The 55,151-nt window shown below is 68.0% G+C and carries 59 protein-coding genes and 3 pseudogenes (2 of these 62 only partly in view); 30 read left to right on the plus strand and 32 right to left on the minus strand.

Annotated elements, in window-relative coordinates:
* Window positions 1–558, plus strand: the 3' end of a protein-coding gene (locus ABIC28_RS14730; RefSeq protein WP_209928194.1) for an amidase. Its footprint begins 855 nt before the window's first position; only the last 558 of its 1,413 coding nucleotides appear in the window; the start codon falls outside the window, past its left edge; it ends in the stop codon at window positions 556–558.
* Between the two features lie 21 nt (window positions 559–579).
* Here ABIC28_RS14730 and ABIC28_RS14735 read toward each other — a convergent pair whose 3' ends face one another.
* On the minus strand, window positions 580–1,590 hold the full coding sequence (locus ABIC28_RS14735; RefSeq protein WP_209928192.1) for a dimethylarginine dimethylaminohydrolase family protein: 1,011 nt from the start codon (window positions 1,588–1,590) through the stop codon (window positions 580–582).
* Between the two features lie 74 nt (window positions 1,591–1,664).
* Here ABIC28_RS14735 and ABIC28_RS14740 point away from each other — a divergent pair, with 74 nt between their 5' ends.
* Window positions 1,665–2,321, plus strand: a complete 657-nt coding sequence (locus tag ABIC28_RS14740; protein ID WP_097213874.1) for a M50 family metallopeptidase — start codon at window positions 1,665–1,667, stop codon at window positions 2,319–2,321.
* A gap of 97 nt (window positions 2,322–2,418) precedes the next feature.
* On the opposite strand, the gene ABIC28_RS14745 is transcribed toward ABIC28_RS14740, so the two are convergent.
* Entirely contained in the window at window positions 2,419–3,924 is a 1,506-nt protein-coding gene (locus tag ABIC28_RS14745; RefSeq protein WP_209928190.1) for a flavin-containing monooxygenase, read from the minus strand.
* A gap of 117 nt (window positions 3,925–4,041) precedes the next feature.
* Between ABIC28_RS14745 and ABIC28_RS14750 the strand changes: the two genes are divergently transcribed.
* The 7 genes from ABIC28_RS14750 (at window position 4,042) to ABIC28_RS14780 (ending at window position 8,219) form a co-directional block, all read left to right on the plus strand.
* A complete protein-coding gene (locus ABIC28_RS14750) occupies window positions 4,042–4,611 on the plus strand; it encodes a TIGR03086 family metal-binding protein (protein ID WP_209928188.1) in 570 nt (189 codons plus the stop codon).
* Between the two features lie 112 nt (window positions 4,612–4,723).
* Window positions 4,724–5,401 carry an energy-coupling factor ABC transporter permease gene (locus ABIC28_RS14755; protein WP_209929206.1) on the plus strand — a complete coding sequence of 226 codons (678 nt, stop codon included), beginning with the start codon at window positions 4,724–4,726 and terminating at the stop codon, window positions 5,399–5,401.
* Window positions 5,398–5,745 (plus strand): PDGLE domain-containing protein, encoded by a 348-nt coding sequence (locus ABIC28_RS14760; protein WP_209928186.1) that lies wholly within the window; start codon window positions 5,398–5,400, stop codon window positions 5,743–5,745. Before ABIC28_RS14755 ends, ABIC28_RS14760 begins: the two co-directional genes overlap by 4 nt.
* A 2-nt stretch (window positions 5,746–5,747) precedes the next feature.
* Window positions 5,748–6,515 (plus strand): cobalt ECF transporter T component CbiQ, encoded by a 768-nt coding sequence (gene cbiQ / locus ABIC28_RS14765; protein WP_209928184.1) that lies wholly within the window; start codon window positions 5,748–5,750, stop codon window positions 6,513–6,515.
* Complete coding sequence (locus ABIC28_RS14770; protein ID WP_354579519.1) at window positions 6,512–7,255, plus strand: energy-coupling factor ABC transporter ATP-binding protein; 744 nt, start codon at window positions 6,512–6,514, stop codon at window positions 7,253–7,255. The genes cbiQ and ABIC28_RS14770 overlap by 4 nt, the downstream gene beginning before the upstream one ends.
* Before the next feature lie 116 nt (window positions 7,256–7,371).
* Window positions 7,372–7,848: a MarR family winged helix-turn-helix transcriptional regulator gene (locus tag ABIC28_RS14775; protein WP_097213811.1), complete on the plus strand. Its 477-nt coding sequence runs from the start codon at window positions 7,372–7,374 to the stop codon at window positions 7,846–7,848.
* On the plus strand, window positions 7,845–8,219 hold the full coding sequence (locus ABIC28_RS14780) for a DUF5313 family protein (protein WP_077040168.1): 375 nt from the start codon (window positions 7,845–7,847) through the stop codon (window positions 8,217–8,219). The genes ABIC28_RS14775 and ABIC28_RS14780 overlap by 4 nt, the downstream gene beginning before the upstream one ends.
* A 12-nt stretch (window positions 8,220–8,231) precedes the next feature.
* Here ABIC28_RS14780 and ABIC28_RS14785 read toward each other — a convergent pair whose 3' ends face one another.
* The gene (locus ABIC28_RS14785) at window positions 8,232–8,540 is read right to left on the minus strand and encodes a rhodanese-like domain-containing protein (protein ID WP_097213872.1); all 309 of its coding nucleotides are present in this window, start codon (window positions 8,538–8,540) and stop codon (window positions 8,232–8,234) included.
* A gap of 57 nt (window positions 8,541–8,597) precedes the next feature.
* The gene (locus ABIC28_RS14790) at window positions 8,598–9,335 is read right to left on the minus strand and encodes a lysophospholipid acyltransferase family protein (protein WP_269588720.1); all 738 of its coding nucleotides are present in this window, start codon (window positions 9,333–9,335) and stop codon (window positions 8,598–8,600) included.
* A 146-nt stretch (window positions 9,336–9,481) separates the two neighbouring features.
* Between ABIC28_RS14790 and ABIC28_RS14795 the strand changes: the two genes are divergently transcribed.
* Window positions 9,482–9,919, plus strand: a complete 438-nt coding sequence (locus tag ABIC28_RS14795; RefSeq protein ID WP_077040166.1) for a 6,7-dimethyl-8-ribityllumazine synthase — start codon at window positions 9,482–9,484, stop codon at window positions 9,917–9,919.
* On the opposite strand, the gene ABIC28_RS14800 is transcribed toward ABIC28_RS14795, so the two are convergent.
* Window positions 9,912–10,886, minus strand: coding sequence for an alpha/beta fold hydrolase (locus tag ABIC28_RS14800; protein ID WP_269588721.1), 975 nt, complete (start codon window positions 10,884–10,886; stop codon window positions 9,912–9,914). The genes ABIC28_RS14795 and ABIC28_RS14800 overlap by 8 nt on opposite strands.
* Window positions 10,887–10,972: 86 nt before the next feature.
* Complete coding sequence (locus ABIC28_RS14805; protein WP_354579523.1) at window positions 10,973–11,914, minus strand: SMP-30/gluconolactonase/LRE family protein; 942 nt, start codon at window positions 11,912–11,914, stop codon at window positions 10,973–10,975.
* A 444-nt stretch (window positions 11,915–12,358) separates the two neighbouring features.
* Here ABIC28_RS14805 and ABIC28_RS14810 point away from each other — a divergent pair, with 444 nt between their 5' ends.
* Genes ABIC28_RS14810 through ABIC28_RS14825 form a run of 4 tightly spaced genes read left to right on the plus strand, consistent with a single transcriptional unit; the run spans window position 12,359 to window position 18,856 of the window.
* Window positions 12,359–13,861, plus strand: coding sequence for an aldehyde dehydrogenase family protein (locus ABIC28_RS14810; protein ID WP_354579615.1), 1,503 nt, complete (start codon window positions 12,359–12,361; stop codon window positions 13,859–13,861).
* Window positions 13,862–13,885: 24 nt separating this feature from the next.
* A complete protein-coding gene (locus ABIC28_RS14815) occupies window positions 13,886–15,433 on the plus strand; it encodes an APC family permease (protein WP_097213806.1) in 1,548 nt (515 codons plus the stop codon).
* Window positions 15,430–16,992, plus strand: a complete 1,563-nt coding sequence (locus ABIC28_RS14820) for a GMC family oxidoreductase (protein ID WP_354579525.1) — start codon at window positions 15,430–15,432, stop codon at window positions 16,990–16,992. Before ABIC28_RS14815 ends, ABIC28_RS14820 begins: the two co-directional genes overlap by 4 nt.
* Before the next feature lie 4 nt (window positions 16,993–16,996).
* The gene (locus ABIC28_RS14825) at window positions 16,997–18,856 is read left to right on the plus strand and encodes a putative nucleotidyltransferase substrate binding domain-containing protein (RefSeq protein ID WP_354579527.1); all 1,860 of its coding nucleotides are present in this window, start codon (window positions 16,997–16,999) and stop codon (window positions 18,854–18,856) included.
* 9 nt (window positions 18,857–18,865) lie between these two features.
* Here ABIC28_RS14825 and ABIC28_RS14830 read toward each other — a convergent pair whose 3' ends face one another.
* Window positions 18,866–19,705, minus strand: coding sequence for an alpha/beta hydrolase (locus ABIC28_RS14830; protein ID WP_307861313.1), 840 nt, complete (start codon window positions 19,703–19,705; stop codon window positions 18,866–18,868).
* A 235-nt stretch (window positions 19,706–19,940) separates the two neighbouring features.
* Here ABIC28_RS14830 and ABIC28_RS14835 point away from each other — a divergent pair, with 235 nt between their 5' ends.
* The gene (locus tag ABIC28_RS14835; protein WP_097213803.1) at window positions 19,941–20,879 is read left to right on the plus strand and encodes a DUF5996 family protein; all 939 of its coding nucleotides are present in this window, start codon (window positions 19,941–19,943) and stop codon (window positions 20,877–20,879) included.
* Between the two features lie 10 nt (window positions 20,880–20,889).
* Here the strand turns inward: ABIC28_RS14835 and ABIC28_RS14840 are convergent, their stop codons facing one another.
* Together ABIC28_RS14840 and ABIC28_RS14845 are read right to left on the minus strand one after the other, a co-directional pair.
* Window positions 20,890–22,221 (minus strand): YhgE/Pip domain-containing protein, encoded by a 1,332-nt coding sequence (locus ABIC28_RS14840; protein ID WP_354579530.1) that lies wholly within the window; start codon window positions 22,219–22,221, stop codon window positions 20,890–20,892.
* 72 nt (window positions 22,222–22,293) lie between these two features.
* Window positions 22,294–23,013 (minus strand): SIMPL domain-containing protein, encoded by a 720-nt coding sequence (locus ABIC28_RS14845; protein ID WP_269588726.1) that lies wholly within the window; start codon window positions 23,011–23,013, stop codon window positions 22,294–22,296.
* A 127-nt stretch (window positions 23,014–23,140) separates the two neighbouring features.
* On the opposite strand from ABIC28_RS14845, the gene ABIC28_RS14850 reads away from it, so the two are divergent.
* The 9 genes and pseudogenes from ABIC28_RS14850 to ABIC28_RS14890 all read left to right on the plus strand — a co-directional run bounded on the left by ABIC28_RS14850 (window position 23,141) and on the right by ABIC28_RS14890 (window position 31,472).
* A complete protein-coding gene (locus ABIC28_RS14850; RefSeq protein WP_354579532.1) occupies window positions 23,141–23,929 on the plus strand; it encodes an alpha/beta fold hydrolase in 789 nt (262 codons plus the stop codon).
* Window positions 23,905–24,297 (plus strand): Zn-ribbon domain-containing OB-fold protein, encoded by a 393-nt coding sequence (locus tag ABIC28_RS14855; RefSeq protein ID WP_257017764.1) that lies wholly within the window; start codon window positions 23,905–23,907, stop codon window positions 24,295–24,297. Before ABIC28_RS14850 ends, ABIC28_RS14855 begins: the two co-directional genes overlap by 25 nt.
* A gap of 105 nt (window positions 24,298–24,402) precedes the next feature.
* Window positions 24,403–25,368, plus strand: a complete 966-nt coding sequence (locus ABIC28_RS14860) for a pirin family protein (RefSeq protein ID WP_097213799.1) — start codon at window positions 24,403–24,405, stop codon at window positions 25,366–25,368.
* Between the two features lie 2 nt (window positions 25,369–25,370).
* Window positions 25,371–26,148 (plus strand): annotated as a pseudogene (locus ABIC28_RS14865) (pirin family protein).
* 194 nt (window positions 26,149–26,342) lie between these two features.
* On the plus strand, window positions 26,343–27,116 hold the full coding sequence (locus ABIC28_RS14870; RefSeq protein ID WP_097213798.1) for a pirin family protein: 774 nt from the start codon (window positions 26,343–26,345) through the stop codon (window positions 27,114–27,116).
* A 77-nt stretch (window positions 27,117–27,193) separates the two neighbouring features.
* A complete protein-coding gene (locus ABIC28_RS14875) occupies window positions 27,194–28,099 on the plus strand; it encodes a PaaI family thioesterase (RefSeq protein WP_097213797.1) in 906 nt (301 codons plus the stop codon).
* Between the two features lie 98 nt (window positions 28,100–28,197).
* Window positions 28,198–28,863 carry a DUF4190 domain-containing protein gene (locus ABIC28_RS14880; protein WP_354579536.1) on the plus strand — a complete coding sequence of 222 codons (666 nt, stop codon included), beginning with the start codon at window positions 28,198–28,200 and terminating at the stop codon, window positions 28,861–28,863.
* 134 nt (window positions 28,864–28,997) lie between these two features.
* A pseudogene (locus ABIC28_RS14885) lies at window positions 28,998–29,426 on the plus strand (peptidase associated/transthyretin-like domain-containing protein); the annotation flags it as partial.
* An 81-nt stretch (window positions 29,427–29,507) separates the two neighbouring features.
* Window positions 29,508–31,472, plus strand: coding sequence for a M13 family metallopeptidase (locus ABIC28_RS14890; RefSeq protein WP_097213795.1), 1,965 nt, complete (start codon window positions 29,508–29,510; stop codon window positions 31,470–31,472).
* Window positions 31,473–31,506: 34 nt separating this feature from the next.
* Here ABIC28_RS14890 and ABIC28_RS14895 read toward each other — a convergent pair whose 3' ends face one another.
* Together ABIC28_RS14895 and ABIC28_RS14900 are read right to left on the minus strand one after the other, a co-directional pair.
* Window positions 31,507–32,886, minus strand: a complete 1,380-nt coding sequence (locus ABIC28_RS14895; RefSeq protein WP_354579538.1) for a DUF2252 domain-containing protein — start codon at window positions 32,884–32,886, stop codon at window positions 31,507–31,509.
* A 20-nt stretch (window positions 32,887–32,906) separates the two neighbouring features.
* Complete coding sequence (locus tag ABIC28_RS14900) at window positions 32,907–34,670, minus strand: ABC transporter ATP-binding protein (RefSeq protein ID WP_097213793.1); 1,764 nt, start codon at window positions 34,668–34,670, stop codon at window positions 32,907–32,909.
* 79 nt (window positions 34,671–34,749) lie between these two features.
* Here ABIC28_RS14900 and ABIC28_RS14905 point away from each other — a divergent pair, with 79 nt between their 5' ends.
* Window positions 34,750–35,328, plus strand: a complete 579-nt coding sequence (locus ABIC28_RS14905; RefSeq protein ID WP_354579541.1) for a TetR/AcrR family transcriptional regulator — start codon at window positions 34,750–34,752, stop codon at window positions 35,326–35,328.
* Window positions 35,329–35,400: 72 nt separating this feature from the next.
* Here the strand turns inward: ABIC28_RS14905 and ABIC28_RS14910 are convergent, their stop codons facing one another.
* The 4 genes from ABIC28_RS14910 to ABIC28_RS14925 form a co-directional block, all read right to left on the minus strand.
* Window positions 35,401–36,339 (minus strand): L,D-transpeptidase, encoded by a 939-nt coding sequence (locus ABIC28_RS14910; protein ID WP_354579543.1) that lies wholly within the window; start codon window positions 36,337–36,339, stop codon window positions 35,401–35,403.
* Window positions 36,340–36,556: 217 nt separating this feature from the next.
* A complete protein-coding gene (locus tag ABIC28_RS14915; protein WP_209928144.1) occupies window positions 36,557–37,768 on the minus strand; it encodes a serine hydrolase domain-containing protein in 1,212 nt (403 codons plus the stop codon).
* 5 nt (window positions 37,769–37,773) lie between these two features.
* Window positions 37,774–38,361 (minus strand): HdeD family acid-resistance protein, encoded by a 588-nt coding sequence (locus ABIC28_RS14920; RefSeq protein WP_077040151.1) that lies wholly within the window; start codon window positions 38,359–38,361, stop codon window positions 37,774–37,776.
* A gap of 494 nt (window positions 38,362–38,855) precedes the next feature.
* Complete coding sequence (locus ABIC28_RS14925; RefSeq protein WP_354579545.1) at window positions 38,856–39,116, minus strand: hypothetical protein; 261 nt, start codon at window positions 39,114–39,116, stop codon at window positions 38,856–38,858.
* Between the two features lie 228 nt (window positions 39,117–39,344).
* Between ABIC28_RS14925 and ABIC28_RS14930 the strand changes: the two genes are divergently transcribed.
* The gene (locus ABIC28_RS14930) at window positions 39,345–39,494 is read left to right on the plus strand and encodes a hypothetical protein (protein WP_354579547.1); all 150 of its coding nucleotides are present in this window, start codon (window positions 39,345–39,347) and stop codon (window positions 39,492–39,494) included.
* 75 nt (window positions 39,495–39,569) lie between these two features.
* On the opposite strand, the gene ABIC28_RS14935 is transcribed toward ABIC28_RS14930, so the two are convergent.
* Window positions 39,570–39,701 carry a hypothetical protein gene (locus ABIC28_RS14935; RefSeq protein WP_354579549.1) on the minus strand — a complete coding sequence of 44 codons (132 nt, stop codon included), beginning with the start codon at window positions 39,699–39,701 and terminating at the stop codon, window positions 39,570–39,572.
* Window positions 39,702–40,108: 407 nt separating this feature from the next.
* Between ABIC28_RS14935 and ABIC28_RS14940 the strand changes: the two genes are divergently transcribed.
* A complete protein-coding gene (locus ABIC28_RS14940; RefSeq protein WP_354579551.1) occupies window positions 40,109–40,492 on the plus strand; it encodes a hypothetical protein in 384 nt (127 codons plus the stop codon).
* A 52-nt stretch (window positions 40,493–40,544) separates the two neighbouring features.
* A complete protein-coding gene (locus ABIC28_RS14945) occupies window positions 40,545–41,024 on the plus strand; it encodes a hypothetical protein (RefSeq protein WP_354579552.1) in 480 nt (159 codons plus the stop codon).
* 723 nt (window positions 41,025–41,747) lie between these two features.
* On the opposite strand, the pseudogene ABIC28_RS14950 reads toward ABIC28_RS14945, so the two are convergent.
* From ABIC28_RS14950 to ABIC28_RS15020, 15 genes and pseudogenes are all read right to left on the minus strand, one after another.
* Window positions 41,748–41,891: pseudogene (locus tag ABIC28_RS14950) on the minus strand (hypothetical protein); the annotation flags it as partial.
* Between the two features lie 172 nt (window positions 41,892–42,063).
* Window positions 42,064–42,225 carry a hypothetical protein gene (locus ABIC28_RS14955; RefSeq protein ID WP_354579554.1) on the minus strand — a complete coding sequence of 54 codons (162 nt, stop codon included), beginning with the start codon at window positions 42,223–42,225 and terminating at the stop codon, window positions 42,064–42,066.
* A 239-nt stretch (window positions 42,226–42,464) separates the two neighbouring features.
* The gene (locus ABIC28_RS14960) at window positions 42,465–42,611 is read right to left on the minus strand and encodes a hypothetical protein (RefSeq protein WP_354579556.1); all 147 of its coding nucleotides are present in this window, start codon (window positions 42,609–42,611) and stop codon (window positions 42,465–42,467) included.
* Window positions 42,611–43,873: a phage major capsid protein gene (locus ABIC28_RS14965; RefSeq protein ID WP_354579558.1), complete on the minus strand. Its 1,263-nt coding sequence runs from the start codon at window positions 43,871–43,873 to the stop codon at window positions 42,611–42,613. The genes ABIC28_RS14960 and ABIC28_RS14965 overlap by 1 nt, the downstream gene beginning before the upstream one ends.
* Window positions 43,874–43,886: 13 nt before the next feature.
* Entirely contained in the window at window positions 43,887–44,423 is a 537-nt protein-coding gene (locus ABIC28_RS14970) for an HK97 family phage prohead protease (protein ID WP_354579560.1), read from the minus strand.
* Window positions 44,424–44,673: 250 nt separating this feature from the next.
* Window positions 44,674–45,324, minus strand: a complete 651-nt coding sequence (locus ABIC28_RS14975) for a hypothetical protein (RefSeq protein ID WP_354579562.1) — start codon at window positions 45,322–45,324, stop codon at window positions 44,674–44,676.
* Window positions 45,321–45,683 (minus strand): hypothetical protein, encoded by a 363-nt coding sequence (locus ABIC28_RS14980; RefSeq protein WP_354579564.1) that lies wholly within the window; start codon window positions 45,681–45,683, stop codon window positions 45,321–45,323. The genes ABIC28_RS14975 and ABIC28_RS14980 overlap by 4 nt, the downstream gene beginning before the upstream one ends.
* 125 nt (window positions 45,684–45,808) lie before the next feature.
* Window positions 45,809–47,026: an AAA family ATPase gene (locus ABIC28_RS14985; protein ID WP_354579566.1), complete on the minus strand. Its 1,218-nt coding sequence runs from the start codon at window positions 47,024–47,026 to the stop codon at window positions 45,809–45,811.
* Complete coding sequence (locus tag ABIC28_RS14990; protein WP_354579568.1) at window positions 47,020–47,229, minus strand: hypothetical protein; 210 nt, start codon at window positions 47,227–47,229, stop codon at window positions 47,020–47,022. The genes ABIC28_RS14985 and ABIC28_RS14990 overlap by 7 nt, the downstream gene beginning before the upstream one ends.
* Window positions 47,226–47,534 (minus strand): hypothetical protein, encoded by a 309-nt coding sequence (locus ABIC28_RS14995; RefSeq protein ID WP_354579570.1) that lies wholly within the window; start codon window positions 47,532–47,534, stop codon window positions 47,226–47,228. The genes ABIC28_RS14990 and ABIC28_RS14995 overlap by 4 nt, the downstream gene beginning before the upstream one ends.
* A 422-nt stretch (window positions 47,535–47,956) precedes the next feature.
* Entirely contained in the window at window positions 47,957–48,856 is a 900-nt protein-coding gene (locus tag ABIC28_RS15000; protein WP_354579572.1) for a tyrosine-type recombinase/integrase, read from the minus strand.
* Between the two features lie 49 nt (window positions 48,857–48,905).
* Window positions 48,906–49,970 carry a DNA polymerase domain-containing protein gene (locus ABIC28_RS15005; protein ID WP_354579574.1) on the minus strand — a complete coding sequence of 355 codons (1,065 nt, stop codon included), beginning with the start codon at window positions 49,968–49,970 and terminating at the stop codon, window positions 48,906–48,908.
* Window positions 49,970–51,016, minus strand: a complete 1,047-nt coding sequence (locus ABIC28_RS15010) for an ATP-dependent DNA ligase (protein ID WP_354579617.1) — start codon at window positions 51,014–51,016, stop codon at window positions 49,970–49,972. Before ABIC28_RS15010 ends, ABIC28_RS15005 begins: the two co-directional genes overlap by 1 nt.
* A gap of 77 nt (window positions 51,017–51,093) precedes the next feature.
* Window positions 51,094–51,861 (minus strand): alpha/beta fold hydrolase, encoded by a 768-nt coding sequence (locus tag ABIC28_RS15015; protein ID WP_354579576.1) that lies wholly within the window; start codon window positions 51,859–51,861, stop codon window positions 51,094–51,096.
* Window positions 51,862–51,967: 106 nt separating this feature from the next.
* A complete protein-coding gene (locus ABIC28_RS15020; RefSeq protein ID WP_097213785.1) occupies window positions 51,968–52,180 on the minus strand; it encodes a dodecin in 213 nt (70 codons plus the stop codon).
* Between the two features lie 132 nt (window positions 52,181–52,312).
* Here ABIC28_RS15020 and lppU point away from each other — a divergent pair, with 132 nt between their 5' ends.
* Window positions 52,313–52,885, plus strand: coding sequence for an LppU family putative lipoprotein (gene lppU, locus ABIC28_RS15025; protein ID WP_097213784.1), 573 nt, complete (start codon window positions 52,313–52,315; stop codon window positions 52,883–52,885).
* A 7-nt stretch (window positions 52,886–52,892) separates the two neighbouring features.
* Here the strand turns inward: lppU and ABIC28_RS15030 are convergent, their stop codons facing one another.
* Window positions 52,893–54,041, minus strand: coding sequence for a magnesium and cobalt transport protein CorA (locus tag ABIC28_RS15030; RefSeq protein ID WP_097213783.1), 1,149 nt, complete (start codon window positions 54,039–54,041; stop codon window positions 52,893–52,895).
* 344 nt (window positions 54,042–54,385) lie between these two features.
* Between ABIC28_RS15030 and ABIC28_RS15035 the strand changes: the two genes are divergently transcribed.
* Window positions 54,386–55,151, plus strand: the 5' portion of a protein-coding gene (locus ABIC28_RS15035) for an Ig-like domain-containing protein (protein ID WP_354579579.1). The gene runs 128 nt beyond the window's last position; only the first 766 of its 894 coding nucleotides appear in the window; it begins with the start codon at window positions 54,386–54,388; its stop codon lies beyond the right edge, outside the window.

A 55,151-nucleotide genomic window follows, 5' to 3' on the forward strand; every position in this document is an offset into this window, starting at 1 on the left:
CTGCTCGACGAGCTCGGCCACCATGTCGAGGAGGCGCCACTGCCGGTCGATCGGTCGTTCGTCGAGGACTTCTCGAACTACTGGGGGTTCCTGTCGTTCGCGATCTGTGCGGGCGGAAAGCGGATGCTCGGCCCGGACTTCGACAAGTCCAAGACCGACAACCTCACCCGCGGGCTGGATGCGATGTACCGCAAGAACATCGCGAAGACGCCGCAGGTGCTGTACCGGCTGCGGCGCACCCATCGGCAGTACGCGGAGATGTTCCAGAAGTACGACGTGCTGCTCTCGCCCGTCCTCGCGCACACCACCCCGAGGCTCGGATACCTGTCTCCGGCACAGAGTTTCGAGGAACTGTTCACCAAACTGGTGAACTACACCGCGTTCACCCCGCTGAACAACGCGTCCGGCGGACCCGCCATCTCGCTGCCGCTGCACGAGACCGCTGCGGGGCTGCCGTTGGCCTCGCACTTCTCGGCCGACCACGGCGACGAGCGGACCCTGCTCGAGCTCGCGTTCGAACTGGAGCAGGCCCGTCCGTGGCGGCGGATCCAGGACTGACACCGACCGACGGGGCGCGGCTCACTCCCGCCGCAGCGGCTGGGTGGTGCACCGGAACGACCCGCCGAAGCCGCGGGTGATCGCGAAATCCACGTATTCGACGGTGACGCCGTGCGCGGCGATCCGGTCACCGATGCGTCGGAAGGCCGGATCGGTGACGTAGACCTCCGGGCTGATGGGCAGACCGTTGGTACCGAGGTCGATACCGTCTCTCTCGCTGATCTCGATCCGCTCCCAGCCGCGCAGCGCGGCGGGCAGGCCGTCGAGGAGTGCGTCCGGGCACGCGACCAGCAAGCCCTCCCTGATCAGGCCGAGCGCACAGTCGAGGTGCAGGAAGTTCGGCGCGAGACGAACGGTTTCCACGGTGTAGCCCAGCGGGGTGAGCAGCTTCTCCAGCCAGCGGATCCCGAGGGCGTTGGACGCCAGCCCGGAGTTGCCGACGAAGACGCGCTTGTCGTACACCAGCACGTCACCACCCTCCAGGAAGGGCCCGGCGCCCAGGTCGCCCGGCGCCCCGTCGGGAACCACAGGCTGCGGCAGCGCCAGGTAGGAACAGCGCCCCTCGAGCGCCCTGGCGGTGAGGAGGTCGCGGCTGGGCAGCACCTCGCGTCGGCGGTGGGGCAGCCTCAGGTTCCCCTCGATGACGATGTCTCCGATGGTGAACCAGGGGTCGCGGACGAAGAAGTTCGCGTAGCCCTTGGAGCCCCCGGCCGCCTTCTCGGTGTCGGTCAGCATCCGCGGCCGCAGGACCTCCACACCGTGGCGTTCGAACACCGAGCACAGGTTCTCGCGTTCGGCTTCCCAGAGCCGCTGGCGGTCGGGATAGACCTCACCGTGATCGCGTCCGAGCATGCGCTCGAGGATCGGCAGCGCCTCGGGAGCGAGGAACGACGCCTCGCTGTCCGACATCTCGTCCGGAGCGCGGAACTGCGACCGGGCGACGGCGACCGTCCGGAGCGGCGCGAACTCACTGCGCACCATGACTCGGCCATGGTCGGCCACTGCTGCGGTCGACTCCGTGACGGCTTCCATCGAGTCCCTCCACCCTCAGACATCGTGACCGGTACCGATGCTAGTTGGCCGCGGCGGCCTGGCACCCTGGTCGGGTGAACTCGTACTGGGCGCAGTGGTCGGCCTACCTCCCCATCGCCATCGCCGCCGCCATGGTCCTCTTCGGTCCGTTGTGGTCGTTGACCCGGCACGCGGTGACGCTCGTACACGAGGCCGGGCACGCGATCGCCGCTGTCGTGACGGGCCGACGGCTCACCGGGATCCGGCTGCACTCGGACACCTCGGGCCTCACGCTCTCGCGCGGCAAGCCACGCGGCCCCGGCATGGTGCTCACCGCTGCGGCCGGCTTCCTGGCGCCCTCGCTGCTCGGACTGGCAGGCGCGCTCCTGATCGCGGCAGGCCAGCTCCCGGTACTGCTGTGGGGCGCGGTCGCGCTGATCGTCGCGATGGTGCCGTTCATCCGCAACGTCTTCGGGCTGCTGGTGCTGGTGGTCTGCGGATCGGCGATCGGCGTCGTCGCGTACTACGGATCCCCCACGCTGCAGCTGCATTTCGCGTACACCGCGATCTGGCTGCTGCTGTTCGGCAACCTGCACACCATCGTCGAGGCCGCCCGCACCCGTTCCGGCCGTTCGGATCTCGACCAGCTGCGGTCACTGAGCCACCTGCCGCGGTTCGTGTGGGTGCTGCTGCTGGTGGCCGTCGCTGTCGGGACCGGGGTGCTGGCGTGGCGGGCGCAGTATCTCGGCTAGCAGCCGTCCCCGCACACCTTCTGGCGAGAACGCACACCCTTTGTACGTCCACAAGGGGTGCGACCTTGCCAAAGAGTGTGCGACGCCGACCCCGCGCTCACTCCGCCGCCTCGTACGGCCGCATCGTGTAGTCGTCGAGCGGGAAGCTCCTCGCCTCCCGGAACGCGTTGACCGTCGAGGTCGGGCGCAGGATCGCCGCCTCCCCGTGCTGGTTGAAGTAGTAGCTGCGCGCGGTCTGGCAGCTGCCGCCGTAGAACACCGAGTCGTCCAGCTTCTCGGTCATCCGGTCCAGGAAGCCGGCATTCGCCTGCTCGGTCACCTCGAAGACGTCGGCGCCGCGCCGCCGCAGCTCACCGAACAGCCGGTTCATGTGCGCCATCTGCGACTCGATGGTGGTGAAGTACGAAAGCCCGCTGTAGGAGTACGGGCTGGCCAGGCTCAGGAAGTTTGGGAAGTGCGGCACCGCCACCCCCTCGTACGCCTGGAACCGATTGTCCCGCCACCACTTACCGAGGTTGCGCTCCTCCCGACCGATCACCTCGATGGCCGGGAAGTTCACGTCCCACAGGTTGAAGCCGGTCGCAAGGACCAGCGTGTCGATCTCGGTCTTGCGTCCGTCCGCGGTGACGATGCCGTCGGGCTCGATGCGCTCGATCGAGTCCGTCTCGAGGTGCACGTGCGGCTTGGTGAAGGTGCTGTAGTAGCTGTTGGAGAAGGTCGGCCGCTTGCAGCCGAAGTCGTAGTCCGGGGTCAGCTGACGGCGCAGCTTCGGGTCACGGACCTTCGCGCGCAGGAAGATTCGCGAGACAGCTGCGGCGCCCTTGTTCAGCAGCTTGGTCTGCCGGTAGTGCAGCACAGCGCTCACCATCACCGCCTCGAGGATCCCCGAGCTCACCCCGCGGGCCGCGCGCTGGACCGCGGGCACCCGGGCGAACAGCCGCTGCACCGGACCCGGGATGGGGGTGTCCACCTTCGGCAGCACCCAGATCGGGGTCCGCTGGTACACAGTCAGGGCGGCGGCCTTGCGGGCCACCTCGGGGATGAGCTGGACCGCGGTCGCCCCTGTGCCGATGATCGCGGTGCGCGTACCGCTCAGGTCGTAGGTGTCGTCCCACGCCGTCGTGTGGATGACCTTGCCCTCGAACGAATCGATGCCGGGGATGTCGGGCTTGTGCGGCTGCGACAGGAACCCGGTCGCGGTGAGCAGGTATTTCGCGGTGACCAGTTCGCCGCCCTCGATCGCGACCTCCCACCGCTGCGCGTCCTCGTCCCAGCGGGCACCCTCGACGACCGCACCGAAGCGCATGTGGCGGCGCAGGTCGTACTTGTCCGCGACGTGCTCGGCGTACCGCTTGAGCTCGGCGCCCGGCGCGAACAGCCGCGACCAGTGCGGGTTCGGCTCGAAGGAGTAGGAGTACGTCACGGAGGCGATGTCGACGGCGAGACCCGGGTAGCGGTTCACGTGCCAGGTGCCGCCGAGGTCGTCCTCGCGTTCGAGGATCGCGAGGTCGGTCAGGCCGAGCCGCTTGAGCTGGATCGCGGCACCCATCCCGCCGAAGCCGGCACCGATGATCACCGCGTCGTACTGCACGTTCTGGTCCACAGGTCCACCCCTTCACCGATGTGCGTTACAGCCAGTATCACGCACTTTCCGCGGCGGCAACACCCCCTTCGACCCAACACGGGTTCCGAAACCGTCCTCGCGGTGGTAGGCAGAACCATGACCGCGACGATCGACGACCTCAGCCGGGCACTCGACGCGACGGGCACGCTGGTAGCCGGCGTCGCCGACGACCAGTGGTCCGCACCCACCCCCTGCGCCGAGTGGTCCGTCCGCGACGTCGTAAACCACGTGACGGCAGGCAACCACCTGTTCGCCTCGTCCTTGCGCGGGCGCCCGCTGCCCGTCACCGTCGTTGGCGCGCCGCCCGACCTGCTCGGCCCCGACCCTGCGGGCTCCTTTCACGCCTCGGCCGACGCACTGGTGCAGGCTTTCGCCCTGCCGGGGGTGCTGGACCGGGAGATCACCCTGCCGATGGGTCAGGTTCCGGCCGTGCAGGCCCTGAACATGCGCATCACCGAGATGCTCGCGCACGGCTGGGATCTCGCTCGCGCGTCGGGGCAGACGCCGCGCTACCCCGACTCGGTGATCGAGGACCAGATCGCCTTCAGCCGGGTACTGCTGCCGAATCTCCCGGCAGGACGTACCCCGTTCGCACCGTCACGGCCGGTGCCCGAGGACGCTCCGCCCCTCGACCGACTGGCCGCGCTCCTCGGCCGGACTCCATGACCCGTCGGTCGTTCAGCAGCCCCCTTGTTACGTTCATTTGAACAACTGAGCAATTGTTGAGATGGCTGGTTATGCTCCGCTCGTGAACAGCCCGAACGACGCCATCCTCGCGATGCACATGAGCGACGGCCTGGTGGACGCGCCGACCTCGCTGCTGTTCGGGTTCGTCGCGGTCGCGGGCATCACCGTGGCCGCATGGAAGGCCCGAACCGAACTCGACGAGCGGACCGCGCCGATGGCCGGCCTGGTGGCCGCGTTCATCTTCGCGGTGCAGATGGTGAACTTCCCGATCCTGCCCGGTGCCAGCGGCCACCTGCTCGGCGGCGCCCTCGCGGCCATCCTGGTCGGCCCCTACACCGGCGCGTTGTGCGTGGCCATCGTCCTCGTGGTGCAAGCGCTGCTCTTCGCGGACGGCGGCATCACCGCGCTCGGCACCAACATCACGAACATGGCACTGATCGGCGTCGGGGTCGGCTACGCGGCGGCCGTCGCCCTGCGGCCCCTGCGCCGCCGGTTCGGCGATGCCGGCCTCGCCGCACTGGCTTTCGTTGCCGCGCTGGCGAACACGCTGGCGGCCGCGTCCGGGTTCCTGCTCGAGTACGCGCTCGGCGGCGCCGGAGACACGACGCTCGACACCGTCGCCTGGTACATGCTCGGCACCCACACCCTGATCGGGGTCGGCGAAGGCCTGATCACTGCGCTCACCGTGGTCGCCGTCGCCAGGGCCCGGCCCGACCTGGTGTACCTGCTGCGCACCGCGCCCCGACCGACCACGGAGGTACCGGCATGACATCCCGAAGGTCTTGGTTCCTGGCCGGTTTCGCCGTCGTCGCCCTGTTGATCGCCGGCGTCGTCAGCTACCTCGCCAGCTCGAGTCCCGACGGCCTGGACTCCACCACCCTGCGCGGCTGCACCGTCATCGAGACGGCGGCGGGCGAGGAGTTGACCGGCACCTGCATCGCGCAGCACGCCGGGGAGCACCACCTCGCCGACGGACCACTCGCGGACTACACCGTCGCGGGCAACGACAACCTGTCCGGAATCGCCGGGATCCTGGGCGTCACCGCGACGTTCGCGGTCGCGGGCGGCCTGTTCTGGCTGATCGCCCGCTCTGGCCGCACGCGCAGGACCTGACGATGGGCGCCGGTCACGCCCACCCGCTGTACCGCGCGGACGACTCCCCCGTGCACCGGTTGCCGGTCGAGGTGAAGATCGTCGCGGCGACGGTGGGGGTCTTCGCGGTGGTCGCGACGCCGCGCGAACAGATGTGGGCCTTCGGCCTGTATGCCCTTGTCCTGCTGGCAGTGTGGCAGATCGCCCGGATCCCGCTGCGCTGGATCGCGCCACGGATGCTGATCGAGGCACCGTTCGTCGTGCTCGCGGCGCTGCTCCCGTTCGGAGAGGGCGCCGAGCGCGTGCGATGGGCGGGACTGTCGCTGTCGGTCGCCGGCCTGTACGCGGCGTGGGGCATCCTGATCAAGGGCACCCTCGGGGTCCTCACCTCGCTGACCCTCGCGGCCACCACCCGGACCGCGGACCTGCCGCTGGGGCTGACCCGACTGCGGGTGCCCGCCCTCGTCACCACCATCGCCGTCCTGATGCTGCGCTACGTGGATCTGCTTGCCGCGGAGGCGAACCGGATGAGGATCGCGCGGATCTCCCGCGGTGACGATCCCCGCACCCTGCGACAGATCGGCGCCACCGCACGCGGGGTGGGTGGGCTGTTCCTCCGGACCTACGAGCGCGGCGAGCGGGTCCACCTGGCCATGGCATCGCGCGGGTTCACCGGCGCCATGCCCGATCTCGGTGCACCCGCGGCCACCGCGCGCGGCTGGCTGCTCGGCCTCACCCCCGCCGTCGGCGCGGTCGCCGTCTGCCTGACGGCGCTGGCGGTGGCCGGATGAGCCCGACGGCGGCGGTGCGGGTGCGCGACCTGGGCTTCGCCTACCCCGACGGCCGGATCGCGCTACGCGGCATCGACCTGGAAGTCGCTGTCGGCGAGCGGATTGCGCTGCTCGGCCCCAACGGCGCAGGCAAGACCACCCTCATGCTGCAGCTGAACGGGGTGCTCTCCCCCACCGCGGGCCACGTCGAGATCGGCGGCACCCGGGTCGAGCGGAGCACCCTGCGCGAGGCCAGGCGTCGGGTCGGGATCGTCTTCCAGGACCCGGACGATCAGCTGTTCATGCCGACGGTCGCGCAGGACGTCGCGTTCGGTCCGGCGAACTTCGGCGTCACCGGCGACGAGCTGCGCGCGCGGGTGTCCGATGCGCTGGCGGCGGTCGGCATGAGCGAGCACGCCGATCGGTCACCGTCGCACCTGTCCGGCGGGCAGCGTCGGCGGGCCGCCCTGGCCACGGTGCTGGCGTGCAGGCCGGACGTGCTGGTACTCGACGAGCCGTCCGCGAATCTCGACCCGGTGGCCCGCCGCGAGCTGGCCGAGGTGCTGCTCGGGCTGGACACCACCCTGATGCTGGTCACCCACGACCTGCCCTACGCCGCGCAGCTGTGCGACCGCGCGGTGATCATCGACGACGGCGGGCTGGTGGCGGACGGCCCGGTGCTCGAGCTGCTCGCGGACGCGGAGCTGCTGGGCCGACACCGGCTGGAGTTGCCGTGGGGGTTCGAGGTCCCGCACGGCTGACGGCGCCCGGATTGCCGAGTGTGCACCTACCGGCTCGCCCTCTCGGGCGATGCCCCGGCAGGTGCACACTCGGCGGAGTTAGTTAGTGCGCGATCTATTCGTGTACGCTCTACTGCATGTCCACCGTCGAACAGTCACCGGCGACCGGGGTCGACCCGCTCGCCCTCGACCGCCAGGTCTGCTTCGCGCTGGCCGTCGCCAATCGCGCGGTGCTCTCGGTGTACCGCCCGCTGCTCGAGCCGATGGGCCTGACGCACCCGCAGTACCTGGTCATGCTCGCCCTCTGGGGCGAGGCGCCGATGTCGGTGAAGGCGATCGGCAGCGCCCTGCAGCTCGATTCCCCGACGCTCTCGCCGCTACTCAAGCGGCTCGAGGGGTCAGGCCTGATCACCAGGTCCCGCAGCAGCGAGGACGAGCGGCAACTGGTCGTCGACCTGACCGAGGCCGGGCGGGCCATGCGCGCCCAGGCGGAGCTGATTCCGCCCGCGGTGGTCGAGCGCCTCGGCGTCGGCCTACCCGAGCTCGAGGAGCTGCACGACGTTCTCACCCGGATCAACCGGGCCGCACTCAAGGCAGGAGCACTGAATCAATGAGCGCCACCCGACCGAACCCGATTCAGTGGATCGCGTACGCCTGCGGCGCCAAGCTGCCCGCCTCCATGAACGACTGGGTGCTCAACGACATCACCGGCGACCACTACGTCGCCCGGCACCTCGTCCGCGCGATGGTGCCGTTCATCCCGCTGTTCGTGATCTTCATGCTCTTCCCGGGGCCGCTGTGGCTGCGGGGGTCGATGGTCCTGCTCGGGATCCTGCTGGCGCTGTTCTACTCGGTCGTCTACATCCACCAGAACCGCGCGCGGCGCCTGCAGAAGAACGGCCTGCCCATGGACCTGGACAACCCGCGCCGCAAGGCTGCCCGCGAGGCCGAGGAGGACGCCTACCGCCGCCTGTGGGCTCGGTAGGCGCCCGGCGGGTTATGCGCCGGACTCCACCGATCGGCCGGAGTTGATCCACGCGTCCGTGCCACCCGCGACGTTCACCGCGTTGATGCCCGCGGCCCCCAGCAGGGAGGCGCCGTGCGCACTCCGGCCGCCCATCGCGCAGATCACGTAGACGGTCGGCGCGGCGGGCACCTCGTCGATGCGGGACACCAGCTCGCCGAGCGGGATCAGCCGGACCCCCGGCACGTGCCCGCGGGCGTACTCATCCGCTTCGCGCACGTCGATGACCGGCGCGCCGGCGGCCAGGGCGGCGTCGAGCGCCACCAGATCCACTTCCTGCATGAGGTTCCTCTCCTCGTCGAATGCCCAGATCATACCCAAGGGGGTATTGAGGAGAGGTCAGTAGCGCGCGACCGCCCCGTCCACCGCGCGCTGCAGGCCTGCCGCCACCAGCCGCGCGATATCGGCGGGCTTCTCCGGGATCTCGGTGACCGGACTGTCGAGGTACACGCTCGCCCGGGTCTCCTTGCCGGGCACCGGACCGTAGCTGATCCCCATGTAGACCAGCACCGGGCGGACCCCGAGCTTCACAGCCCGGCTCGTGATGTGGCCGATCCCGCTGCCGATCTTCTGCAGCCGGGTCGGATCCTCCAGGTTGCAGGTCCCCTCCGGGAAGATGGCCAGGTCATCGCCCCGCCGCATCCGCTCGGCGCAGACGTCCATCATCCGCTGCCCGGCCGCGTTGACCGCGCGCATCCCGTGGTTCTTGCCCCGGAAGACGGGGATCCCGCCCATCAGGTCCACCCGCTCGCGCCGCTTCGCCTCGAGGAACAGCTCGTCCTTCGCCAGCACCCGGGTCCGGCCGATCGCCGGGCGCAGCGCGCTGGCCGACGCCGCGGCGGCCACCGTGTACGGATCGCTCTCACTCAGGTGGTTGACGGCGAGAACCAGCCGGGAATCCGACCGCACAAGGGCCCGGACCTGCTCCTTCGCCCCGTCCGCGTAGGTCACCCTCGGCCGGAACTTCAGCGCGAGGAGCCCGTAGGCGGCCTTCGCGGCCAGGCGGTTCTGCTGGTGACGCAGGTAGAAGTCGTAGACCTCGTCGCAGTTGTCAAGGGCAACCTCGGGCTTGTCCATGTCCACACTGTACGGAGAGAACGCGTACCGCGCCCGATAGAGCGATACCCTTGTATGACAACAGAATTCAGCCCTGAATTGAGGAGAACTGAACTGAACGCACGTCCGGATGGCCACGCCGGGGTGCGCCGAACTAGCATCATGGAATGAGCATCGCCTTCGTTCAGTCCACGTGGCACCGACCCATCGTCGACCGAGCACGAGACGCCTTCGTCGCGCAGTGGCGGACACTGGGCCACACCTCCGGCGAGATCGAGTTCTTCGAGACCCCCGGCGCCTTCGAGATCCCTTTGCACGCGCTGCGGCTCGCCCGTACCGGCCGGTTCCAGGCCATCGTCGCCGCCGGACTTGTGGTCGACGGCGGCATCTACCGGCACGAGTTCGTGGCCTCCGCGGTCATCGACGGACTGATGCGGGTCCAGCTCGACACCGACGTCCCGGTCTTCTCCGCCGTGCTCACCCCGCACCACTTCCACGAGCACGAGGATCACGCCGTCTTCTTCGCCAACCACTTCGACAAGAAGGGCGCGGAGGTCGCTCAGGCCTGCTCCCTCACCCTCGCCTCGCTGGACACGATCAAGTAGTCAGTCCGCCGAGGAACTCGAGCATCGCCGAGTTCACCTCGGCGGGCTTTTCCATCTGCACGAAGTGCCCGGCGTCCGGGATCACGTGGGTGGAGACCAGCCCAGGAACCAGCCGACCCATGGTCGCGAACGGGTCGCTGCCCATCATCTCGAGCACCGGGTCCTTGGCGCCGGCGATGAAGGTGACCGGGACCTCCACCGGCTTCGCGTGCAACGACTCGTTCTGCGCCCAGACGGCATCCTCGGCGCGGTACCAGTTGAGGCCGCCGGTGAACCCGGTCCGCTCGAATTCCGAGACGTAATAGTCGAATTCGCCCTCGTCGAGCCAGCTCCACGGCAGGGCGGGCGGCTCCGGGAGCACATCGAGGTAGCCGTTGCCCTCGGAGGGGAACTCCCAGCAGTCGAGGTAGCGGTTCGCACCGCTGAGCGCGTGGAAGATCTTGGCGAGGAACGCCCTGGTGTTGTCGCCGAGCTCCCGGTCCGCGACGCCCGGCTCCTGGAAGTAGTGCACGTGCGCAAAGTGCTTGGACGCCAGGTACTCGAACCCGACACTCGGCTGCACCGGCAGTCGAGGCGCGCGGGGGACGCTCAGCTGCATCAGCGCGGACACCCGATCGGGCGCCCAGGCCGGCAGATCCCAGGTCAGGTGGGCGCCGAAATCGTGGCCCGCGAACACCGCCCGCTCGATGCCGAGCGCGTCGAGGAGGCCGACCAGGTCACCGACCGTGTGCGGCCGGTCGTACTCGGAAACCTGCGCGGGCGCGCTCGTCCGTCCGTACCCGCGCATGTCCGGGGCGATGACGCGATAGCCCGCGACGGACAGCGCCGCGATCTGGTGACGCCAGCTGAACCAGAGGCCAGGGAACCCGTGGCAGAGCACCACCGGCTCGCCCTCGCCCTGCTCCACGAAATGCAGGTCGATCCCGTTGACCGCGACGGTCCGGTGCGTCGGCTGCCCCATGCTCATTCCTCCTCGCCGTCATCGGCAATTCGCCACCCTAGCGGGCGACTGCCCTCGACAGTGGCGATCGAAGGGGAACGCCGGTCACCCGGTTACGGCGCGGGCGGCGTCAGCTTGACGACGGTGCCGAGAAAACTGGTGGCGTACAGCGCGTTCGGGTCCCAGCCGGGCCCCGAACCGAACCGGACCGACGAGACCAGCGGCAGGCCGGCGGCGATGGTGCACTGCGCGCCGGTGGCCGGGTCGAGTCGCACGACCGTCCCCGCCACGTTCAAGGCGACGTAGACCGATCCGTCTGGCCCGACCGTGAGATCGTCGGCAGAGTTGATCGGGCCGACCCCCGGCAGGTCGAACCGCCGCGGCGACGCGTCCGGGTGGTCGATGTCGACGGCGGCGACGGTGGTGACCGGATTGAAGGTCGTTGCGACATACAGTCGCCGGGTGGTCTCGTCGTAGGCCACTCCGTTGGTCGAACTCAGGCTGGGCGCGAACCCGGACGGGAGCTCGGCACTCCCGGGCACACGGGTGAGTCCCGTCGACTGCCCGATGTCCCGGCTGACCACGAAGTCCCCGTCGGGGAGCTGCGCGAGCCCGTTGGGCATGGTCAACGCGGTCTCGACCGTGGTGACGGCGCCCGTGTCCAGGTCGAGCGCGTCGATCGTGCCGTCACTACGACCGAGAAGTCCCGAGACGAACCCGTTCCCGGTGGTGAAGTAGGCGGTGTCGCCCACGACCACGATCGCGCCCGGCGCCTTCACCTCGGGCACCGCGGTGGTGCGGGATCCGTTCGCCTCGAGTCGCCGGATCGCGCCGTCCGACCCGGTCAGCGACGACTCGGACAACAGCATTCCGCCGCGCCCGTCGAACGCGAGGTTCTCGAGCGTCCCGTATCCCTCGGCCACCCGCTCGGTCGTCCACGGGACGCAGCCGGGTGCCGCTGCGGCGACGGCAGGACCGGAGACCGCGACCAGACCCGCGGCGACTCCGGTCCCCGCTGCCGCGGCCAACCGCGCGGCGATTCCTGCAACCTTCATCCGATCTCCCCCGTCTCGAAGCCAGCTGCGGTGGACCGACGGCCCGTGACGAACCCTAGGCGCCGAGTGGCTTTCCGAACAGGAGGGACGCACGAGCCAGTCGGGGTTGGATTGCTCGGTGTACAGGACGTGCGCGGCTCCGCCGCGTGCCCGGTGGGCATCGATCCACCGGAGTAGCCGATCATCCCGACCCTCGTCGACCCGCCGTCCAGCCCCATCGGCGCGAAGTCCTCGGCCATCTGGAAAGACAGCAGGGGTCTCGGCGTTCCACCCTCTACGTCGCCGCGGGGTTCGAAAGAAATCCCGGTGAACTCGGCCGACACCGCGTCCACCGGCCTACGGTAGAAGGGCGTGCTTGTCCCGGCAGAGCGTCACGTCGATGAGTTCCAAGACCGGTTGCTCCGCAACCGGGAGAGGAAGCGAGGCCCGGAGTTGAGCGTGAAGCTGCAGGACGAATCGATCGGCGACCTGTTCGATACGGGCTTGTTCATCGACGGAACCTGGGTCCGCTCCAGTTCCGGCGACACCCGCGACTGCCTCAATCCGGCCGACGGTTCGGTGGTCGCCACGGTCGACGAGGCCGCGCCAGACGACGCCACCCGCGCCATCGCGGCGGCGCGGGCGGCCTTCGACGAGGGCACCTGGCCCCGGACACCCGTCGCGGAGCGCACCGCATTGCTCGCCACCATCGCCGACCTGCTCGAGCGCGACAAGGAGAAGTTGGCCCGAATCGAAACCCTCGACACCGGGAAGACCCTGGCGGAGAGCAGGATCGACATCGACGACGTGGTGTCGGTCTGCCGGTACTACGCGCGACTCGCCGCGATCGAGTCGGATCGGTTGGTGGATGTCGGCCGGCCCGACGTGATCAGCCGGGTGGTACACGAGCCGATCGGCGTGTGCGTCCTGATCGCACCCTGGAACTACCCGCTGCTACAGATCTCGTGGAAGATCGCGCCCGCACTGGCCGCCGGCTGCACGATGGTCGTCAAACCGAGCGAGGTCACCCCGCTCAGCACCATCGCCTTCGTCAGACTCATCGAGGAGGCCGGGGTGCCCCGGGGCGTGGTGAACCTCGTGCAGGGCAGCGGCGCCGTCCTCGGCGGCGCGCTGACCGACACCCCGGACGTCGATTTCATCTCGTTCACGGGCGGACTGGTCACGGGACGGGTCATTCTCGAGACAGCCGCCAAGCATGTCACCAAGGTCGCGGTGGAGCTCGGCGGGAAGAACCCGCACATCGTCTTCGCCGACGCCGACGGTGACGACTCGGTCGACCAGGTGCTCACCGGGGTCTTCCTCCACTCCGGGCAGGTCTGCTCCGCGGGCACCCGCCTCATCGTCGAGGACTCGATTGCCGACCGCTTCGTAGCGGCTCTCGCCGCGCGAGCCGAGAAGATCCGGATGGGCGACGGCCTCGATCCCGCCAGCCGAACCGGGCCGCTGGTGTCCATGGCGCATCGGGAGAAGATCGAACGCTATGTGGCTCTTGGCATCTCCGAGGGCGCCGAACTGGTGACCGGCGGATCCCGCCCTTCGGACCCGGACCTGGAGCGGGGCAGCTTCTACCTGCCCACGATCTTCGACCGCTGCGACCGGAACATGCGCATCGTGCAGGAGGAGACCTTCGGCCCCATCCTCACCGTCGAGCGGTTCACCACGGAGGAGGAAGCCCTCCGGCTCGGCAACGACACCGAGTACGGACTGGCCGCGGGGGTCCGGACCGCCGACAGCGCCAGGGGCGAACGCATGGTTCGCGGCCTGCGCCACGGCACGGTGTGGCTCAACGACTTCGGCTACTACACCGCAGCAGCCGAATGGGGCGGCTTCAAGAGATCGGGAAACGGGCGCGAACTGGGCCCCGCCGGACTGTCCGAGTATCAGGAGATCAAGCACATCTGGCACAACACCGCGCCGACTGCGGCGGGTTGGTTCGACAACGACTGACCGAACCCGGGGAGGCGCACGGACATGACCACTCAGCGCGACATCGCGGTTGGAGACAGCGGACTCGGCGATTTCGGTTACAAGGAGTCCCTCGACCGGAGCCTCGGCAAATTCGCCAGCTTCGCCGCCGGGGTCAGCTACATCTCCATCCTCACCGGCACCTTCCAACTGTTCTATTTCGGGTTCGGAAACGCGGGACCCGCGTATCTGTGGTCGTGGCCGATGGTCTTCATCGGCCAGCTGGCCGTCGCGCTGTGCTTCATGGAACTGGCGGCCAAGTACCCGGTGGCGGGTTCCGTGTACAACTGGGCGAAGATCCTGGGCAGCCGGATCGTGGGATGGACGTCCGGCTGGCTGATGCTCACCGCCTCGATCGTGACGCTCTCGGCCGTGGTCCTCGCGTTGCAGCTCAACCTGCCGAGGATATGGAGCGGCTTCCAGATCGTCGGCGACGGCACCGGCGAGTACGACTTCGCCACGAACGCGGTCATTCTCGGCACCGTCATGATCGCGTTCACCACCTTCGTCAACGCCTACGGCGTCAGGTTGATGGCGAGGATCAACAGCGCGGGCGTCTTCATCGAGCTGATCGCCGCCGTCCTCATCGCGGTGATCCTTGCGGCGAACATCACCAGGGGCCCGGAGGTGTTCTTCTCCACCCATGGGTACGGCGCGGGCGAGAGCGGCGGATATCTCGGGGCCTTCCTCGTCGCCTCCCTGGCGTCGGGCTACGTGATGTACGGCTTCGACACCGCGAGTTCCCTTGGCGAGGAGACCGTCGAACCGCGCCGGACCGCACCCAAGGCGATCTTCCGCGCGATCCTGGCTTCCTTCGTGATCGGTGGAGCGATCCTGGTGTTCGCCGTCATGGCGGCGCCCGATCTCGACGATCCGCTGCTCGGCAGCCCTGAGGGCAGCCTCCAGTACATCGTCGAGCAGGTGATGTGGGGCCCGCTGGGCACGATATTCCTCATCTGCATCGTGATCGCGATAACCGTGTGCTCCCTCGCCGTGCACGCCGCTGCGATCCGGCTGACGTTCGCCATGGCTCGCGACAACGCGCTGCCGTTCGGGGAGAAGCTGGCCCGGGTGCATCCCAAGCACCAGACGCCCGTGGTCCCCGCGATCGCGATCGGCGTGCTCGCGGCCCTGATCCTCGTGGTGAACATCGGCCAACCGCAGATCTTCACCGTGCTGACCTCGATCGCCATCATCATGATCTACCTCGCCTACCTGATGGTCACCGGACCGCTGCTGAAGAAGCGACTGAAAGGCGAATGGCCGCCGCCGGATCTGCGGGAGGGCGGCTACTTCACCATGGGCAGGTGGGGCCTGCCCGTGAACATCCTCGCCGTGGTCTGGGGCGTGGGAATGGCGCTGAACCTGGCCTGGCCGCGCCCCGAGGTGTACGGGACGCCCTGGTACAACACCTGGGGCGCCTTCGTCTACATCGGCGCGATCCTGTGCCTCGGCCTGCTCTGGTACGCGCTGAAGGGTCGGCACCACCTCGGCACCCTGGCCTCACACGCGGCCGCCTCGCGCACCACGGCACCGGAGGGCGAACCATCGTGACAGACACCGTCTTCGACTATGTGATCGCGGGTGGAGGCACCGCGGGATGCGTGCTCGCCGCCAGGCTCAGCGAGGATCCGGCCGTGACGGTCTGCCTTCTCGAGGCAGGCCCGTCGGACGTGAACGACCGCAACATCCTCGAACTCTCGCAGTGGATGCACCTCCTCGACTCCGGGTACGACTGGGACTACCCGGTCGAACCGCAGGAGAAGGGCAACAGCTTCATGCGACATGCCAGGGCCCGTGTCCTCGGCGGGTGCTCGTCACACAATTCGTGCATCGCGTTCTGGCCGCCGGCGGAGGGTCTGGACGAGTGGGAGGCGATGGGCGCCACCGGATGGGGCGCCAAGGGCACGTTGCCCTTCGTGGCCCGGGTGGAGAACAGCGATGTCCCCGGCCTGCAGCACGGCCACGGCGGCCCGGTACGGCTGCGCGATGTCCCGCCGAACGATCAGTGCGGCGCCGCCGTACTGGAGTCGGCGGCCAAGGTCGGACTGCCAACCGTCCAATTCAACAGGGGCGCAACGGTACTCAACGGAGCAGGCTGGTTCCAGATCAACGCCGGCGAGAACGGCAATCGCATGTCGAGCTCGCATGCCTATCTCCATCCCATCCTGGGGACGCGGAACAATCTCGAGGTCAGAACCAACTGCTGGGTCAGCGAACTGCTGATCGACGACAGTCTGACGGCCACCGGGGTGCGGTACCAACGTCCGGATCTCACGGGCTATGACACCGCGACCGCCCGCCGCGAGGTGATCGTCACTGCCGGTGCGATCGATACACCGAAGCTGTTGATGCTCTCGGGAATCGGGCCCTCGGTGCATCTACGCGAGATCGGGATCGACGTGCGGGTCGACTCGCCCGGCGTGGGCGGCAACCTCGATGACCATGTCGAAGGCCTGGTGTTCTGGGAGGCGTCGAGGCCCATGGTGACGACGTCATCGCAGTGGTGGGAGATCGGCCTCTTCGCCACCACGACCCCCGGGCTGACGCAGCCGGATCTGATGATGCACTACGGCAGCGTGCCCTTCGACATGAACACGCTGCGGTGGGGATATCCCACCACCGACAACGGATTCTGCCTCACGCCGAACGTGACGCAAGGACGATCCCGAGGCACGGTCCGGCTCCGTTCCCGCGACTTCCGGGACCGGCCGAAGGTGGATCCGCGATACTTCACCGATCCCGAGGGCCACGACGAGACCGTGATGCTGGCGGGTATTCGGTTGGCGCGCAAGATCGCCGAGCAAGACCCCCTACGGGGCTGGGTGGCACGGGAACTGGCGCCGGGGCCCGCGGCGGTGAGTGACGAGGAACTGCTCGACTACGTCCACAAGACGCACAACACCGTCTACCACCCCGCGGGAACCGCGCGGATGGGGTCGATAGAGGACCCGCTCGCCGTGCTCGATCCGCAGCTGCGGGTGAAGGGCATTCAGCGCCTGCGGGTGGTCGATGCGTCGGCGATGCCGAAGCTGCCTGCCGTCAACCCGAACATCACGGTCATGACCATGGCGGAGAAGTGCGCGGATCTCATTCGCAACCCCCCGGGGTGACAGCGTGGACCTCGAGCTCGACATCGCGACCTTCCTCTCCAAGCACCCACCGTTCCAGTACCTGACGCCGGGTGAGCTCACCGAGTTGGCCGGCGCAGCAAGCCGGGATGAATACCATACGGGCGCAGTTATTCTCGGATCCACCCAGCGGCCAGCCGATGTGATCTGGGTGGTGCGGAGCGGACAGGTCACGCTTCTGCACCCGCACGACGACGGGATCACCGGTGTCCCCATGGACACCGTCTATCCGGGTGGCGTGTTCGGCTACTCGGCGCTGCTCACCGGCTCCGACGTCGGCTTCACCGCCCGAGCGAGCCAACCCACCACGGTGTACCGCCTGCCAGGGGAACTAGTGCGCCCGCTGTTCGCCAGGCCCGCCGGTCTTGCCTTCCTCGCGGAGGCTGCGGCGAAGGCCACCGGCGCGACTCCCGTACCGGTCGAACAGATCCCGTCCCGACGCGCCGTGGGCGATCTGGTGCGGGGCGAACCGGTCCTCACCACGCCGGGGACCTCCGTGCGCGACGCCGTCCGGCAGATGAGCGAACGCCGCAGCTCATACATCCTGATCCCGTTGCCGGGTGGCGACCTCGGGATCTTCACGGACCGGGACCTGAGGACCAAGGTGGTGGCCGCCGGGGTGGACCTGAGCACCCCGGTGGCGGAGGTGATGTGTACGCCTGCCCAGACCGTCACGGAGGACAGGTTGGCCGCCACCGTGTTGATGGACATGCTCGAGAGCGGCCTACGGCACATGCCGGTGCTCACGATCCGTGGCGCGGTGTTGGGTGTCCTCGAGGAGGCGGACCTGCTCGCCGCGGCCACCCGCAAGAGTTTTGTGCTGCGCCGATCGATCGCGCTGTCACCGAGCCCCGCTGCGCTGCAAGAAGTCTGCTCTGGGATCCCCGATCTGGTGGTGGACCTGTTCCGCGGCGGCACCGAGGCATCGGCGACCAGCGGGATACTCTCGGTGGTCATCGACAGCGTCGTTCGACGCGCGGTGGAGTTCGCATTGGCGGACGACGAGGACCTGCCGCGGACGGGGTTCGCCTGGCTCTCGCTCGGCAGCATCGCGCGTCGCGAGGCGATGCCGTCATCCGATATCGAGAGCGCACTGTCCTGGGTGCCCGAGTTGTCTCCCCAGTCGGGACGTCTCATGGGGATGGCGGCGACCGTGCATGCCACCCTCGACGACTGTGGGCTTCCCGCCGACGCGAACGGTGCGGTCGCGAGCACACCGAGGTTCGCGCGGTCGGTCGCCGACTGGCGCCGCACCGCGGCACGGTGGTTGGACGACCCACTGCAGGACCGCGGGCTCGTCATGTCGTCGCTGCTGCTCGACGGGCGCGTGGTGTGGGGTGAGCGCTCGCTGCACACCGTCCCGACGGCCTACCGGAACATGCGGACCGACCATCCCGACGCCCTGCGACTGCAGCTGCGTGATGCGTTGGCCGGGCGCGCACGCACCCGCTCGCTACGGGACGTGCTCTCGCGACGCGGGGGCACCTTCGACCTCAAGACACACGCGCTGACACCGATCGTCAACCTCGCCCGGTGGGGTGGCATGACAGTGGGGGTCACCGCCGCCTCGACGCCAGGCCGGTTGCGGGCCGCGGCGGGGAACGGCTTACTCACAGAACGGGATACGACGATCCTCACCGAGGTGTTCACGCTGCTCCAGCGACTGCGGTTGACCCACCAGGTGGATCAGATCACCGCGGGTCTCGCCCCTGGCGACATCGTCACCATGCCGGAGCTGTCGCCCCTGAACCGGAGTCTGCTCGGCGACGGCGTGCGCGAGATCGCGGCCGTGCAGCGCAGGGTGGGGTACCTGGCATCCGACTCCGGAGTGCCCCTGCGCCGGTGACCACGGCTCTCATCCCTTGAGGCGCGACCCCAGCCATTCGACCACGTCGTCGAGCACCTGCTCGCGCTCGGGCTCGTTGAACACCTCGTGGAACAGGCCGTCGTACTCGGTGTACGTCAGATCCTGGGAGCCCACGATGTCCGCGATCATCCGGCTGCCGTTCACGTTCGCCAGCCCGTCCTCGCTGCCGTGTAGCAGCAGCAACGGAACCTGCAGTGTCGGCAGCCGGTTGGGCAGCGACTCGGCGTTGACGATCATCCCGCGGGCGATACCGGCGGGAACCCTGCCGTGGTGCACCAGCGGGTCGGAGTTGTAGGCGGCCACCACCGCCGGATCACGGGAGACCAGATTGGCGTCCAGCGACTCGACGGGTACCCGCGGCGCGTACCGACCGAGGAATTTGCCGACCTCGACCACCACCTTGGGCACCCCGGTCGTCACGTCCACCGCCGGGGCGGACAGGATCAGCCCGGCCAGGTCGCCGGGGTGATCGAGCGCGTAGGTCAGCGCGATCGCGCCACCCATGCTGTGGCCGAGCAGGTACCGGTCGAGCCCGGGATGCTCGGCGGTTGCGATCCCGAACAGCCGCCCCAGGTCATCGGTGAAATCCGACCAGTCCTTGAGCTCGACGCGCTTGCCGCCCGAGCGACCGTGACCGCGATGGTCGGGCGCGTACACCACGAGGCCCAGTCCCAGCAGGCGTTCGACGACATGGTCGTAGCGGCGGGCGTGCTCACCGAAGCCGTGCGCGAGAACCAGGACCGCGCGCGGCTCGCCGTCCGGCGTCCAGACGTCGTAGTCGATCCGGGTGCCGTATTTGCCGGTGAACGAGGACTCGGTGTGGGCCACGGATCCGAGTCTAGTGTCTCGTGCCCGAAGTCCATCGATGGTTGCCGGGGATCCACGTGGATGCATCGCCAGGCGGAGGAGTCCCAGGTAGCGGGGTTCTACCTGGGACTCCGACAACGCAGCGAGGCGCCGCGTGGGCCACGGCAACCGCGAGAAGACTTCGGGCGCGGGGCACTCGGTGGCAGACTCGGATGGGCATCGACGATTCCGGGGAGCATTCACCGAGGGAGCCACGATGACCGAGACGACGGCGACCGACGCGTGGCCCGCGCTGCGCCTCGACGACTGGACCGACACCCGCGACACCCTGCACATGTGGACGCAGATCGTCGGGAAGATCCGGCTCCAGCACGCGCCGCTGCTCAACCACTGGTGGCAGGTGACGCTGTACGTCACCGCCAGGGGGCTGACCACCTCGGCCATCCCGTGCGGCTCCCGGCTCCTCGAGATCGAGTTCGACTTCTGCGACCACGAGCTGCGCATGCGCACCAGTGACGGCGGTGCGCGCCGGATCGCGCTCGAGCCGAAGTCGGTGGCCGAGTTCTACGCCCAGACCGTGGCGGCACTCGGGGAACTGGGGGTCGAGGTGCGGATCCAGGCCGCCCCCAACGAGGTCGTGACGGCGATCCCCTTCGCGGAGGACGAGGTCCACGCCTCGTACGACGCCGCGGCCGCGAACCTGTTCTGGCGACAGCTGGTCCAGGCCGACCGGGTGCTGACCCGGTTCCGCTCACACTTCGTCGGCAAGTGCTCGCCGGTGCACTTCTTCTGGGGCGCGATGGATCTGGCCTGCACCCGGTTCTCCGGGCGCGGCGCGCCCGTCCACCCCGGCGGGGCCCCGAACTGTGCGGACTGGGTGATGGTCGAGGGCTATTCCCGCGAGCTGAGCAGCTGCGGGTTCTGGCCCGGCGGCGGCGAGGAGGGCGGCTTCTACTCCTACGCGTACCCGGCGCCGGACGGTTTCGCCGACCATCCGGTCGGCCCCGCTCAGGCGCGCTACAGCGCCGAGCTGGGCGAGTTCGTGCTGCCGTACGAGGCCGTGCGCACCGCCGCCGACCCGGACGCCGCGCTGATGGAGTTCCTGCAGAGCACCTACGAGGCCGCCGCGTCGCTGGGCAACTGGGACCGGTCCGCGCTCGAATCCGACCCGGCCCGCTTGGCTCGGCAGAACTGAGCCGCGCCTGTCAGGCCGCCGGACCCGACGGGCGCCGCCGCAGCGACCACACCAGTGCACCCGCGAGCGCCGCGGTGGTCGCCGCGAACAAGATCGCGAGGTTCCTGGCGGTGAACAGTTCGACCGCGCCGTCGGATCCGCTTGTCTGGACCACCGCGACCGGCGCGCTCAGCACGGTCGAGATCCGATCCTGCTGCGCGGCATTGCGGGCGGGAATCGCGTTGACCCCCTTCGTCAGCTGCTCCCCGATCTGCGTCGAAACGGACTTGAGCTGGCTGACGCCGGTGAGGATCTGGTCCTTGGTGGTACCCAGCAGCGCGGGCGCCTGCTCCGCGATGGGGCCGATCCCGGCCTGGAGCTGGTTGCCGGCATCGGTGAGCTGCGCGGACACGTCCTGCAGCTGGCCGAGCCCGCTGCGCAGCGCGCCGCCCAGGTCGGTGTCGGGCCCGGCGTCGGCGCTCAGCAGCCCGGTGATCGCCGTCAGCTGACCGGACACCAGCGCGAGATCGGTCTTGGTCTGCTCCAGCGTCCGCACCATCTCGGGCTGGAGCCCGGTGGCACGCAGGGCCGCGGCCGCGGCGTCGAGACCGCCTTGTAGCTGCTGGGTGGAGCGGGTGACGTCACCGAGGGTGACGCCGAGTTCGGTCAATCGACCGGACACCTCGGTCGCGGGGCCCACAGCGCCGTCCACCATCGTCGAGACCTGCCCGGCGACGTCGACGAGCTGGTTGGCGCCGTCGTTCGCCGTGGCCAGGAGCGGCAACACCTGGTCGGCCTGACCGAGCAGCTGCTGGACCTGCTTGTCCGCGGCGGTGGTCGCGGCCGTCAGCAGCTGGGACGGCAAGAGCGTCTGCTGCAACTGCGCCCGCGCCGAGGCGATCCCGGCCAGGACGTCCTTGATGCCCTGCGCCCCGGTCTGATCCGAGACGGTCGCCATCAACGCCGACATCGACTCCGTGTCCGCCGGCGAGCCGTCGCCGTTGTAGTGCACCGCGAGTTCCGCCTGCCGGGGCGCATTGGTGGAGAGCGAGTTCACCGAGTCGGAGAAATCCGCCGGGATCGTGACGGAAGCCAGGTACGTGTCGGCCGATCCCTCATCGGCCGATACCGTCGCCCATTCGAAGTCACCCGATTCCTGCAGTGCCGCGACGACCTGGTCGCCCGCATTCATCGGCTTGCCGTCGACCACCGCGCCCGCGTCCTCGTTGACGATCGCGACGGTTCGCGTCGACTCCCCCTCCGGTGCAACCAGGAAATAGACCCCGACGGCGGCGGCGAGGAGCGCCGTCACCGCGGCGATCACCCACGGCCCACGTCTCGAACTCGCATGTGCGGCAACCATAGGCCCGGACCGTACAGGCAGTCTCTGGCACCAGGGTGGCGCGAGTGTGAGAAGACTGTGAGGAAAGGGCGCTCAGCCGACGTCGTAGACGACCGCGACCGACACCGTGAGCTCCTGGCTGCCCGGCTCGATCGGCGTCGAGGGGGCTCGGTCGAAGGCGGCTCCGGGGTACGGGGCCGGCCCGGTGGCGGGCACCTCGGTGATCGAGCGGACCTCGCCGAGGCCGACCCCGGCGGCCTCCGCGATCTGCCTCGCCTGGGCCTGCGCCTGCCGCACCGCGTCGGCCCTGGCCTGCGCGCGCAGGTCGCTGTCGTCGGCGATGGAGAAGGAGGTCTGCTGGACCCGGACGGCATCGCCCGCCGCGGCCGCGGCGGCGTCGATCAGCCCGCCCGCCGCGCTGACATCGTGCACGGTCGCGGTCACCTGGTTCGTCACCTGATAGCCGGTGATCGCCGAGGAGTTCGGGTCATATGTCGGCTGCACGGACAGCCCGCTGGTCTGGATGTCCTCCGCCCGCACCCCCTTCTCCTTCAGGGTGTCGATGAGGGCGTTCGCCCTGTTCGCGTTGTCCTGGAGGGCGCCGGCCGCGTCCGGTGCCTGCGTCTGCACGCCGAGCACCACGCTCATGGTGTCCGGCGTCCCGCTGACCTTCCCGGTGGCCTGGGTGCTGATCCCCGGGGGAGCACCGGTCCCCGCCTGCGCGTCAGACCCATCTGTGCAGCCGGCGGCGAGCAGTCCGACGGCGGACACCGCCAGTGCCGCGGCGACGGTGCGTGTTCGTTTGGCGGCCACGCACCCACTATGGCCGATCCCCACGGGGGAACCGGCGGGTTTCGCGTCGCCGCGCCGTGCGCCACGAGAAACAGGTACGTGCCCCCGTGTTTCCACCGTGGTCCCGCGGGCCGCCCGAGGGAACAGTGTGATCCACACCACTGCCGAGCACGTCGAGGTTCCGATGACGCACCACCAGCCCCCGCCCCCGCGCATCCTCCATCCCGATCCGCGCCCCACACTGACCTCGCTGGACTCCGAGCTCGACGGGCGTTCCCTCGCCTACGGCGTCGCGGGCGAGGGCCCGCCGCTGGTCTTCCTGCACGGATGGGGCTCGAGCCATCGCACGTACCGGCAGTCACTGGAACGGCTCGCCCGCAACGGCTCGCGCGTGTTCGCGCCCTCGCTCCCGGGGTTCGGCGGGACGGCCGAACTCCCATGCGGTGAGCGGCACCCCGCCGGTCACGCCCGGTGGCTGGGCCGATTCATCGACTCCGTCGGCGTCAACGAACCGGTCACCCTCGTCGGGCACTCCTTCGGTGGCGGCGTCGCCATCCAGACCGCCCACGACCTCCCCGACCACGTGGCCCGCCTCGTTCTTGTCAACTCGATCGGCGGCGGCGTCGGCCCCCGCGCCGCGGAGAACGGGCAAGCGATCCGGGCGGGACTGCCGCACGAATGGCGCGCCACGACCGGCGGCGGCGACCAGACACTCCAACTCGACCGCCTGGCGGAACGCGGTCTTCCGGTGACGCTGCTCTGGGCTCGCGGCGATCAGGTGATCCCGAGGGCAGGCCTCGAGTCGCTGCGCACGGCGCTTCGTCGTCCGCCGGTGTTCACGGTCGCCGGCTCCCATGAATGGCCGGTCGGCGATCCGCACGGCTTCGGACACGCCATGAGGACCGTGCTGGCGTGGCCGCCGAGGGTCGCGGCATGACCGCGCAGGGCACGGCGCAGGCCCACCCGTCCTCGCTGATGATCAATCGCTGCGTGCGCTGCGCAGCACTGCTCGCGCCGCTGATGGCATCCTGCCCGTCCTGCCAGGGCTCCGAACTCCGCTCGGTACCGTCCTCCGGCGCCGGGTCGATCGTGTCGTGGAAGGTGGCCGACCATCGGCCGGACGAGGCGCGCGGGGACTCCGCGCCCTCGGCCGTCGGGATCGTCGAGCTCGACGACGGCCCGCGGATCTACACGTGGATCGACGGCGAGGTCCCGGCGGGAACCGACCGGGACGTCCGCGTCGAGTTCCGGCCCACAGCGGAGGACGGCCGGTTCCCGGTGTTTGCCGTCCGGCAGGCCTCCTGAACGGCTCGCGCGGCGGACGGCCGCGCCGGGAATACCTCCACCCCGCGGGTGTTGAGTCAGATGCACTAGTTGAACAGTCAACTAACTGAGTCGGAGGAGCACCCCATGCCTGCCGTGACCGTCGACAACATCCTCGCCCTGCCCCGCATCACCGAGACCGCGCCCGAATCCGCCGCAAGGCCGGTGCTGGCGGTGACCACCGCCCCCGTCGGCTACGAGGGCGAGGGCTTCCCGGTGCGCCGCGCGTTCGCCGGCGTCGACCTCAAGCACCTCGACCCGTTCATCCACATGGACCAGATGGGCGAGGTGAACTACGCGCCCGGTGAGCCCAAGGGCACCCCGTGGCACCCGCACCGCGGCTTCGAGACCGTCACCTACATGATCGACGGGATCATGGAGCACCAGGACTCCAACGGTGGCGGCGGCACGATCGGCGGCGGCGACACCCAGTGGATGACCGCGGGTGGCGGCATCCTGCACATCGAGACCCCACCCGAACACCTCGTGATCAGCGGGGGCCTGTTCCACGGCGTGCAGCTGTGGGTGAACCTGCCCCGCGACAACAAGATGGCCGCGCCCCGCTACCAGGACATCACCGGCAACAAGGTCGCGCTGCTGTCCTCGCCGGACGGCGGCGCCCTGGTCCGCGTCATCGCGGGCGAGGTCGACGGCCACCAGGGCCCCGGCTCCACCTACACCCCGATCAGCCTGGTGCACGCGACCATCGCCCCGGGCGCGCGACTGAACCTGCCCTGGAACCCCGAGTTCAACGCGCTCGCGTACGTCCTCGCGGGCGAGGGCACGGTCGGCGCCGAGCGCAGGCCGGTGCGGATGGGCCAGACCACGGTGTTCGGGCGCGGCGACACGCTGACCGTCGCGGCCGCGGACACCCAGGACTCCCGGACCGAGTCCCTCGAGGTCTTCATCCTCGGCGGCAAGCCGATCCGCGAACCCGTCGCGATGGCCGGGCCGTTCGTGATGAACACCAAGGCGGAGGTCATCCAGGCGTTCGAGGACTTTCAGGCCGGACGGCTGGGCTCGATCCCCGCCGCCCACGAGACGCTGGCATAGCGATGTCGTCGATGGCGGTCCAACGCGCGGGCGACCGCGCGCACCAGCGCTACGGCTGGCTCGAGTCATGGCAGAGCTTCCCCTTCGCGGGCAACTTCGACCTGGCCGCGAACGCGCACGGGCTGCTGGCTGTCAACAACGAGGACATCGTCGACGCCGGGTCCGGATTCGACATGCACCAGCACCGGGACGCGGAGATCGTCACCTGGGTGCTCAGCGGATCCCTGGTCCACCAGGACTCCGAGGGGCACTCGGGGGTGGTCCTCCCCCAAGCACTCCGTGCAGGGGGTACCCCCACCCCGACTCGCGCAGCGGATGAGCGCGGGCCGCGGCATCCTGCACTCCGAGCGCAACGACCGCTGGCGGGCGGACGGCACCCGGGGCACCGAGCCGGTGCACGTGGTGCAGATGTGGATCCCGCCGGACGAGTTCGGCATCGAGCCGAGCTACCAGGAACTACCCATCGACGCGGAGCTCGACAGCGGCCGGCTGGTCGCGGTGGCGTCGGGGCTGCCCCGGCACCGCGATCACGCCGCGATCGGGCTGAACAACCGGCACGCGGGACTACACGCCGCCAGATTGCGAACTGGACAGTCGGTAACAGTGCCGGACGCGCCGTACGTCCACGTGTTCGTCGCGCGCGGATCCGGCGATACCGAAGGGTTCGGCCGCCTCGACCAAGGGGATTCATTGCGGCTCACCGGGATCGGCGGCCAGCAGTACACCGCGGCCGAATCCACCGAGCTGCTGATCTGGGAGATGCATGCCGCGCTCAGGTGAGTCCGCGACAAGGACCGCGGAACAGGGTTGACAGCAACACTTTTCAAGGAGATCGAGCATGATCGACGTCCCGGTTCGCGCCCACCGAAACGGGTCCGTCGTGCAACGGTCCCGCATCGGAGCCGACAACTGTGCACCGTGTCCTTGACGCCCTCGTACTCTGGAAACCCGAAGCACCACAAAGGAGGACGCCCATGACGGCACCCACCACACCGCACGTCGACATCCACCGCGCGGGCGATCGGATGAAGACCCGGATCTCCTGGCTCGACTCGAAGCACTCCTTCTCGTTCGGGCAGCACTACGACCCGGACAACACCCATCACGGCGTACTGATGGTCAATAACGACGACATCGTGATGCCGGGCCAGGGCTTCGACACCCATCCGCACCGGGACATGGAGATCGTCACCTGGGTGCTGCGGGGATCGCTGGTGCATCAGGACTCGATCGGGCATTCCGGCGTCATCTACCCGGGCCTGGCTCAGCGGATGAGCGCCGGCACCGGCATCCTGCACTCGGAGAAGAACGACTCCTGGCGCCTGGCCGGATCCCAGCACGACGAGCACGCCGAGCCGGTTCGATTCATCCAGATGTGGGTGCTGCCCGACGAGCCGGGCATCAGCCCCGGCTACGAGCAACTCGAGATCGACGACGAGCTGATGCGCGGCGGGCTGGTACCGGTGGCCTCCGGCATGCCCGCACACCGCAACCAGTCGGCCATCACGATCGCGAACCGGGGCGCCGCGCTGCATGTGGCGCGCCTGCAGCCGGGCGGCTCCGTACAGCTCCCCGAGGCCCCCTACCTGCATCTTTTCGTCGCCCAGGGCGAGGTGTCACTGGAGGGCGCGGGGATCCTGTCCGAGGGTGACGCGGTCCGGCTCACCGCGTCGGGCGGTCAGCGATTGTCCGCCGACGCCCCGGCCGAGGTGCTGGTCTGGGAGATGCACGGCCGCCTCGGCGGCTGATCGGCGCGCCGGTCGGTGCAGGCCGCTCACCGGGACCGCGCGGCCGATCGTCGCGGCCCCGGTGATAGAGAAGACGCATGACCACCACGGAGAACCAGCGGCTCGACCGGCTCAACGAGCTGATGGGCGTGCAGGCCGTCGAACTCGCCCCCGGCCTGATCCGGTTCCGGCAGGAAGTCGGCCCGCGGTTCCACGATCATCGCGGTCGGACGATCCTCGGGTCGATCGGGGTGCTGGCCGACAACGTGCCAGGCCGTGCGATCGGGAACGCGGTCCCCGAGGGAACCCAGGTCGTGTTGTCACAGGTGGTGGCCGCGCTCGCCGGCCCACTGCCCCCGACCGGCACCATCGAGGCGAGGGGCAAGGCGGTCCGGATCGACAGCGCGGCGGGCACCGGACTGGCCACCGGCGACATGCGCGGACCCGACGGCGAGGTGCTCGTGGCGTTGCAGACCCGCGGGATGGTGGTCACCCGAGAGGCCGCCAACGCCGAGGCCGTGCTCCGGGGTGACGCCCTGCCCGTCGAGGCCGCCGAACCGGTCGCGGACGCCGCCGAGCTCGCCGACCGCCCCGGGCTGGAGATCGTGGAGAGCATCGGACGCGGCGCGCTGGCACGGGGCCCGCTCGCCGGACTGCTGGGCATGGGGCTGACCGAGGTCGCCCGGGGGCGCGTGATCGGCGAGTTCGCGCCGCGGAGCTGGATGAGCAACCCGCTCGGATCCATTCAGGGCGGGGTGCTCATCACCGCGGCCGACCTGATCACGGGTCTGGCCGCACAGACCCTCACCGCCCCCGGTCAGAGCTACGAGGCGCTCGACCTGAGGATCGACTTCGTCCGTTCCCCCGCGTCCGACGGCCCTCCGATCCGCGCCGAGGCCGAGGTACTCCGGGCCGGGCGGCGGCTGGCGCTGATCGAGTCGCGACTCGTCGATCCCTCCGGACGCTTGCTCGCGCGGGCGGCGGCCAGCGTCCAGCTGCGCTGACCGGGGTCGCGGCAATACGGTCTATCGAACCTCCAACACGACTAGTCTGCGGGTGACTTGGCTTTTCCGGTGCCCATGGGTGAATCCGAGGAGAGACGATGACGAATCAGCCGCCGAACGGAACCCCGCCGCCGGAAGACCAGCGGCCGCCGAACCCCCCGGAGGGAACCCCGCCGCCGGAAGGCCAGCCGCCGTACCCCGGTCCGCCGCAGGGCCAGCCGCCGTACCCCGGTCAGCCGCAGGGCGGCGGACCCCAGTACCCGGGCCAGCCGTCGTACCCCGGTCAGCCCTATCCGGGTCAGCCGTACCCGGGTCAGCCCTACCCAGGTCAGCCGTATGCGGCGCAGCCGTACCCACAGCCGCCCGCGCAGCCCCGCAACGGCGCGGGCATCACCGCGCTCGTCCTCGGCATCTTCTCGGTGCTGACCGTGTGGACCATCATCGGCGGCATCCTGCTCGGGGCCGTCGCGATCATCGTCGGCCTCGTGGGCCGATCGCTGTACAAGAAGCGGCAGGCCACCAACGGCGGGGTGTCCCTCGCGGGCATCCTGCTCGGCCTCGCCGGGCTGATCATCTCGATCGTCCTGGTCGTGGTCGGGGTCGGTCTGTTCAACCATGTCGGCGGCAGGGACTTCGTCGACTGTATGCGGGACGCGGGTAACAACCGGGCCGCCCAGCAGCGGTGCGAGGACGAGTTCCGCAGCAACCTCGAGGATCGTTTCTCGGTCACGTTCGAGGCGCCGACCATGGTCCCGCCGCGCTGATCGCAACCGGCACCCAGGCACCTCGCAGCCCGCTGCCAGGGTGCTCACAGCCACCCGGTCGCGATGGGAAAACCATCTACACCGAGCGGAGATCAACGTGAACGAGGACATCGAGCGCAGCCGCGCCCGCGTCAGCCGACGGGGCGGGTGGGAGTGTTCCCGGCGGTCCCGGCGGCAACGCGACGGACTACTCCGACGGCTCGTACAGCAAGGGTGACAGCGAGTCGGCCACCACCGACGACGGCACCTACCTGCGCGGAGCGCAGACCACCGACGCCGACGGCATCGCGAGGTTCACCACGATCTTCCCCGGCTGGTACCAGGGCCGCACCACGCACATCCACCTCAAGGTGCACGTGGACAAGGCCACCGTGCTCACCTCGCAGCTCTCCTTCGAGGAGGCGCTCATCGACGAGGTGAACGCGTCGGCGCCCTACAACGAGCACACCGGGCGGGAGAACAACGTCGACAACGCAGGCGACGGCATCTTCGATGAGTCCGGCATGGTGACGGCCGTCCGGGACGGAGACGGATACCTCGGCGCCATCAACATCGGGGTGTAGCGCCGCGCACCCGTGCGCGTGTTTCACCCCACCTGGGTACAACTCACGCACGGTCGGCGGGGTCGCGGTAGAAATAGAGGCATGACGACGCCCGCTTCCGGAATCGACCTCACCCACCTCGACCAGGGCATCCGCGCGCAGGACGACCTGTTCGTCCATGTCAACGGCAAATGGCTGGACGACTACGTGATCCCCGCCGACCGAGCGGTGGACGGTGCCTTCCGCACGCTCTACGACCAGGCCGAGGTCGACGTGCGGGCGATCATCACCGAGTCCGCGGAGGCCCGCGGCGCGGAGGGCACCGATTCGCAGCGCATCGGCGACCTCTACAGCTCGTTCATGGACGCCGACGCCGTCGAGCGGGCCGGGCTGGAACCGATCGCGGGCGAGCTCGCCGCGATCGACGCGGTGAGCGACCTGTCCGCGCTCGCGGGACTGCTCGGTGAGCTGCAGCGCACCGGCGTCTCCGGGGCGATCGGAAACTACGTCGACACCGATGCCAAGGACTCCACGCGCTACCTCGTGCACCTGACCCAGTCCGGGATCGGGCTGCCCGACGAGTCCTACTACCGCGAGGATTCCTACGCCGAGACCCGCGCTGCCTACCTCGACCACGTGCAGAAGATGCTCACCCTCGCAGGCAGGCCCGACCCGGTCACCGACGCGCAGACGATCCTCGACCTGGAGACCCAGATCGCCGCCGGCCACTGGGACGTGGTGCGCAGGCGCGACGCCGAACTCAGCTACAACCTGGTCACCATGGCCGACCTGTCCGCCGAGAATGATGGATTCGACTGGGCCGCTTGGGTGTCCGGCCTCGGCGGCACACCTGATACCTTCGCGGAGCTGGTGGTCCGCCAGCCCAGCTTCCTGACCGCGCTGACCGCACTCTGGACGCAGCGCCCCCTCTCCGAGTGGAAGGCGTGGGCTGCCTGGAAGGTGATCCACTCGCGGGCCGAATACCTGACCGCGGACCTGGTCGCGGAGGACTTCGCGTTCTACGGCACCACCCTGTCCGGTACCGAGGAGAACCGCGAACGCTGGAAGCGCGGCGTCTCACTGGTGCAGGACCTGCTCGGCGAGTCCGTCGGCAAGCTCTACGTCGAGCGGCATTTCCCCGCAGAGGCAAAGGCCCGGATGCAGGAGCTGGTCGCGAACCTGCAGGAGGCGTACCGCCGCAACATCTCCGAGCTGGAGTGGATGAGCCCGGACACTCGGAGCGCGGCGCTGGCCAAGCTGGAGAAGTTCACCCCGAAGATCGGCTACCCCGACAAGTGGAGGGACTACTCCGGTTTGGTCATCACCGCGGACGACCTGGTCGGCAACTACCGTCGCGGGTACGCCGCCGATCACGACCGCGACCTGGCCAAGCTCGGCGGACCGGTGGATCGCGACGAGTGGTTCATGACCCCGCAGACGGTCAACGCCTATTACAACCCGGGAATGAACGAGATCGTCTTCCCCGCAGCGATTCTGCAGCCGCCGTTCTTCGACGCCGCCGCGGACGACGCGGCGAACTACGGCGGAATCGGTGCGGTCATCGGACACGAGATCGGGCACGGCTTCGACGACCAGGGCGCCAAGTACGACGGCGACGGCAACATGATCGACTGGTGGACGGACAGCGACCGCACCGAGTTCGGCAAGCGCACCAAGGCGCTGATCGAGCAGTACAACGAGTTCGAGCCGAAGGCGTTGCCGGGCCACAAGGTCAACGGCGAGTTCACCATCGGTGAGAACATCGGCGACCTCGGAGGCCTGTCCATCGCGGTCGAGGCGTACCGGATCGCGATGGACGGCAAGGACTCTCCCACCCTCGACGGGCTGACCGGCCTCCAGCGCGTCTTCTTCGGCTGGGCGCAGGTGTGGCGAACCAAGGCCAGGAACGAGGAGGCCATCCGCCGCCTCGCCGTCGACCCGCACTCGCCGCCGGAGTTCCGCTGCAACGGCGTGGTGCGCAACCTCGACAGCTTCCACGAAGCGTTCGACGTGACGCCCGATGACGCGCTCTACCTCGAACCCGAGCGCCGCGTCCGCATCTGGTGATGCGTCTGCGGCGCAGTGGTGCGGTCACGGGGCCTCAGGTCTCCGTGACCGCGCTACTGCGGCAACGCCGCACTTCCTCGTAGTCCAGCCGGTTCTGCTCGCCGTAGACCACCGCGAAGTCCGCGATGGCCTCATCGAAAACGGCTCCGTTGCCCAGGTATCCGGCAATCGCGGCCGGATCACCGGTGCGGGCGTGGGCTCTGGCCAGCGCAATCGCACACAGCCGCGCGTACGCCCGCAGCCCGGACGGGTCCATCGCCGCGATGCTGAAGGAGCCCTTCTTGTCTCGCAACTGCCGGACATAGAAGTCGCGGCCGAACGGACCGGGCCCGCTAAACCATCCGAGGAACGGGTCGCTCGCGCTCTGGATCAGCCGCTGCCCCTCGACCACCCGCCTGCCCTGGTCACGGTGCGGCGAACCGGGAACGTACGGCGCAAGCACCGACGGCTGCGCCTCCTTGATCTGCAGGAACAGCGGGTCCTGGGCGCTCTCGCCCACGAACAGCGCCATGAAGCCGAGCATGCCTACCGATCCGACCCCGACGACCTTGCTGGCGATGTCCTGGAATCGGTAGCGCTCCACCAGTTCCCGCCGATCCCCCGCAAGGGTCCCGAGATAGCGCTCGAAGGAAGCCCGGAGCAGATCCGTCACCTCCGCATGCCGCTCGTGCGGGAGCCGGGTGATCAGGGGTGGCTCGTCCCTGATGAGGAACCGGCCGTTCTCGTACCTGGCGAACCGCTTGAGCGAACCGAGCTGAGTTCGCCTCTCCGCCTTGGCCATCGCTGCCTCGGCCGCCCCGACCTGACGAGCGGTGATCCGATCCCGCAGCCCGGCCAACATCGCGTCCGCCTCGATCCGCAGATACCAGACGTCCAGCGCGGGCATCTGCGCCGCGTGACGGATCGTCTCCCGGTATGCGGCACCCACGATCAGTGCCGCGGCACGCGCATCCGACGCACTGTGACCGTTCGTGGTCGCCGCCACCAGCACCGAGGTCGCCAGCCGCTTGAGGTCCCATTCGAAGGGCCCGCGATGCACCTCGTCGAAATCGTTGAGGTCGAACACGAGCCGCCGGTCCGGGCCTGCGAACAGCCCGAAGTTCGCGAGGTGGGCATCCCCGCTCGCCATCACGGTCAGGTCAGTTCGTGCGCAGTGCGCCAGATCCCACGCCATGATGGCAGCCGAACCACGCAGGAAGGTGAACGGCGAGGCCAACATTCGCTCGAATCTGAGCGGAACCAGTTCTGGAATCCGATTCGCGTTCTGCCGGTCGAGGATCGACACCGGATCGGGCCGACACGAGGACGGCTCCCATGAACCGTGCGCCCCGCGCGGGATCCGGGCACGCAGATGCTTGCCTCGCCGCCGGCGTTCGGCGGCGGGCTCGGACGTATCGAAGGCTGCGACGGCCACCGTCCGAGCCTACCGCCGCCCTACACGGCGACCTTGAGGTCGACCCCGATTCGCAACGCGGTGACCAGTTCCCGGTAGAGCTGGTCCGACTCCATCAGCTCCAGGTGGGTACCGCGTGCCCGTACCCGGCCGTGCTCCATCACCAGGATGGTGTCGGCGTCGATCACGGTCGAGAGCCGGTGCGCGATGGTCACCACGGAACCCGTCTGAGACAGCTCCCGGATCATGTCGTGGATGGCGGCCTCGGTCCGGCCGTCCACCTGCGCGGTGGCCTCGTCGAGGAGCAGCACGTCCGGGCGGCGAACGATGGCCCGCGCCAGAGCGATTCGCTGCCGCTGCCCACCGGAGACGTTGGTGGAGGACAGATCGCTGTCGAGTCCGTCGTCGAGCGCACGCACGGTCTCGTCGAGGTGCACCGCACGCAGCGCGTCCCACACCTCCTCCTCGGTTGCCTCGGGGTGGGTGAACAGCAGGTTCGACCGGATCGTGCCCGGCACGATGGGCGTCTCCTGCTCCACATACGCCAGCCGGGAGCGAACCTGGTCGAACGGCAGTTCCGAGTAGGGCACGCCGTCGAGCAGGATCTCACCGCTCTCCGGGTGGAGGAACCGCAGCAACAACGAGAACAGGGTGGTCTTGCCCGCCCCGGACGGCCCGACGATCGCGGTGTGTCCGCGCGCCGGGATCTGTGCGCTCACCCCGCGCACGGACGGCTCGGTACCGGGGGCATACCGGGCGACGACGTCGACCAGCTCGAGCACCGGCACGTCGGGGGACGGTCGCAGCGGCTGGACCTCGACGGCCGCGTGCTCCTCGACCTCCATGTCCTGCACCTCGCGAATCCGGCTCGCCGCGGCGATCCCGGACTGGACGAGCGAGACGTTCTGCGCCATCGCGGTCACGGGGGCGGTCAGCAGGAAGGCGTACAGCAGGAACGCGACCAGCGCGGAGACCGCCAACGCCCCCGTGCTCACCCGGTACGCACCGAAGGCGAGGATCCCGATGATCGCGAGCTGCATACCGCCACCCGCGATGATCCAGACGAGAGCGGTGACCCGAACCGCCTTGACGCTGTGCAGCTGTGAGTCCTTCGCGTCGATGATGATCCGCTCCGCCTCGCGGGCCTCCGCGCGGCTGGACTTGACCGTCCGGATGGCGCGCAGCGCCCCCTCGAGCACACCGCCGAGTCGCCCGACCGATTCCTGCGCCCGCGCCTGCGACTTCGCGACCTGCGGCATGAGAACGAGGGCGAGGGCACCGACGACCAGGAGGGAGGCCACGGTCGCCCCGAACAGGACGAGGTCGAGCATCGCCATCAGGACGAGGGTGCCGATGATGCTCACTGCGCCGTTGAACAGCTCGACCAGGCTGGACGAGGTCGCTTCACGCAGCAGAACGGTGTCCGAGGTGACCCGGGTGACCAGTTCGCCCGACGGCCGCGCCGTCAGGCTGCCGACCGTGGAACGGAAGTACCTGCGCACGATGGATTCTCGCGCGTCGTAGACCACGCGCGCGGCCAGTGTGCCGAGCAGGATCCACTGGAAGTACCCGACGACACCGGTGAGCACGAGCACGCCGAGGAGCGTGAGAACGGGCGTGAGCATCGAGCCGTTGCTGCTGAGCGTGTCCAGGATCTGCTTGATGACCATCGGCGTCGCCAGCCCCGAGGCTGTGACGATGATCCCCAGCACCAAGCCCAGGCCGAGGACCTTCCGGTGCGGTCGAATGAAGGACCACAACAGGCGCACGTTCGGCCAGCTCACAGACGCCGGAGACTCACTCATGTCCACCAGTGGAACATTCACGTCCCATTTTTGTCAATGAAAGTTCCATTTGGGAACAATCCACTGCTACCGTGAGGACATGTCGACCGTGACCGTCCCCGAATCGGGCACCAAAGCACGCACCCGTCGCGCCATCCTCGACGCGGCCGTCGATGTGCTCGGCAAGAACGCGGCCGCCTCCCTCAGCGAGATCGCGGCGGAGGCGGAGGTGGGTCGCAGCACCCTGCACCGTTACTACCCGGAGCGCATCGATCTGGTCCGCGCCCTCGGCGAGGACGCCCTCGACAAGCTCGGCGCGGCACTCGAACGGTCCCGGCCCACCGAAGGCCCCGCGGACGCGGCGCTGCGCCGGATGAGCCACGAGTGCTTCGACCTCGGGCCCCTGCTCTCGCTCATCTTCGGCGACCCGCAGGCATTGTCGAACTCGGCGTTCTGGGAGGGACTCGGCGCGGTCGACGCGCCACTGCTCGCGCTGATCGAACGCGGCCAGGCCGACGGCACCTTCTCGTCGGAGCTCAAGGTCCGGTGGATCCGCCGGATGCTGTGGTGGTGCCTGCTGACCGGGTGGGAGAGCTTCAACAAGGAGGGCTACTCGCGTACCGACGCGATCGAGTCCATCGACCTGACAGTCGCCCGTATCACCAATCCCGATCTGTAGCCCGCCCCATACGAACGATGCGTGCACGATCACCGGGTGATCGTGCGCGCATCTCCCGCGCTGAAGACTCCGCTACCGGTTCCAGTCCCCCAGACCGTCGGAGCCGTTGAGCGTCCCGCCACTGGTGTTCGTCACGATCACCGGGTCACCCTTCTTCGCGTTCTCGAAGAACCACTTGCCGTCCTCGGTGCTCACGTTCAGGCAGCCATGGCTCGTGTTGCTGCTGCCCTGCTGGTTCACCGACCACGGCGCCGCATGCACGAAGATGCCGCTGTTGGAGATGCGGGTCGCGTACTCGACGTAGGTGCGGTAGCCCTCCGGCGCGTCGATCGGGACACCGTAGGTCGACGAGTCCATGTACATGTCACGAAGCTGCTCGCCGACGATATAGGTGCCGTTCGGGGTCTCGTGGCCGGTCTTGCCCATCGAGGTCGGCATGGTCTTGACCACCTCGCCGTTGCGGGTGACGGTGATCTGCTTGGTGTTGTCGTCGGCGGTGGCCACCAGCGCGTCGCCGATGTGGAAGGCCGAGCGCGCTCCGCCCGCCTCGACCACGACGTCGGTACCTGCCGGCCAGAACTCGGCCGGCCGCCAGCGCACCTGGCTGTCGTTGATCCAGTAGAAGGAGCCGTCGACCTTCGGGCTGCTGCTGATCTTGATGGCCCGCTCCGCGGTGGCGCGGTCGTCGATGGCCTCGTCGAACCGGATGATGATGGGCTGCGCGACGCCGACCACCTCACCCTCGGACGGGTTGAGGCTGGGCGCGGAGAAGTTGGCGGGCCCGACCTGCGGCTCCACCGGAGGCAGCGGCGCGAGGGGCGCCGCGGGTGCAGGCAGTCCGGGCAGGGTCGGCAGGGTGGGCAGAGGGATGTCGGGACCACCGGGAAACAGCGGTACCGCCTGCGCGGGGACGACCAGCGCCGTGCCTGCTACCGCGGCACCGATCAGGGCCGTCGCGACCCGATTCGTCCAGCGCCGACGACTTGTGGTCCCGGTCTCGATCTTGCGCATTCACGTCCCATCATCCGACTGCAGAAGAGCTCGGCTGATCCCGCGTTCGCAGGCGTCGCCGATTCCAGTAGACACAACAGCTTCGCCATTGGCCAGGAGCCACTCCGCCCAGACGGCCTGGTCGAACGGCTCCGGCCCAGGTCGCGCGGGTGGCGACCCCGGTAGGTGATCCGCCTCTCAGCCGCCGGATCACCGTCGCCCGCGGCCAGTCATGGCACTAGCGCCCACGCACCGTTTTCTGCGCCACCGCGCCGAGCCGGGCCAAGCGCAGGTCGCCAAGCGCGGTCAGCGCGTTGCCCATCCGATTGGTGACGAAACCGAGGGCGAGGCCGGTCTCCGGGTCCGCGTACGCCCCCGACCCGCCGACCCCGTAATGGCCGAACGCGGCCCTGGGCTGGGACCGGTTCGCGATGAACACCGGGTGATAGCCGAGCCGCCAGTTCACCCGGGCGCCGAGGACATAGTCGCGTCCGAAGGTCTGCACCTCGCCCATCCGCTCGATGGTGTCGGAGGAAAGGAAGCGCCTGCCGTCGATGACGCCGTCGTTCGCGATCGCCGCATACATCTTCGCGAGTGCACGCGAGGTGAACACGCCGTTCCAGCCCGGCATCACCGCGTCGTGCACTATCGGGTCGCGGACCAGCTCATCGAACCCCTCCGGCATGCCTGCCTCCGCGAGCCCGTTGAACGGGCGCAGCCGCGTCATCACCGAGGAGGCCATGCCCCAGGACACTGCGCCGGGGCTGAGGTGCGGGAACAGCTTCGCGATCCGGTGCCGATGCTCGGGCGGTACCCGGTACCAGAACTCCTCGACGCCGAGCGGCTCCGCGATCTCGGTACGCACCACATCGGTGAAGCCACGTCCGGTCGCCCGCGCCACCGTCTCCGCGACGATCCACCCGTACGTGACCGCGTGGTACCCGGGGCCGCTGAGCCGGCGCGGGTCCGGCCGCGCCGCGGCGAGCGCGGCGACCACACGGTCGTAGTCGAGGAGCCCGGTCTTGCCCGGCACCAGCCCCCGGATCCGGTGCAGGCCCGCCCGGTGGGTGAGCATGTCCCGGATCGTGATCCGCTCCTTGCCCGCCGAGGCGAACTCCGGCCAGTAGGTCGCCACCGGTTCGTCGTAGTCGACGACACCGCGGTCGGCCAGCCGGTGCAGCACCGTGCTGGCCACGCCCTTGCCAGTGGAGAAGGACAACGCGACGGTGTCGCGCCGCCAGCGTCGGTCGCGGTCCGCCCAACCCGCCCAGATGTCGAGCACCAGTTCGCCGTTCACGTAGGCGGTCAGGGCTCCGCCGCCGTTGTTCGGCTGCCGGTACATCGCGAAGAACCGATCGGCCAACGGCAGGAATTGTGCGTCGACGTGCATCTCGGTCGGTGCGCTCCCGCCGCCCGCGGGCAGGCGGGAGCGACCGCCACGCCTACTCATGCCGGTCAGACCACTCCCGCACGCTTGGCGGCGGAGCGGAGCTGGAATGCCCCGGCCACGAACACGATTCCGAAGATGATGGCGAAGAAGCCGACCAGCCAGACGAGGCTACTGACGCCCTCGACCGGGAAGATGACCAGCAGCAACCCGAACAGGACCGCGAGGATGCCGGCAATCAGGAGCCACACCCACTGTCCGCCGACGGATTTCACCTTGAACGAGCCCATGATCTCGAGGATGCCGACCAGGATCGCCCAGAATCCGATCACGTAAACGGCCACGAGCACGGTGACCTCAGGCCACGCGAAGGCCACGATGCCGGCGAGCACGGACACGATGCCGCCGATCAGCCACCACACCCAGCCGGTGACGATCTTGCGCGCCTGGATCGACCGGACCACCTCGACGAGGCCGTCGACGATCGCGTACACGCCGAAGACGACCACCATCGCCCACACGGTGACGCCAGGCCAGACCAGCGCAACGATGCCGAAGATGACGGCGAAGATGCCGCGGATCAGCAGCAGCCACCAGATGTCCTTGCCGATCTGCAGCATTGCCTCGTTGCTGTCAACGATAGGGTTCTCCGTCATCGCATCCTCCGATGCTCGTGCGTGCCTGAACAGCTGATTCGGAGCCTAGTACCTCGACCTCGAAGTCTCTCGACGATTCACGCCGGATCCGTCGGGGGCGCGGGCGTGACGCTATTTCCGGTCCCTGTCCTTGCTCGGCTGCACCCGCTTCGGTTCGCCCGGCATCTTCGGGGTGCCTACCCGTTAAGCGCTGTGCTGACCAGGAGAAACCCTGCACGCCGAGAAGCGTTGTGCCGCAGGTTATCGGGCGAAACGCCCGGCAGGTAGACCACCGCCACAAGACTTGCGCAGGCGACCGGCGAGACCGACTTCAGGAATCCCAAGTGCTGTGCGAGCACCTATACGGTGGTTGCTCGACGAAGATCTCCGGCGAGCACTACGTCTCACACGGCTTGATCAAGCTGCACACCCAAGACGATCCCGAAGTCACCATTCAGCACAATCATGTGTTCCGGAAGCCTCAATCCGGGGTTTCGATCCCCAAAGAAGTCCCGTCAGTGTTCGAGCCAGGGTCCGGCATCGAGAAATTCGACCGGTTCGTCACCCCAACTGCGGAGCAGCTCAATCAGCGCGATTTCCTTGCCGTCCGGGAGCCGGAGGATGAGGCCCTCCAGCCGCCTGGGCCCGCGCCGCGTCTCCAGCCTGTCCCATCTCCCTATTGCCATCGCCTCGATGACTTCGTCGTTGGCACGACGGATTCGGAACCGACGGGGTTCGAGCTGCTCCGGGATATAGCCCCACAGCGCTTCCTCCATAACGCACCCCCTTTGTGACGTAGACCACTCCACACTACTTGCCCAGGCCCCCGCAAAGGTCGGCCGGTTGTTCGCCCGCCAGCCCGTCACATACGTCGCAGCCCCACCGATACATACATCGGAGGTGATGTTTCTATGCTGACACCAATCCAACAGGTTGCCCTAGACCGCCTACGCGATGCCCTCGGACCGATTCGCGAGTTTGTGCGCGCTGACCGCCACCGGCCCATGCGCAAAGAACCGAACCTCAGCGACGAGGTGTCCGAATGGCCGCAAACGTACCGGCAACTCTCCAGCGAACTAATGAACGCACTTCTCGTCGCGCAGTGCGCCGGGGTGCCGGACCTCGTGATCTCCGAGGCGATCGACGGACAGTAAGTCCAGGTGGGTCGTCCGCACTGCCGACCTCGTAGCGATTCCGGCGGTGACCGCATTCCGATGCGTGCTCACGGCTCAGCCGGGCCAATCCTGGGTCCGGTAGCGGGCCGCGAGTTGGTTGATGATGTGATCGGGCGGTGGGCCAAGTACGTCTCGGTAGTACCGCTCCACATACTCGTGGATCGCCCGAATCTCGTCGGCGTTCATCGGGGTGTCGCCTCCCTCGCGATAGGTTGTCCGCCAGATTGACCACGGGACACAGCAGAGGGGCGCTTGGACGGCTGCGCGCTCCGCCCTCGCGCTTTTTCGGAGCGTAGTGTTCCAGGCGGCCGACGGCCTCGACGATGTTCTGCTGTCATCGGGGCACACATTTCAGCCTCCTTCACGCTCCATTCTCCGCCAATCGGGCATTCAACGAAAGAGCCAATCCTATTGTTATTCACCATGTTTGACTACCAAGTCAAGGTCCAAATTGGCGGCAAAAATTTGTGCGCGATCGCCCACAAGAGTAGGTCCGCCGTGTGCCGGTCTGTGCAGCCACGTTTTGTGGTTGTTGCGGTCGATCGACCAATTTCTCACGGCGCTATCCACAGCATTCACGTTAAGCTCGGGAGATGGCCAATGGCACTGCGGAGGCTTTTGCGAGGTTCGAGTACCGGATCTTTTTGCGGCTCCCACTCCAGCTGATTGAGGGTGGTATGGCGCGGTACCGCGACGAACAGTCAGTACTGCGCCTCGCATACGAACAGGCGTTGATCGACCTTGACCGTGCCGCCGCCTCCCTGCTGCACGACGATACCGCCGCCGAACGAGCCCATGACCTCAGGGAGCGAACGGCGCCGATCCGGGTTGCGGTCGCGCTCAAACAGCGCCGAGCGAAGCAACAGGTCGAGTCTGACGCGGAGGACGATCTAACGCTTTTGCGGCAACGGCGCGAGACATTGCTTCGCAAGCATCGTGCGCACATCACAGCACCACCGGAGCCGCCGAATCCGTGAGGGATCGTGACCACCAGGCATTAACAAGTCAGGCGGCGCTAGTGTTCCAGGCATGACCCTCACGACCGCCGGTGCAGCCCTTATCATCTCGATCGTCGCGTTGCTGTACAACGTGGTGAATACCTGGATACGCTGGCCGCGCGTCTCAGTGGTAATGAATCAGAGCGTCGTTGTGACACCGACAACCTCTCCCCAGGACACCTATCGGCTCGTGGTGATCAACAGCGGAGCCGAAGCCACGACAATCGCAAACGTCGGAATCCGGACCGCTGACCACTCCATCACTATCGACGTAGCGCACGAGCGCGAGAAAGAACGCGGCGTCGAAGTCGACGGGCCAGAATTACCGGTACGGATCGAAGCACATGGATGCTTGGTCTGGAAGTTCACACCACAAGCACACGACCGGATCAAAAGTGGCACAGCGATTTCTGGATACGCGCATCGATACAAGCCATTTCTCAAATACCCAAAAAAGAGTCGCACAATGATTCGCGAACACCGAACAAACGTCGACCTGAGGAAGAACTGACGCGATAGCCACATATAACCGTGCACTACGCGACAGCGGGGAGTCCCGGCCGCGCATGCTTCCCACGGCGCGCTAGATCGAATCTCCGGCGCGCGCCTCAATGCGGTCGATTCAAGAGATGAATACCCCCGCACCGATGGACAGCAGGAACAGGTGCCACAACTGAATCGCTGCGTTAGCCATCAGGCCGAAATCCAACGATCCCAAAGATCCCCACATGATGGTCCTCCTTGTCTCCCCGACAGCTTCATTCTACCGCTAGCGGGGCAACCCGATTTGTACCAAAGTTTTCCCTAAATCCGCAGGTCAGGACCCTTCTTCTGGAACTCTTCCAAACAGGGTCGCCGAGCCTCGGGGCATGATCAATCGGAAAATCTCAACCGGGGAGGGGAACGACCGCGACCGGGTAAGTCGGTCTGTTTTCGGGAAAAGGGCTCGAAGTACCCCCCCCCATGCCCGCTCCGGGACCTCCACCGCGCCCGAACTACCCTCCAAAGAATGGCATCGGCGTCCGCTCCAAGAATGGATTCGGCGCAGGTAAAAAGAATGGCGCGAACGTGTCCTTGAACGTCTCGGGGCGGTGGTACTGCTTGTCCGTCATGTCACTTTTGACATGAGCCTGACTTTCGCTGCAGTGCACGTAGGCCCAAACGATCGCGGCTTTTGTGGGTGTCGGCACATCTGGCGAACCTTTGAGCCAGCACTTCTTATCTCGGACGGCGATTACCAGTCACGCGACCTGACGACACGGCTGTGGGCGATCGGGCTCGACGACTCGCGTGCTGCCTTGCTGGCGTTGCAGGATCTGTGGGCTGGAGCGCAGTTGGTCGGGTCGAAAGGGTTGCCGCCGTTGGCTACCCGGATGACGTGGTCTGTGGTAGCTCATCCTGTCGGTGTGGTGAAGGTGCGCCACCGCAGATGTGGCATACGGGAGGTTGTGTCTGTCGTACGTGGATCTTGCGCCACTGCTGTGTCTGTCGTGGGTCACCTTGCATGGGTTGCCTTCGTGTTCGTGTTGTATTGCGTCACACGTTCGGTTCTACAGCCAGCAGTACCGTTCGGGCAGGATGCCTGCGCGGAGAGTACCCAGCCAGTCGAGGTGCATCCCGTCGTGTCCGATCTCTTTGCGGCACTGCAGGATACGCGGCTGGCCCTCCAATGCGTACAGTCCCGGCGGCTGGTGTGCGCTCGTGCATCGCATGGTTGGTCTTCTTCGGTTGTCGGGTGGAGGTGGAACGGCGGACCGGGACCAGGTCCGGCACGAGGAGGACCGAACCCTTTGTCCGCCGTCCCGCTTCCCGATTTCCGGCGACGAACCGGAACCTTGGTGGTGGCCGGTTGGACGCCAATCACTCCGGCCCGCGCTGTGAAAGGTGCTCGAAAGCCAGCGCTTCCCACCAATACCGGGAGCCGCGCGGTGCCCCCGGTTGATCTGTGTTGCTACGCGTTCGGCAGTGCCCGCCAGGTGACCAGCGGGATGTCCTCGCGCAGCTTCGGGTCGAGCGCGTCACCGAAGATCTGTTCGTCGATCTTCTCGGCTGCCGCGTTGTACTCGCGGACCAGCTTGAAGACCTCGATGCCGCTCATCAGATGACTCCCAGGTCGACGGCGAACGCCTTGGGCTGCAGCACCTGTACATCGGCCCGCAGGTTGGCTATGAACGCTACGGAGCCGGTGTCCGCGTACCTCTCGCTGAGGAACCGGATGGTGAAGCCGCTGCGGATGCCGATAGCGAGCTGGTCCCACTGTCCGGTGTAGATCTCGCTGGTGTTGCCCGAGGTCCCCACGGTGAGGTTGATCGGCACCTGGGAGCTGACGAGGCTCGGCAGCTGACTAGCCGGTGGTTCCAAGTAGCGCAGCTGCGAGTCCTTCAGCACGGCGAGTTCGTTGACGATGCGCGGCGCCACGATGTGGGAGTTCGGCTCCCAGTTGAATCCCCTCACGGCCCCGACGGCGTTCAGGAACCAGTCGTAGTTGGCGATGGCCGTGCCGTTGGCTCCGTGGCTCGTCGACGTGATGCCGCTGGTGTTGAGCACGCCACGCGGTTCCGGGGAGGTGCCGCTACCTCGCAGGGCCGCCCGGTCCAGCTCGACGGCGATCTGCCGGGCGAAGCTATTTGAAATCACGCCTGCGGCACTGGGATCGGAATCCTGGAACAGCTCGTTGGACATGATCACGAGACGGTCGAGCGACTTCGCGGTGAAGGTCACCGTGTCGAAGCTGAGGTCGTTGGCGGTCAGCGCCGCACCCTCATTCCTCCAGCTGGGAGCGCTCTCGCCGATCAGCCGTGGCATCTTCAGAGTCTGGCTCTGCATCGGCACGGTGATCGCTCCGGCTCGGAACACGACGGCCTGGTTACGCGCCAGGTCGATCACCTTGGTGCTCAGCGGGGTCGGCACCAGGAAGCCGCCCGCCGAGCCCGTGCCCTCCGACAGCGAGCGCTCGTACTCGGAGCCGTCCCACTTGCCCGTGACCACGCCCCGCAGGTAGCGGCCGAAGTCGCCGTCGTCGCTGGACGTGTCGGTGGTGTGCCCGTTGTCGCGGGACCACGCTTGCATCGACTGGTCTCTGGTCAGGATCGCCTTGCCCGCTAGCGCCGGTCGGGTGTCCTTGCCGGGGACGTTGAACGAGCTGCTGCGCTCGACGCTGCCACGCTCCACGAGAGCCATGAGTTCCCTGTGGTTCTCGATCCCTTTGACGAGACCGGTGATCTCTGTGGTGATCGCGTCGAATCGGGTCTGCTGCTCGGCGTCGAGATAGTCCCCCGCCGAGCGATTGAGCATCTCCTCGGCCTCGGTCTTCAGTGCAGCGATGCGGTTGTGCATCTCCTGCTCTTGCTTGTTGATCATGTGGATGTCCTTGTCAGTACAACGCGATCAGCGCAAGGCGGTTACGTGCCTCGGCGACCGAGAGGGTTGGATTGTTTTGTGCGGAGCGGACGCCTTGCACGGTGGCTCCGGGGTACGCGGGCATGCCCACGACGCTGATCTCCCTGAGGATCACCTCGGTGCGGACGGTGACGCCGTTGTCGTTGCGTTGCCGCACCGGAGAGAACCCGACCGAGAAGTCCACTGCGCCAGCGCGGGCCAGCTCCAGCACCTCGTCGGCGGCAGCCGTCTTGGCCAGCTCGAAGCTCACGTGGAGTCCGTCGGCGCGCTCCTCGGCATTGCTGAGGACGGCCACCGGCATCTTGCGCGTATCGTGGCCGACATAGAGGCGAAGCTTCGCCGAGCGCTCTTGCAGGGTCCTCGTCATCGAGCCAGGTGCGAACGACTCCCTGTAGCTCTGTCCGAATCCGTCTCGTACTTCGGCTATCTGCCCGAAAGGCACGGCGATGCCGTACAACTCTCTGCCGGTGCCTGCGCTGAGGTCCGCTGTGCGCGTGAGGATCTGTGCCATGTGTGTTCACCATCTTTGTTGCAGGAGTATCTGAAACCGCGTGCGGGGAAGCGGTTTTCGGTGTCTCGACTGCGCATGGTGGGATGGCGGTGCCGATGTCGTGCCTGCGACGGCGTCGGCGGTCGTCTGTCTACCGAGCGAATCTGGTTGGCAGTCGGTGACCGGGCTGAACATTTCTGAAGACCCGGCCACCGAGTGCCCCTCGACTTTACCCCTTACCGGTACCTGGTGTCACGTCGCCGGGCGCTGCTCAGCCGAGTCCGCCCGGATCGTCTGGTGTCTCCATCCAGCCGCCGTTCCAGCTGAAGTCCAGTGGATCGCACAGCCACCCGTGCGGAACGATCGCGATGTCCTCACCGCCCTTGGTGAACCGGACCAGCTTGCCCTCGGGGTGCACCGTGGAGGGCTGGTCGGCGATGCGAGCCAGCTTCTCAGGGTCGCGACGAGCCAGCTCGGCCAACGCTTGTTGCTGCACCTTTGCGACCTTGCCGTGGAACACCTCGTGCCACCGCGCGTCTACGGCGCCTACGCACTCGGCCAGCAGCACGGCCTTGATCTCGCGCGCGAAGTCCAGCCAGTAGTAGTCGACTCCGCCGTTCGAGAGCAACAGCGGCGGAAGTCCGGGCCACATGTCGAGCGTCTCCAACATGTACTGGAGCATGTTCTCCGGTGCATAGGGAATCTCGGTGACCAGCTCGCCGAAGACCTTGTCGGTGTCGGTGTCCGGGTGCCCGAGGACCCTGCCGAGCCCGTCCAGGAGTTCCGCGTGCTTGTCGGGCGCGCCTCGGGCGTAGTCCCGCACGAGCTGGGCGTTGTCGGCGAAGTAGACGCGGGCCACCTCGATCACCTGTCGGTCGAGCGGACCGAGACCGGCGAGGAACCTGCTCAGCCGTTCGGTCATCGGGCACCTCCGCTCAACGGGCCTCGGTGGTCCGAGCCGGCCGGGTCGACCGGATTGTGCGCGGGTACGGCCGTTGGGCGCTCTCCGTGGCGCTCAGCGGCCATCCTCGTGGGTTGTCCTCCGCTGCAGATCGCGTCGAGGTCGTCGAGGTACGCGGGCCAGTAGCACTCGGGTACGTGGGTCCGTTCGGAGCCGGGCCACGGACGCTCGGTTAGCCCGCCCAGTTCGGTGAGTTCGGCCGTGTGCCGCTCGGCCCGCTGGTGTCCGCTGCGCGCGAGTCGATCGGTTTCCTTCTGCGCCCTCAGCGCCTGCTGGTAGTCCTCGTTGCTCATCGACAGGAACCCTCGTCGGTCGGTCATCTGGATCTCTCTTCTTCTGAAGTTCTTCCGATCGGCTCTCCCTAAGGGAGAGAGAGCCTCCGGAAATTGGACGTTTCCGGTGTAATTCCGGACATTTCCGATCTCGCCTTCGTGCCCTGGACGGGCTACATCAGCGCGCTGTCTGACACCTTGTAGATGCACCTTGATCCTCTGCCCATGTTTTGCAGGAAACCGTCTCTGACCAGCTTTGTTGTGATCGCGTAGAAGGTCGTCTGAGACACCTTGCGGCCCTCGACCTCACCCTCGTGAAGCTTGTACGCCTTGGCCGTGGACAGGGCTTCGACGAGCGCGAACTTCCGCCAGATTCCGGCCACGATTTCTTCCGATCCGGGGTCGGAAGATCGGCCAATTTCCGACGATGCGCCGGAAATTACGAGCGTCGACCTTTGAGCCTCCGAGAAACCGGGCATGAGCTGGGCTTTCACCGTGTGCGGGACCAGTCGGAACAGGTGATCGCATCCGGCGGGCACATCCTTGTGCTTGGCGCAGTGGAGCTTCGCCACGTTGTCCGCGCCGGTCATCCTCAGATCCGTCCAGACGGCCCCGTCCCACGCGTTGGATCCGCGTCCGGCGGTACCGGCCCGGCTGCTGTGGTGGACGGCCAGCACGGCGCACTGGGCCTCGCGCTGGAGCCGTTCCGCCTCGTGGATCGCACGGCCCTGGTCGGTGGCGCTGTTCTCCTCCATCCCCACCGTGCACCGCGCTCGCGTGTCGAGCACCACCAGATCGAGCCCGAGACCCCGGGCGTATTCCACGAGTTGGTCCATCGCGGCCCTATCCCCGAGCTGGACCGGGTCGGGCAGCAGGTACAGCCAGCCGTCCAGCAGTGCGTGGTCGACGTTGGTCAGCTCGCACCACGCCATGATCCGCACCAGCAGCCCGGTGACCCCCTCCGCGGCGACGTACAGCACCTTCGCCCGCCGGGGTATCCGGTACCCCTCAAACGAGGTCTGCCCGGTGGCCAGCGCGCACACCATCCCGACGGTGAGGAAGGACTTGTAGCACCCGGCCTCGCCGGACACCTGGGCGAGCGTGTCGCGGTACAGGATTCCGTCGACGAGCGGTTCCACGGCAGGCAGGGTGCCGAGGTCGCCCACGGTGAGGACCCGGTCGGTGATCGGAAGCGCGGCCTCGGTCGTGTCCTTCTTGATCGTCGCGTACACGTCGCGCGCGCGGAGCGTTTTGAGCTGCCCGACGATCGGCCTGTTCTCCGGGTCGTTGAGGACCTCGGCGAACCGGAATGCCTCGTCGACGCCGGGATCGGTACCGTAGTCCTCGTTCAGGATCTCGACTGCTCGTGCCTGCTGCTCCGCGCTCAGCACTTGCGCCCCTTGCTGCGACGCTGAGCACGGTTGCCGTACTGCTGTGCATACCACGGGCAGGACGGATCGTGCTCGACCTCGACGGCCAGGATCTTGGATGCGATCACACGAATTGTGGTGCGTGCGTAGCAGTCCGGACACCCGTTGACGGCGGCGTCGGTGAACTGCTCGGGGGTTGCGCTGGTCTGCCTGAAGTGGTTCATCGGTTGCCGTCCTCGGTGGCTGCAGATTCGAGGACGGGGATCGCTGCCCATGCCTCAGCGGCCTTGCGTCGGGACTGCGCCGACTTCAGCGCCAGCCGGGTGTAGTAGGCCTTTCTGGCGTGTTCGGCGCGCACGGCCCGCTCGGCGGGGGTCAGGACTCCCTCGGGGTCCACCTCGCGCTCGAACTTGTCGAGCATGGCTTTGCGGGCGTTGGCGGTGCGGGCGGAACGATCGGTGGTGTTGGCCCAAGACTGGTGGGCGGCGATCTGTGCGCGCATGGTGCGCTCGGACTGTGGGGTGGACACGGCAGAATCCTTTTCGGGATTCAGAGCGCCTTACCCCTGAGGTTCGCTGCCGCGCGCAGCCCGTCGCCGAAGAATCGGCTTCGTGGAGGCTTGAAGAATGCTGTCGAGCAGTGTAGGCGTCAGTGCTGTCCGGCGTCAACGATGCACAGTGATCGACTTGCCGCGGTCTTCAACGGTCCCCAACCCCTGCCGGACAGCCCGGGCGATCTCGACCCGGCAGGTCGACGGGTCCGGCCACGCGGGCGGCGGATCACACCTGCACGGGTTCCTGACCCGCCCCGTGTACCACCGGCCACCGGCCACAATCTGGTCGACAGTGACCAGTTCGGGGTCTGCGATGAAGTGCGCCGCCACGCGACGACACCGGCTGCACCGGAGGGACAGCACCCGCCACGGCATCGGCGCGAACAGGAAGTCATCGGTCATATCCGGTCCCCCCGCTTCAATCGGATCGCAGCCTCACGCGCCCGGACGTCGGCAGCGCTTGCCCCGTACCGTTCGAGCATCGCATCGGAGGTCCACCCCGCGAGGCGCTTGAGGTCGCGCTCCTGTCCGCCCGCCATCAAGAAGTCGTGCGCGAAGGTGTGACGGAACCGGTGTGGGTTCAGCTTGCCTTCGAGTCCTGCGGCCGCTGCCCGGACCTTGAGTACCTCGCGCACACCGTCCGGTGTGAGCGCTCCCCGCTCACCGAGGAATAGGCCCGCCGCCTGGGCGTGGCGATGCTTGGCCCGCTCGCGCAGGTAGCGGTCGAGGGCCTCCCCGGTCTTGTCGCCAAAGTAGGCGGCCCGGATCTTCGAGCCTTTCCCTTCGACCAGTACGGTCGCGGCATTGAGGTCGAGCTTGTCGAGGGTGATCCCTGTCAGCTCCGATACCCGGAGCCCGCAGTCGAGCAGCAGCCGGATCAGCGCCTCGTCACGGCGGTTCTGGAATGACTTGGGCTTGCACGTGGCGATCAACTTCCTCAGATCCTCGTCGGTCAGGACGGGCACCGAGGGCGGCGCGGGGTTCTTGACCGTGATTCCCGCCAGCGGGTCGGCGTCGATGATCTCCTCGGCAAGGCACCAGCCGGTGAAGCGCCGCAGCCCGCGCCACCTCGTTCTGACCGTGCCGTCGGCCAGGCCCTTGGCGCGCAGGTGGTCGAGCCACCCGAGCACGCTATCTCGGGTCAGGCTGTCGACGTCTGCGGGCTTGCCCTGCGAGGTCAGCCAGGCGGCCAGGAACTCCACACTCATGCCATATAGCTCGATCGTGCGCGGGGCCTTGCCCTCCACACGCAAGGAGCGGTTGAAGGACTGCTGGAGGGATACGAGAGACTCACCCACCCCTTCAGGTTATCTGGTGAGCGAGCATTGTGCTAGTGGGCTAAGGTGCTCACCTTTCGTTCTTATTCCTGGTCAAGTCGGTATTCCGCGACGGCTGCACCCGCTTCGGTTCGCCCGGCATCTTCGGGTACTGCGGCGGATACGGCATGTCGCCCAACCCGTTCGCCGCATCCCGCTCCGCCATTTCCAGCAGCGCGTCCAGCGAGTAGGCGATGTCATCGATCCGGGCGGCCGGGTCGCCGCGTCTGGCCACCAACTCGGGCACGGTGGCGATGGTGAAGTCGTCCGGCTCGACGTCCGGCAGTTCCGCCCAGGTGACCGGGGTCGACACCGTCGCCCGCGGGGTCTTGCGGACCGAGTAGGCCGACGCCACGGTCTTGTCCCTGGCCGTCTGGTTGAAGTCGATGAAGATCCGTTCGCCGCGTTCCTCTTTCCACCACGCGGTGGTCACGCGCGTCGGGTCGCGGCGCTCGATCTCCCTGGCCACCGCGATGGCCGCGCGGCGCACCTCGATGAAGTCCCAACGCGGTTCGATCCGGACGTACACGTGGACCCCGCGGCCGCCGGAGGTCTTCGGGAACCCGACCAGCCCCAGGTCCTCGAGCAGCGGTGCGAGGACATCCACCGCCACGGCCCTGGCCTCCTCGAACCCAGTGCCCGGCTGCGGATCCAGATCGATGCGCAGCTCGTCGGGCCGGTCGGGGTCGGCACTCCGCACCGGCCACGGATGGAAGGTGACATTGCCCATCTGCGCAGCCCAGACGATGTCGGCGGCGTGCCGCACCCGCAGCGCGTCGGCCGTGCGGCCGTTGGGGTTGGTGACCGTGCAGGTGTCCAGATACTCGGGCCGCTTGGCGGGCAGTCGCTTCTGGTAGATCTCCTCGCCCTCGATACCGTCCGGGAAGCGCTGCAGGTGCGTTGGCCTGTCCCGGAGGGCGGTCATGATCCCGGACCGTCCGCCGTCGAAGAGCGCGATGGTCCGGTAGTACTCGACCAGATCACGCTTGCTGCCGCCCTCCGCGCCGAGCTGCGGGAAGTAGATCTTGTCGGGACTCGAGAGCCGGACCGCGACGCCGTCCACGTCGAGTTCCATGGCCGGTGCCTTTGCCGCCATCAGTCCTCCCCCGCCAACACATCACTCAGGTCGTAACGCACCGGGACCTCCAGTTGCTCGTAGGTGCATTCACGCGCCTCGCGGTCGGGCCGCCATCGCAGGAACCGCGCGGCGTGCCGCAATCGATCCCCCTCCATCTGGTCGTACGCCACCTCCACCACCAGCTCCGGACGCAGTGGTACCCATTGGCGATCCTTGCCCGCCGACCACCGGCTGGCCTCGCCGTCGTACACCACGTCCTCACCCTCGCGGTAGGGCTGCAGCAACTCGAGCATCTCGATCCGCTTGGCCGCGGTGAACGCGGAGGCCCCTCCGATCATGTGCAGCTCGTCGCCGTTGTAGAGGCCGAGCAGCATGGATCCGATACCTGGCTGGCTCTTGTGTGGCCGATAGCCGATCACCACACAGTCCGCGGTCCGGGCGTGCTTCACCTTGATCATCTCGCGCTTGTTCGGAAGATAGTGCCCCGCAAGCTTCTTCGCGACCACTCCGTCGAGCCCGGCGCCCTCGAAGGCGTGGAACCACTCCTGGGCGAGCGCGGCGTCGGTGGTGGCGGTCGTGACGTGGCAGGACGGGCCGCCGCCGACATGGTCGAGCAGGATGTCGCGACGCTCGCCGAACGGCCGCTTCGTCAGGTCCTCGTCCCCCAGCGCGAGCATGTCGAATCCGATCAGCTGCGACGGAGTCCGCTCGGCCAGCAGGGTGACCCGACTCTCGGCCGGATGGATCCGCTCCGACAACGCCTCCCAGTCCAGCCGGGTGCGGCCATCGATCTCGCGCGGCACCACCAGCTCACCATCGAGCACACAACGGACGGGTAGCTCGGCCCGCACCGCCGCGATCATCTCGGGAAAGTAGCGGCCCAGGTCCTTTCCGCTCCGGGAGCTCAGGACCACCTCGTCACCGTCACGAAAGACGATGGCGCGGAATCCGTCCCATTTCGGCTCGTACGACCACACCGGCTCCTCGCCGTCGGGCTGAGTCGGGACCGCGGGCGCGGCCTTCGCCAGCATCGGTTGCAGGGGCGGTGTCAGCGGCAGCTCCACGCACCCATACTTGCGCACCGGGCCGGTATTGGCGAGGGAACGCGCCCTGGCCGCCGCCGATCCTCCAGTAGGCGCGGTCACGCGCCGCGCTCCCGTCGGATCGGCGCCATCGTCGGCACCGGTTCGGTGGTCAGGAATTCCAGGATGATCCGGTTGCAGAGTTCGGGCTTCTCCACCAGCAGGCCGTGCGAGGTACCCGGTACCACCGCGAGCTCGGCATTCGGCAGGCCGCGGTACAGCTCGAGCGTGTGCTCGAGGGTCACCTCGTCGTCGTCACCGACCATCACCAGCGTCCGGCCGGTGGCCCGTCGCAGGTCGTCCACGGTCAGCGTCGGCTCCTCGAGGTGCAGCCGGCTCAGCTTCGCGACCACGACCGGGTGGTGCCCGGCACCGTCCGGTGACACCTCGGCGTACATGTCCGCGAGGAAGGCAGGCGACGGCTGGTCGGTATCCACGACCCCCGGTTCCCAGCCGTCCCGGTGAAAGACGCCCGCGACGCAGACCAGCCGCCGGACCAGGTCGGGCCTGCGCAGGGCCACCAGCAGTGCCACGGTGGCACCGTCACTGCACCCGAGCAGATGGACAGGCGCGCGTGGGACCGATTCGAGGAACGCGATGGTGTCCAGGGCCATCAGGTCGAAGGTGATGGGACCAGGCGTGTCCGGCGTGTGTCCGTGACCGCGACGCTCGGGGGTGAACAGCCGAAACCGGCGGGCCAACCCGTCGATGTTCGGCCCGAAGGCGCGCGCGTCGACGCCGCCCGGGTGCAGCAACACGAGCGGATCGCCCTCGCCGTGCTCGTCGTACCAGGTGTTCAGGTCCCCCAGTCGCCCATAGCCCGCCACCGCCGGCCTCCCTCTGCATCAAGTCACGGCACCGCCGTGGTCGGCGTTGCCGTAACTATGACCACGCGGGGAGCCGGAACTCATCGGTCGGCGCGCGGGAACCCGCTCATTCGGCGTCGAGCCTGAACCCCAGTTTGAGGGTCACCTGGACGTGCCCGATGGCGCCGTCCTGGATGTGTCCCCTGGTGCCCACCACCTCGAACCACTCGAGATTGCGGACGGTCGTACTCGCCCGGGCCACCGCCTGCGCGATGGCGTCGTCGATCCCCTTGCTCGAGGAACCAACGACCTCGGTGACGCTGTAGACGTGATCGCTCATCGGTCTTCCTCACTCGTCGGTGACGGAAACTCCCCGACCAGCGTATGGCGGCCCCGCCGTCGACGGGAGGGGTTTCCCGGTGCGGACAGGACGAGCGGCGGCCGGGTCGGGGCCGGGTGATTCAATTGCACAATGACGCTCAACCGCCTCCAGCGTGGACTCGCCGCCGCGAGCCTGATGCTCGCCGCCCTCACGCTCGGCGCCTGCGGCAGCGACATCACCGGCCGGGCGGTGCCCGAGGCCGGCGGCGTCGTGGCCGACACCCTGTTGCCTGATGTACCGGAGGCGGACGCAGGGGGCACCGTCGAGATCGACGTCGAGATCGGCGAGTGCGTCGAGCTGACCGGCACGGTCGACGATGCGAACGTGGCGAAGGCCCCCTGCGGCAGCGCCCCGGCGAACTACAAGGTGATCGGTAAGGCGCCGACCAACGCGCAGTGCGTGAGCGATGCCGATTCCTACTACTACGAGACCCTGATGGGCGACGAGCAGGGCGCACTCTGCCTCGACATCGACTGGGTGGTCGGCGGGTGCATGGATCTGGCCGACGATCAGCCCATCCACATCGACTGTGCGACCCCCACCCGCGAGGGCGTCCGGGTGGCGGAGATCATCACCGACGTCACGGACGTCGAGAAGTGCTCCACCCCCAGCGGATTCGTCTACGACGAGCGCAGGTTCGCCGTCTGCACCGACGACCTGTAGCCGCTCCCTAGAGCCAGCCGCGGCGTTTGAAGATCGTGTACAGGGTGATACATGTGAGCGCCATCATCAGCAGCGCCATCGGGTAGCCGCCCACCCAGTGCAGTTCCGGCATGCTGTCGAAGTTCATACCGTAGACGGTGCCGATCAGCGTGGGGGCGAACAGGATTGCCGCCCATGCGGAGACCTTCTTGATCTCCTCGTTCTGTGCGTAGCTGGCCTGGGTGAGCGCCGACATCTCCTCGTTCTGGGTCTGCGACACCAGGGTCGCGTTCACCGTGAGGATGTTGCCGAGCAGCTGCCGGAACCCATCCGCCCGCTCGACCACCGTGGTGGCGTGGTCGGTGACATCGCGCAGGTACTTCTGCAGTTCCTCGTCGGTGTTGTACTTCTCGAAACCCGCGGACAGCCCGCGCAGCATGTCGAGCAGCGGCTTGGTGGCGCGCTGGAACTCGATGACCTCGCGAGAGAGTTCGTAGATGCGCCGCGACACCTTCGGGTCGCCGCTGAAGACCTCGGTCTCGATCTCGTCGATGTCGTTCTGCAGTCCGGCGACGACCGGGGCGTACCCGTCGACCACCGCGTCCAGGATCGCGTAGAGCACCGCCTCCGGACCGAGCTTGAGCAGCTCCGGGTCGTTCTCCATTCGTCTGCGCACCGCGGAGAGGTCCGGCGATTCGCTGTGCCGCACCGTGATCACGAACGTCGGACCACAGAAGACGTGCAGTTCGCCGAAGTCGACCCGCTCGGTCTCGTCCAGGTAGCGGGCGGCCCGCAGCACCACGAACAGCGTGTCGCCGTAGCGCTCGAGCTTGGGTCGCTGATGCGCGACGATGGCATCCTCGACCGCCAGCTCGTGCAGCCCGAACTGCTTGGCTGCAGCCTGCAGCTGCTCCTCGTCCGGCCGGTACATCCCGATCCACGCCATGGACGACTCGTCCGGCAGGCTGCGCAGTGCCTCGGCCAGGCTGGCAGGCGTCTCGATCCGGGCGCCGTCGCGGTAGACCGCACTGTTGACCACGCTTGCCTCCACCGGCACCACGGCAGGGGCGGGCGGCGTCGGATGCGGTGCCATCGAGTGCTCGGGGACGATCAGATCGCTCGAGGGGTTGGCGGATCGGCTGGGAAGCAGCGGACGGAAGGGTCGCTTTTCACGCATGAGGGCGGCTTTCGCATGAGTCGGATGCACGGGCGCGTGCCGCGGACTGGAGCGGCGCGGGTGTGATCGGAGAAGTCGCCTGGCGTGGGCAGAGGGTGCCCGACGGGGCTAGCGGCGACTTCGGTAGGTACTCGGAGGTTGGCTCTTCACGGCAAGCCACACCTCCTCTTCCCTCGACTCTTTCGGACCCCGATACCTTACTCCCCCGAACACACCCTCGGCACACGTGCGCAATTCACCCCGCCGGGGGCGCCACAGCGTGCACACTTGTCCTGCGTTCAACGGACAAGATTGTTTAACCGAAACTGAACGCTTGGGTCACTCGCCACATTAGGCTCCGCGCCATGACCACAACCATCAGCGCACCCGGCGGCCTCAAGCGGCTGACCACTGCCTTTGGCGGCGCGATACTTGCACTGTTCCTGGCAGCGTTCGGTGCACTGGTGATGCCCGCAGCCGCGCACGCCGACCCCACTTCCCTTCAGTACTCCGCGGACAACTCGGCCTGGGGCGACATGTCCCTGATCCCCGACTTCCAGGGCGAGCTGATCCCCGGCGGAGAACTCACCACCACCTTCTACGCCAAGAACCCGACCAGCCAGGGCGGCACCCTTCAGGTGTACCTCGGGAACTGGACTAAGACCGCCCCGGACATGCAGGCGTACGTGCGCGTGGAGGTCAACGACGCCTCGGGCGCCATCGTGGACCTCACCAACAACCTGGCCGCGCCGGGCACCGAGCTCCAGTCGACCCACCTCGGCGCCGGGCAGACCGCCAAGGTGATGCTGGTGGTCGGCATGCCCGCCGGGGCAGGCAACGAGTCCCAGAACCAGTCGGTCAACCCGGACTTCGCGCTCGACTTCGAGCAGGACGCCGCGGCGGTCGCAACCACCACCACGCTGACCGGACCGGCCACCGCCAACTCCACCACCGCGTTCGAGCTGACCGCGACCGTGGCCCCGGCCGGCGCAACGGGCACCGTCCAGTTCAAGGACAACGGCGCCATCATCGGTAACCCGGTGCCGCTGACCAACGGTGTCGCGAAGCGGACGCAGACCCTCACCACCGCGGGCGCGCACAGCATCACCGCCGTCTACAACGGCGCCGACG

Origin of the sequence: Rhodococcus sp. PvR044, from assembly GCF_040548995.1 — a bacterium.
Classification (GTDB): domain Bacteria; phylum Actinomycetota; class Actinomycetes; order Mycobacteriales; family Mycobacteriaceae; genus Rhodococcus_G; species Rhodococcus_G oryzae.

Coding starts and splice junctions, on each gene's coding strand:
- ABIC28_RS14735 (WP_209928192.1), bottom strand. CDS start 1,590: ATGGAAGCCGTCACGGAGTCGACCGCAGCAGTGGCCGACCATGGCCGA.
- ABIC28_RS14875 (WP_097213797.1), top strand. CDS start 27,194: ATGACCACCACGGAGAACCAGCGGCTCGACCGGCTCAACGAGCTGATG.
- ABIC28_RS14990 (WP_354579568.1), bottom strand. CDS start 47,229: ATGAACCACTTCAGGCAGACCAGCGCAACCCCCGAGCAGTTCACCGAC.
- ABIC28_RS14920 (WP_077040151.1), bottom strand. CDS start 38,361: ATGACGGAGAACCCTATCGTTGACAGCAACGAGGCAATGCTGCAGATC.
- ABIC28_RS14905 (WP_354579541.1), top strand. CDS start 34,750: ATGTCGACCGTGACCGTCCCCGAATCGGGCACCAAAGCACGCACCCGT.
- ABIC28_RS14805 (WP_354579523.1), bottom strand. CDS start 11,914: ATGAAGGTTGCAGGAATCGCCGCGCGGTTGGCCGCGGCAGCGGGGACC.
- ABIC28_RS15030 (WP_097213783.1), bottom strand. CDS start 54,041: ATGCGTGAAAAGCGACCCTTCCGTCCGCTGCTTCCCAGCCGATCCGCC.
- ABIC28_RS14785 (WP_097213872.1), bottom strand. CDS start 8,540: ATGCAGGAAGTGGATCTGGTGGCGCTCGACGCCGCCCTGGCCGCCGGC.
- ABIC28_RS14910 (WP_354579543.1), bottom strand. CDS start 36,339: ATGCGCAAGATCGAGACCGGGACCACAAGTCGTCGGCGCTGGACGAAT.
- ABIC28_RS14930 (WP_354579547.1), top strand. CDS start 39,345: ATGCGCAAAGAACCGAACCTCAGCGACGAGGTGTCCGAATGGCCGCAA.
- ABIC28_RS14880 (WP_354579536.1), top strand. CDS start 28,198: ATGACGAATCAGCCGCCGAACGGAACCCCGCCGCCGGAAGACCAGCGG.
- ABIC28_RS14770 (WP_354579519.1), top strand. CDS start 6,512: ATGAGCCCGACGGCGGCGGTGCGGGTGCGCGACCTGGGCTTCGCCTAC.
- ABIC28_RS14890 (WP_097213795.1), top strand. CDS start 29,508: ATGACGACGCCCGCTTCCGGAATCGACCTCACCCACCTCGACCAGGGC.
- ABIC28_RS14915 (WP_209928144.1), bottom strand. CDS start 37,768: ATGAGTAGGCGTGGCGGTCGCTCCCGCCTGCCCGCGGGCGGCGGGAGC.
- ABIC28_RS14940 (WP_354579551.1), top strand. CDS start 40,109: ATGGCCAATGGCACTGCGGAGGCTTTTGCGAGGTTCGAGTACCGGATC.
- ABIC28_RS14750 (WP_209928188.1), top strand. CDS start 4,042: ATGACCGCGACGATCGACGACCTCAGCCGGGCACTCGACGCGACGGGC.
- ABIC28_RS14835 (WP_097213803.1), top strand. CDS start 19,941: ATGACCGAGACGACGGCGACCGACGCGTGGCCCGCGCTGCGCCTCGAC.
- ABIC28_RS14965 (WP_354579558.1), bottom strand. CDS start 43,873: ATGATCAACAAGCAAGAGCAGGAGATGCACAACCGCATCGCTGCACTG.
- lppU (WP_097213784.1), top strand. CDS start 52,313: ATGACGCTCAACCGCCTCCAGCGTGGACTCGCCGCCGCGAGCCTGATG.
- ABIC28_RS15020 (WP_097213785.1), bottom strand. CDS start 52,180: ATGAGCGATCACGTCTACAGCGTCACCGAGGTCGTTGGTTCCTCGAGC.
- ABIC28_RS14790 (WP_269588720.1), bottom strand. CDS start 9,335: ATGGACAAGCCCGAGGTTGCCCTTGACAACTGCGACGAGGTCTACGAC.
- ABIC28_RS14925 (WP_354579545.1), bottom strand. CDS start 39,116: ATGGAGGAAGCGCTGTGGGGCTATATCCCGGAGCAGCTCGAACCCCGT.
- ABIC28_RS14970 (WP_354579560.1), bottom strand. CDS start 44,423: ATGGCACAGATCCTCACGCGCACAGCGGACCTCAGCGCAGGCACCGGC.
- ABIC28_RS14815 (WP_097213806.1), top strand. CDS start 13,886: ATGACCACTCAGCGCGACATCGCGGTTGGAGACAGCGGACTCGGCGAT.
- ABIC28_RS14860 (WP_097213799.1), top strand. CDS start 24,403: ATGCCTGCCGTGACCGTCGACAACATCCTCGCCCTGCCCCGCATCACC.
- cbiQ (WP_209928184.1), top strand. CDS start 5,748: ATGGGCGCCGGTCACGCCCACCCGCTGTACCGCGCGGACGACTCCCCC.
- ABIC28_RS14900 (WP_097213793.1), bottom strand. CDS start 34,670: ATGAGTGAGTCTCCGGCGTCTGTGAGCTGGCCGAACGTGCGCCTGTTG.
- ABIC28_RS14840 (WP_354579530.1), bottom strand. CDS start 22,221: ATGGTTGCCGCACATGCGAGTTCGAGACGTGGGCCGTGGGTGATCGCC.
- ABIC28_RS14755 (WP_209929206.1), top strand. CDS start 4,724: ATGCACATGAGCGACGGCCTGGTGGACGCGCCGACCTCGCTGCTGTTC.
- ABIC28_RS14960 (WP_354579556.1), bottom strand. CDS start 42,611: ATGAGCGGCATCGAGGTCTTCAAGCTGGTCCGCGAGTACAACGCGGCA.
- ABIC28_RS14795 (WP_077040166.1), top strand. CDS start 9,482: ATGAGCATCGCCTTCGTTCAGTCCACGTGGCACCGACCCATCGTCGAC.
- ABIC28_RS14760 (WP_209928186.1), top strand. CDS start 5,398: ATGACATCCCGAAGGTCTTGGTTCCTGGCCGGTTTCGCCGTCGTCGCC.
- ABIC28_RS14955 (WP_354579554.1), bottom strand. CDS start 42,225: ATGCGATGCACGAGCGCACACCAGCCGCCGGGACTGTACGCATTGGAG.
- ABIC28_RS14980 (WP_354579564.1), bottom strand. CDS start 45,683: ATGACCGACCGACGAGGGTTCCTGTCGATGAGCAACGAGGACTACCAG.
- ABIC28_RS14775 (WP_097213811.1), top strand. CDS start 7,372: ATGTCCACCGTCGAACAGTCACCGGCGACCGGGGTCGACCCGCTCGCC.
- ABIC28_RS14780 (WP_077040168.1), top strand. CDS start 7,845: ATGAGCGCCACCCGACCGAACCCGATTCAGTGGATCGCGTACGCCTGC.
- ABIC28_RS14975 (WP_354579562.1), bottom strand. CDS start 45,324: ATGACCGAACGGCTGAGCAGGTTCCTCGCCGGTCTCGGTCCGCTCGAC.
- ABIC28_RS14935 (WP_354579549.1), bottom strand. CDS start 39,701: ATGAACGCCGACGAGATTCGGGCGATCCACGAGTATGTGGAGCGGTAC.
- ABIC28_RS14945 (WP_354579552.1), top strand. CDS start 40,545: ATGACCCTCACGACCGCCGGTGCAGCCCTTATCATCTCGATCGTCGCG.
- ABIC28_RS14870 (WP_097213798.1), top strand. CDS start 26,343: ATGACGGCACCCACCACACCGCACGTCGACATCCACCGCGCGGGCGAT.
- ABIC28_RS14800 (WP_269588721.1), bottom strand. CDS start 10,886: ATGAGCATGGGGCAGCCGACGCACCGGACCGTCGCGGTCAACGGGATC.
- ABIC28_RS15005 (WP_354579574.1), bottom strand. CDS start 49,970: ATGGCGGCAAAGGCACCGGCCATGGAACTCGACGTGGACGGCGTCGCG.